This is a genomic window from Streptosporangium carneum, from assembly GCF_027922005.1.
In the GTDB taxonomy this organism is placed as follows: domain Bacteria; phylum Actinomycetota; class Actinomycetes; order Streptosporangiales; family Streptosporangiaceae; genus Streptosporangium; species Streptosporangium carneum.
Window position 1 is genome coordinate 1098701 of the sequence record NZ_BSEV01000001.1, and the last position, 56017, is coordinate 1154717.

Here is a 56017-nt window from a genome sequence, read left to right on the forward strand (position 1 = left end):
ACGGGGTGGTCGCGAGGGCGGCGGAGCGGCTGACACTGGTGGAGTTCGGGCTGGACCCGAAATCCCTGGCGGCCGTCGAGCTGGGCCACCTCGAACTCGGGCCCGACTACGCCGAAAGCCTGAGGGCCTATCTGACCGGGACGCCTGACGGGGTGGCGACGTGGGTACGGCACTGCGCCTCCGCGGTCGTCCTCGGCGTGCGCGAGGCCACGGCGATCTGCGAGGCCATGCAGCGCGGCTGATCGCGAAGAGCGGGCGGAGGCCGTCGGACACGAGCCCCGCCGGGCTGTCGACATGAGCCCCGCGGGTCTCCGGGGGTGACCGGGCCGGGGCGGCTCGCGGTCGGCCAGGTGGGCGGCGGACCGGCGCCGACGTGGTGGACCGGCGCCGACGTGCGACGTGGCCGGCCGTGGAACGCGTCCCCGCGCGGAGGCCGTACGGCCCGCGAGGACCAGGCGGGGCTTCCTCGGCACGAGGGGGCGCCGAGGCCGTGGGCGGTTCCCGGGACACATGGGCGTCGCGGAGGCCGCGCAGCTCCCGGGGGCGGTTCGTTCGAGATGGTTACGGACATGCCCATACACAGCGGACGGCGCCCCTGGGATGGGGCGCCGTCGCCAGCACGGCGCCACCGGGTTACCAAGCGTGCACCTGATAATCGTCGGGACGGGTCGAAACCCGTCCTCAACGTGCCTCCCGCGGCTCGGCGGCACGTGGGTACCCGGCGGTCGTGCCCGGACAAGTGGTCCGTCCACCCTTTGTACGACGGATCCGGCCTGATGGGAACCCCTGGAACCAAGTCCTTTACAGATCGGGGGACATTCGTGGACAAAGGGTCTCATATGCCGCATTGCATCCGAAAGGTGATCAACCACCCTGGCTCGGGTCGCCGACCTCGATCACGCTGTGTGATCGAAAACGGCCCCATTAGGGGCATGCCCGATTGGGTGACATGCGTATGCGCGATCGTTACATTGAAAAAAACTAGCGGAAATTACAGATTGCTCCTCGACGAAACTCAAGTGGATCGGGCAGCATGAGGTGGTATCTCCTCTAACCGGGGTGACTGCGCACGGGGTGTTCATGCAATGTCCTTGCCGTGCTCCGGTTAACTCTTGAAGGCTTTTTTCTGAAACGGGACCGGCTCTACCCCCCCAGAGCCGGACCGGTTGGCGACCCCCGCTCTCCCCCCCGGCGGGGGTCGCCACTTTTCCGGCCCACGCCTTCGCGCCGCCGCCCGCCCACCCCTGCGGCCCGCCCCGCCCCCAGCGGTCCCCCTCCCTCGCTCCTCGGCCTCTCAGCCCCGGGCTCCGAACCGGCCCGTCCAATTTCTGAGACGGGTCCGGCTCTACCTCCCCAGAGCCGGACCGGTTGGCGACCCCCGCTCTCCCCCCCGGCGGGGGTCGCCACTTTTCCGGCCCACGCCTTCCTCCCCTTCGCATCGCCGCCCGTCCCCCCGGCGGCCCCGCCCCCAGTGGCACCCCCCTACCGCTTCCTCGCTCCCTCGGCTTCTCAGCCCCGGGCTCCGAACCCGGCCCCCTTCAAGTCCCGGGCCCTGAGCCTCAAGCCCTTCCGCACTCTGAGCCTTGGATCTCGACCCTCTTCGCGCCGCGAGCCCTGAGCCCTTCCGAGGAACCTTGAACCCCTCCGCCTTGAACCCCTCCGCCTTGAACCCCTCCGCCTTGGGGCGACTCCGCCGCTGAGGAAGACGGGCTGCCCCGCGTCTCTGCGTCCTCGGGAGCTGTCGTCCCTTCCCGTCTGGATGTCCACAGGCGGCTCCACTTGGATGGATGTCCACAGGCGGCACCGAGCATGCTTCGGTTGTCCACAGAGCGGCGTTCGGCAACCCGGTGAGGGCGGCTCCTCACTGAAAGTGGGTCTCCCGCACCTCAGGGAGGCACTCTTGGACCGCCCACTGGTCATCACCGAAGATCATGATCTGCTCGACGACCTTCTCCGCGTCGCCGCCGCCGCGGGAGCCGAGCTGGACGTCGCCCACGTTCCGGCGCACGCCCGGCCTTACTGGAGCCGAGCTCCCCTGGTCGTGGTCGGCGGCGACATGGCCGACGCCCTGGCCGCCACGGGGCCGCCGCCCAGACACCGGGTCATCTTGGTCACCCGCACACCCGACGACCCCGACACGTGGCGCAAGTGCGTCGCGGTCGGCGCCCAGGCCGTGCTGGAGCTCCCCTCGGGAGAGCGGCGGCTTGTCGACGAGTTCGCCGACGTCGTGGAGCCCGCGTCGCGGGCGGGGCGTGTGGTGTGCGTCGCAGGCGGGCGCGGCGGAGCCGGAGCCAGCGTGCTGGCCGTCTCACTGGCGCTGAGCGCCTCCAGACAGGGCCTGCGCACCCTTCTCGTCGACGCGGACCCTCTCGGCGGGGGCCTCGATCTGCTTCTCGGGCAGGAGGAGGCTGACGGCGCACGCTGGTCCGACCTTGTCGCCCGCGAGGGCAGGATCAGCTTCACCGCGCTTCAGGCGGCCTTGCCGACCTTCGCGGAGCTCACCATGCTCTCCTTCCACCGTGGCGAGGTCGAGGCCATCCCCGCCGAGGCGATGCGCTCGGTTCTCGAGGCGGGCGGGCGTGGCTTCGATCTGGTGGTGGTCGACCTGCCCCGTCACTGCGACAGCGCCGCCGCCGAGGCGCTCGCCAGGGCCACGACCACCCTGCTGGTCGTCACCGCCGACGTGCGCGGCGTGCTCGCGGCGGCTCAGGTGCTCGCCCGGTTGCGCGAACACACCGGTGAGGTGCGGGCCGTCGTGCGGGCCGGCGTCCTGGACGACGACGTCGTCACGGCCTCGCTCCGCGTGCCGTACGCGGGCAGCCTTCCTGACCAGCCCAGGCTCGCCGCGGCCCTCAACCGCGGTGACCTTCCTCCGCTCGGCGGACGGACCTCTCTCGGCCGTTTCTGCGCGTCGTTCCTGCAATCGTTCCTCGGGGCGGAGACATGAAGCAGACCTCCGCCACCACAGCGGTCTCATCCGAGCTGGTCGAGGCCGTCCGGGTACGGCTGGCCCGTGCCGGCGTCGAGCCCAGCGCCGCGCACGTCGCGGTCGCGCTCAGGGCGGAGCGCGCCGTGCTCGGCGACGCGGAGATCCTGTCGGTGGCCCGCGTGCTGTGCGCCGATCTGATCGGCGCCGGGCCTCTGGAGCCGCTCCTGGCCGAAGCCGAGGTCACCGACGTCCTTGTGAACGGTCCTGGCGAGGTGTGGGTTGACGACGGCCGTGGGCTGCGCCGCACGCCGGTCGTCTTTCCCGGAGAGGAGGCGGTTCGGCGGCTCGCCCAGCGTCTGGCGGCTGCGGCGGGCAGGCGCCTCGACGACGCGTGCCCCTATGTTGACGCCAGGCTCGCCGGGGGCGTGCGGCTTCACGCTGTCCTTCCACCCGTCGCGCCAGGCGGCACCTGCCTGTCCCTGAGACTTCCGCCGCGTCGCACCTTCACCCTTCCCGACCTGGTCCAGGCCGGCACGCTCAGGGCCGACACAGTCCCCGTGCTCACCGCCGTGATCGAGTCGCGACTCGCCTTCCTCGTCACAGGCGGCACGGGAACGGGAAAGACCACCCTGCTCTCCGCCCTGCTGTCCCTGGCCGATCCCGGTGACCGGTTGCTGCTGGTCGAGGACTCGGCCGAGCTGAGACCGCTGCACCCACACGTCGTGCGCCTGGAGGCTCGTCCCGCCAACCTCGAAGGAGCCGGTGGCGTGTGCCTGCGCGACCTCGTGCGCCAGGCCCTGCGCATGCGCCCCGACCGTCTGGCCGTCGGCGAGGTCCGGGGCGCCGAGGTCGTCGACCTCCTCGCCGCTCTGAACACCGGTCACGAGGGGGGCTGCGGCACCCTCCACGCCAACACCGCGACCGACGTGCCCTCCCGCCTGGAGGCCCTGGCCTGCGCCGCGGGTCTCAGCCGTGAGGCGGTCCACAGCCAGATCGCAGCCGCCCTGGACGTCGTCGTCCACCTTGTCCGCGATCATGTCGACGGACGTCGCCGAGTGGCCGAGATCTGCATGATGACCCGCCGTCCCTCGGGTCTGGTCGAGGCCGAACCCGCCCTCGCCTTCTCCTCGGACGGTCAGGTGACCACCGGCCCAGGCTTTCCCGCCCTGGCCGCCCGAGCCCCGGGCATCTCCCCTTCGTCAGGGCGCCAAGCTCCAGGCGCCTCCCCGCCGCGGAGTCTGACACGCGGGCCGCACGATGCGGCCAGGTCCCGACGTCATCCTGAGCAGTCGGATGACGCGGCTAGGTCTCGGTGTCATCCTGAGCAGTCGGACGATGTGGCCAGGTCCCGACGTCATCTCGAGCAGTCGGACGGTGTGGCCAGGTCTCGGCGTCATCTTGAGCAGCCGGACGACGACCGGCCGTTCCGCCGATCGTCTCGACTGCTGGACGGCGTTGCCGTCGGCGTCCATGAGTCGCCGTCATGACAGTGGCAGCCGTGGTTCTGACCGCTGTGGCGGTCTGGTTGTGGACCGGGCCCGATCCGGCGACCGCTCGTCTGCGCTGGGCGGAACGCCGTCATCCACATTCACACCGATCGCGCTCGCTGCGCACGAGGTTCACCGCCGGTTCCCGGCCTTCGAAACGTGTGGCCGCCTGGCAAGCGGCCTCGATCGAGCTGTGCCAGGGGCTCGCGGCCGAGTTGGCCGCCGGGCGGACGGCGGGGGAGGCGCTGGCCCGAGCCGTGTCCGTCGCGGACTTCCCCGATTCGGTGGCGCTCCGTCCCCTGGTCGCGGCGGCGAGAGACGGCGGTGACATCCCCGCCGCCCTGCTGGCTGCGGCTCCGGAGAAAGGAGGCGAGGCCTTTCGGGAACTGGCCGCCTGCTGGCGGGTGAGCCTGACCACAGGCGCGGCTCTGTCTGTTCTGGTGGACCGCGTCGCGGCCTCACTCAGGGAGGCGCAGGCCCACCGTCAGGATCTCGCCGCCCAGCTCGCGGGCCCTCGTGCGACAGCCCGTCTACTGGCGTTCCTGCCCGCACTCGCTCTGCTGATGGCGGCGGGGCTGGGCATGAGTCCGCTGGGCTTCCTGCTCGGCGGTCCGGCGGGCCTGGGGTGCCTCGCCGCCGGTCTCGCCCTCGACGGGTGCGGCTTGTGGTGGACGCATCGCCTTGTCACCCGCGTGCGGCACGCCTGACCTGTGTCTCGTTCACTGCCCTGTGCCTCGTCCACGTCGACCGTCAGTGGACGACGGGTAGTGGACGACTGGCAGTGAGTGATCGGCAGTGGACGACCGGCACTGGGTGATCGGCAGCGCCCGGAACCGGCCCCTGTGACCTGCGGCCTCGGAGGCCCCTACGGCCTGGGAGGCCGTTCGATTGCACCGAGCCGGCTCAGGACAGCCGTCGCCCGATGGCGTCCCGATCCAAGGGCGTCAGCCGTACAGAAACCGGGTTCTTCTCTGCTGGGGTGAGGTCCTTGCCGGTGTGGTTTGTGACGTGGGGGTGAGGTTCAGGGGCCGGGGTGGGGCCTGTGATGCGGGGGTGAGCTTCGTGACGCCGGGGCGTGGTCTGTGATGTGAAGTGAGGTCTGTGAGGTCGGTGAGAGCCGGGTTCTTCTCTGCTGGGGATTGCGAGATCCCTGCTGGCGCGGTTCGTGACGTCGGGGTGCGGCCTGTGTGCGGGGGTGCGGTCCGTGAGGCCGTGGGGTGGTTTGTGAGGCGCGGGCGATGTCTGTGACGCAGCTGGAGCTCGTGCTGTCGGTGTGAAGCCCATGACGCGAGATCGTGAGGAGATCCGCAGGTGATCGTTTTGTTGGCCGTGGTGTTCGCCGGACTCGCCGGGTGGCTGTGGACGCCATCGCGTGATCCCGCCGACCGAATCGGCAGAGCCGTGCGGTCACCGCCTTCCCTTCGGCAGCCTTCGCCTCGGCCCTCCACGCCCAGGTCCTTTCCTACGGGGACAGCAGGAGTGGGGGCAGGGGTGGCGCGGTCCGCGACGCGAGCTCGCTTCTTCTCGCCGTCGCCGCGGGCGGCCGGTGAGCTCGGAGGGGTGGGGGCGGCCCACGAGCCCATAGGGAAACGACGGCTGAGCCGGGAGGAGGTGATGTTCTGCGGGCTCATCGGACTGACCGCTTTCCTCGTTGTCGGCGCCGTTCCCGGGGCCGTCGCGGGTGCGGTCGGCTTCGTGGGCGCGCTGAGGGTCGTCCGGATGCGTGAGCCGCCCCACCTTCGTCGGGAACGTGATCGTGTGGCGGCCGATCTGCCGCTGGCGGCCGACCTCATGGTGGCCTGTCTGCGTGCGGGGCAGCCGATCACCGGTGCCGTCGACGTCACGGTCGGGGCGATCGGGGGGCCACTCGGTGACCGGCTGGCCTGGGTGAGCGGACAGCTGAGGCTGGGGGCCGCGCCAGAAGACGCCTGGCAGGCGCTGGCGGTCGAGCGTCCTTTGGCTCCGCTGGCCCGCACCATGAGCCGCGCCGCGCTCAGCGGCGCTCCCGTGGCCGACGTTCTCACCAGACTGTCCGACGACTCCCGCCAGGCCGCCCGTGCCGCGTCCTCCGCGGCTGCCCGACGGGTCGGCGTGCAGGTTGTCGCTCCGCTGGGGCTGTGCTTCCTGCCTGCTTTCGTCTGCCTCGGCATCATCCCCGTTGTGGCGAGTCTCGCCGGTGACGTGCTGCTTCCCTGAGGTGCTCACAGCTCTCCGGGTTATCCACAGGCTCTCGCCGACTGCTCTCTGTTATCCACAGAGCGCTGTTCGTGTCCCCGCGCTCCCGTCCCCATCGAGAAAGCTGGCCTGACCGGTGCCGGGTGTCGGACCCGCCCATCACTTCAGGAGGAAAAAGATGGCTTCATCGATCGCTGGCTGCGACCGGCCTGCTCGATCGCGCTGGTTGCGCGTCCGTTGGGCGTTGCTGACCACGGCTCAGGGGCGCGACCGGGGCATGTCAACCGCCGAATACGCCGTTGGCACGATCGCCGCCTGTGCTTTCGCGGCGCTTCTTTTCAAGGTGGTGACGAGTCCCGAGGTCCAGCAGTTGATCACAGGTCTGATCAACCGGGCGCTCAGCGTCGCCGGATGACCGTCATGGGGCCCGGCTGCACCCCTTGCCGATCAAGAGGATCGGTGACAGCGGAGACCGCTGTCGCACTGCCTGCCCTCATCGTGGTCCTGGCCGCGGCACTGTGGGCGGTGGCGGTGGTCGGGGCCCAGCTCGAGTGTGTGGACGCGGCTCGCGCGGGTGCCCGAGCCGCGTCGAGGGGGGAGCCGTTGGAGCGCGTGCGGGGTGGCGTCCTGGCCGCCGCCCCGCCGGGGGCGCGGGTGACCGTGACCCGGGGCGCGGAGGTCACCCGGGTGGAGGTGTTCGCCAGCGTCGCGCCTGGCTGGGGTTCCTCCCTGCCAGGCGTCACCGTCCACGCGACCGCCGTCTCCGCCACCGAGCCCGGTGGGGAGCGGTGAAGCGGTGACCGCGGTCGGGAGAGATCAGCGACGAAGAGGAGTGGCCAGGGGAGAAGTCGGGTGGGGAGCGGTGAAGTGGGACGCCGTCAGGAGAGATCAGCGACGGACAGGAGCGGGCAGAGGAGAAGCCTGGAGTGGACTGGAGGGCAGAAGCTGGGGGTGGGCAGGCAGCAGGAGAGAAGCAGCAGGGGCAGGCAGGGGAGAAGCGGCAGGTGGGAGGAGACAAGTGGGGGAGGCGGGGGAGACAAACGGGGAAGAGGGGCGAGAGGAGACAAGCGGAGAGACGGGCGGGGAGCGGAGAGATGGGCGGGGAGCGGAGAGACGGGCGGAGAGCGGAGAGACGGGCGGGGAAGGGAGGAGAGGGAGACAGGCGGGGAGTGGGGGACAGGCGGGGAAGGGAGACCGAGGGGCGGCGACGATCTGGGTGGTCGGGCTCATGACGCTGATCTTCATTGTGGCAACCGCGATCGTGTTCGCCGGGACAGCCAGGGTCGCCCGCCACCGAGCCCGGAGCGCAGCCGACCTGAGCGCGCTCACCGCCGCTCGTCTGGCCTTCGCCGACCCGGAGCGTGGGTGCGGGAAGGCGTCCTTACTGGCTACGAGCAACGGTGCGAGGCTTGTGCGGTGCTCCGTCGATGGTTACGGCATCGCCGACGTTCAGGTCACGGTACGGTTCTCGCTGCCCGTCCTGGGCGGTCGGGTGATCACGACCGCCGCTCGTGCGGGTCCGGTCCACATCGCCGACGCCGTCGATGAGACCGCCTCGTTCACATGGTCGGAGACTCGTTCACATGGTCGGAGAAGGTGAGAACCGCCCATGGTGCTGGTGACGTCAGTCGGTGTCGTCGGGATGAGGCGGGCCCTGACCGGGCTACGGCGTGGTGCGCTGAGGGACGGCGAGGCGCTTCGCGGCGGCCGTGACGAACGCCGACACCGCTGCTTCGAACTCCGCTTCGCGGGTCCTGAGCTCGGTTTGGTCGACCGCATCGCGTAGGGCGTCCATGTGCGCGAATGCGGCGTCGGCGAGCGGCTCGGGCCGACCTGACACCAGATGCAGCCGGAAACGCGCGGTTTCGGCCAGGGCGCCCAGGCGATCGGCCTCGACGCGCGCCTGGGTGAGTTCGGCGGGATCCGAGCGCCGGAGCCACACGGTGACGACAGCGCGCTTGAGGTCGGTCACCGCGGCGGCGAACTCGCTGTAGGCGGCCAGACGTTCCTGGCGCAGCCGCTCCTCGCGTGCGATCGCCTCAGCCCGCACGGCGGTCTGTCGCTGGAACAGGTAGGTGCTGAAGGACCCCAGAAGGGTCCCGAGAACGGCGATCAGGCTTCCAAGGACAGCGCTCACCCGCAAAGGGGATCACATTCGACGTCTGGGCCCAAGGGTGCCCATTCCTGCTCCGTGCTGGTTCTGATGCTCTGCTGGGCTCTCAAGGAGTTGAGGGAGCAAGGCCGCCTGTGACCGCGGCGACGGTGTCGGTGTCGCCGCCCAGGTCGATCGCGGCGCGTATCGCGTCCTCGTAGCCGGAGGTGGTGCACGGAGCCCAGACGGCTGAGCCGAGGCAGGGCCAGACGGCGCTGTTGAACTGGGTGGCGTGGTCGGGATGCTGTCGCGGTGCGAGGACAGTGGCGTACCTCTCACGGTGATTGGGCCGACGCGGGTGAGAGTGTCCGGAAGAGCAGCGAGGGGATCGCCGCCCTCCAGCGCCACACGCAGCAGGTCGTGGAAGATCGCGGTTCCCTCCCAGGCGGCGGGATCGCCGTGGGTGAGCGCGGCGATGCGGCGAGCGGCGTTCATGGTGGCGTCCTGCCCCTGATGCGCGAAATACACCGCCGAAGTGGTGGTCCTCATCAGCGAGCCGTTTCCGGCGGCGCGACGGGTGCTCTGGAAGTGGACGGCAACGGCGCGGTCCCAGGGCATGCCGTTGGTCAGGACATCCTCGGTCTGCAGCCCGATGTCCTGGGCTCACAGGCCGCCCATCGCTGGAAACGGGAGAAGACGTCCGGCAGGTCCAGTCCTTCCTGCTCCAGCAGCGACTCGGCCAGGTGCGCGGCCATCTGTGTGTCGTCGGTGGCCTCTTGTCAGGGGCGGGGGTCTCATGTCAGGGGGAATCGGAGAGCAGGACGGCCAGGAGGCGCAGGGCCCCGGTCTTGTCGAGGGGTTCGTTGCCGTTGCCGCACTTGGGGGACTGGATGCAGGACGGGCAGCCGCGCTCGCACTCGCAGGAGGCGATGGCCTCCCTGGTGGCCGTGAGCCAGTCGAGGGCGCGGGCGTAGCCGCGTTCGGCGAAGCCCGCGCCGCCCTCGTGGCCGTCGTAGACGAAGACGGTGAGCAGCCCGGTGTCGGGGTGGAGCTCGGTGGAGACGCCGCCGATGTCCCAGCGGTCGCAGGTCGCGAAGAGCGGCAGCAGGCCGATGGAGGCGTGTTCGGCCGCGTGCGCGGCTCCTCCGAGGTCCAGGCCGTCCTGGGCCAGGGGGGCGGTCGCCGAGGCGGGCAGGGTCCACCAGACCGCGCGGGTGCGCAGGGTGCGCGGAGGAAGGTCGAGCGGCTCGTCGCCCATGAGTTCGCTGCTCTGGGCGCGGCGTCTGATGTAGGAGACGACCTGGCGGGTCACCTCGACGGAGCCGAAGTGGAGCTCTCCCCGGCCGAGTGGGTGCGAGTGGAGGGACTCCAGGACCGAGATGTCGGTGACGTCCCTGGCGAAGGTCGTGTAGTCGGGGGCGCCGGCCTCGACGAGGGCGACGCCCGCCTCCAGGTCCAGCTCGGCGACCAGGAACGTCTCCCCCTGGTGCACGTAGACGGCGCCGGTGTGCACGCTGGTGTGCGCGGAGGGCTCGTCCACGGTGCCCAGCAGCCGTCCCGTGGACATCTCGACGACCTGGACCGGGGGGCCGCCCGCTCCCCGGATGTCGGCGAGGTCGGTGGCCCTTTCCCTGCTGGTCCAGAACCAGCCCGTCGCGCGCTCCCTGAGCAGGCCGTCCGCGACGAGGCCCGCGAGCACCTCCTTCGCGCTCTGCCCGAAGATCTCCAGATCGTCGTGGGTCAGCGGGATCTCGGCGGCGGCGGCGCACAGGTGGGGGCCCAGCACGTAGGGGTTGGCCGGGTCGAGCACGATCGCCTCGACCGGGCGGCCGAAGAGCGCCTCGGGGTGGTGGACGAGGTAGGTGTCCAGCGGGTCGTCCCTGGCGATCAGCACGGCCAGGGCGTCCTGCCCCGCGCGTCCCGCCCTGCCCGCCTGCTGCCACAGCGACGCCCTCGTCCCCGGCCATCCGGCGATGAGCACGGCGTCCAGCCCGGACACGTCGACGCCGAGCTCCAGCGCGTTCGTGGTCGCCAGCCCGAGGAGGCCTCCGGAGCGGAAGGCCCTCTCCAGCCCCCGGCGGTCCTCGGCGAGGTATCCGGCCCGGTAGGCCGCGACCCTGTCCGGCAGGTCCACGGGCGCGTCGGAGCCGATGACGAGGTCCTGAAGCCTGGCCCTGGCGGTCAGGGCGACCGACTCGGCGGCCCTGCGGGAGCGGACGAAGGCGAGGGTGCGGACGTCGGCGGCGACCAGGTCCGCGAGGAGGTCGGCGCTCTCGGCGGCGGCGGGACGGCGCAGGGGCGCGCCGCCCTCGCCGCGCAGATCGGTCAGGGGCGGCTCCCACAGGGCGAAGGTGGTCGCGCCCCGGGGAGAGGCGTCCGTGGTCACCTCGGCCATCTGGAGGCCCGTCAGGCGCGTCGCGAAGGTCCCGGGCTCGCTGGCCGTCGCAGAGGAGAGCAGGAACACCGGGTTTGAGCCGTACCGCGCGCAGATCCGGCGCAGGCGGCGCAGGATCTGGGCGACGTGGGAGCCGAACACGCCCCGGTAGCCGTGGCACTCGTCCACCACGACCATCGCCAGCCGCCGCCAGAAGGCCGACCACTGGGCGTGACGGGGGAGCATCGTGCGGTGGAGCATGTCCGGGTTCGTCAGGACGTAGTTGGCGTGCTTGCGGACCCAGGCCCGCTCCTCGAAGGAGGTGTCGCCGTCGAAGGTGGCCGCGCGCAGTTCGGGGACGTCCAGCTCCTCCAGCGCGCGGAGCTGGTCGGCGGCCAGCGCCTTCGTCGGCGTCAGGTAGAGGATCGTGCGGCCGTCCAGCACGGAGGAGACGGCCGGGACGAGGTAGGAGAGCGACTTCCCCGAGGCGGTTCCTGTGGCGATGATCACGTTTTGACCACGATGTACCAGTTCAGCGGCCTCGGCCTGGTGCGGCCACAGTCCTGGAATCCCTCGGTTCGCCCAGCGCGTAACCAGGCGCTCCTCGACCCAGTCCGGCCATCGGGTCTCACCCGCCTGACGTGCGGGAACGTGCTCAACGTGGGTCACGCGCTCACGGCGCGCGGAAACGCCGAGCAGGTTGCCGAGTGCGGAACCCGCTCGGAGGGAGGAGGATGTGGGCGGAGTCACTGGTTTCCAGTCTGGCATCTGTGGGCAGAGTCGCCGGGAATCGTGATTTCGTATAGACACTGAGCGTACGCATGGTTGAATGCCGCGCGTCGGGGCTTGTCGTCTGGGGGCCACCCGGTCCCAGGAGTCACGCCTGAATCGGTACTTTCGCAGGCAAGGCGCTGGAGGATCTGTGGATCTGAAGTTGGACCACCATTCCGAGGACCGTCTCACCATCGTTGAGGTCGAGGGTGAGATCGATGTCTACACCGCGCCCAGATTGCGTGAGCTCCTGATCGACCTGGTCAACAAGGGGAACTTCCACCTCCTCGTCAACATGGAGAAGGTCGACTTCCTTGACTCAACGGGCCTTGGTGTCCTGGTCGGCGGGCTCAAGCGAGTTCGGGCGCACGACGGCTCACTGGAGTTGGTCTGCACCCAGGAGCGCATTCTGAAGATCTTCCGGATCACCGGGTTGACCAAGGTCTTCGGAATCTACGCCTCGGTCGAGGAGGCCAAGGAAGCTCACGGCTCAGACAAGTAATCATGGCTACCGTCGAGCTGACGTTCAGCGCCCTTCCCGCCCACGTGCGCACGGCACGCCTGGTCGCCACGGCGATCGCCAGGCGCACCGGGGTGGAGGAGTCACTGCTGGACGAGGTACGGCTCGCAGTCGGTGAGGCGTGCTCCCGGGCCGTCGAGGCGCACCGCCTCCACTGTCCGGGGGAGCCGATCCGCATCGAGCTCCGTGATGACCTGGGGCGGTTCGAGGTGACCGTCACCGACTCGGCCCCGAGCGACGAGCTGGAGCAGGATCGCGCGCTGCTGCGATTCGACGACCCGCTCGTGCAGCTTCCCGACGCCCTGATGTCCGGCTTCGGCATCGCGGTCATCGTGGGACTGGCCGACGACGTCCAGGTCTATCCGAGCCAGAAGGGCATGCGCATCCGCATGAGCTGGCCTGCGGCGACCAACGGCCTGTCTCCGGCCTGACAGCAGTACATCTTGATCTGACAGCGGTAAGACCCGGCAGCCGGGCGCGTCCGACGGGACGCGCCCGGCTGTCCGTTTGTGGGGGCCTGGTTTCGGTCAAACATAATTTTGATATGTGAGGACTGAAATGAGAGGAAGGCCTGGTGAAGGCACCTCGTCCGCCGGTTCGGGCAACCTTTAACCGGAAGAGTCGAGAAGGATTACTGCCCGCGTCATTAATTGGCCACGCGCAGAGGCTTCATATCGGCGAGTTGGCTGCGTAGACTCCCCGGCACCGGCCAAGGTTTGTCCTTCGGAAGCGGCTCGCAGGCGGGCCGGGTTCCGTCGGAGGTCTGCGGACGCAACCGGAAGCGGCACTGCCAACCACCCCGGACGTGCGCCGCTCCACCTTCCTATCGTCTACCGCAGCGCAGTCCGGGCAGGACGTGATCCCGTCTTGCCGAGGAGAGTCGGATGTCTGTGCTCGATCTCGCCGCTGCCGAAGAGCCAGCGGTATCCCTGAGCGGTTCCCACTTCAACATCGTGATCGCGGTGGCCGTCGTGGCCCTGATCGCACTCGCCGTCGCAGCAGTGCTGGTGCGAGAGGTTCTCGCCGCCAGCCAAGGCACCGAGCGTATGCAGAGCATCGCGCGAGCCGTACAGCAAGGGGCTTCCGCGTATTTGACGCGGCAGTTCAGGACACTCGCGGTGTTCGTGATCCTTATTCCTTTCCTGCTCTACCTGCTCCCCGCGGAGTCGACCGGTGTGGCCGTCGGCCGCTCCGCCTTCTTCGTGGTCGGCGCGGTGTTCTCCGCGCTCACCGGCTTCGTCGGCATGTGGCTCGCGGTCCGGGGGAACGTCCGCGTCGCCGCCGCCGCCCGTGAGTCGGGCGAGAAGGTCGCGATGCGGATCGCCTTCCGCACCGGTGGCGTGGCCGGCATGATCACCGTCGGTCTCGGCCTGCTCGGCGCCGCCATCGTGGTGATCAGCTACGGCGGCGAGGCTCCGGCGGTGCTGGAGGGCTTCGGCTTCGGCGCCGCGCTGCTCGCGATGTTCATGCGGGTCGGCGGCGGCATCTTCACCAAGGCCGCGGACGTCGGGGCCGACCTGGTCGGCAAGGTCGAGCAGGGCATCCCGGAGGACGACCCGCGCAACGCCGCGACCATCGCCGACAACGTGGGCGACAACGTGGGCGACTGCGCCGGCATGGCGGCCGACCTGTTCGAGTCCTACGCGGTGATGCTGGTGGCCAGCCTGATCCTGGGCAAGGTCGCCTTCGGCACGGAGGGCCTGGTCTTCCCGCTGGTCGTTCCCATGATCGGTGTGCTCACCGCCATCATCGGCATCTTCACCACCGCCCCCCGCAAGGGCGACCGCAACGGGATGGCGGCGATCAACCGGGGCTTCTTCATCTCGGCGGCGATCTCGGCCGTCCTCGTCGCCGTCGCGGCCTACGTCTACCTGCCCGACAGCTTCTCCAAGCTGACCGGCGTGAGCGCGGAGATCGCCGCGGTCACCACCGACCCCCGGCTCATCGCGATCGGCGCGGTGCTCATCGGCCTGGTGCTGGCCAGCGCCATCCAGATTCTCACCGGCTACTTCACCGAGACCAACCGTCGTCCGGTGAAGGACATCGGCGAGAGCGCCCGCACCGGCCCCGCGACCGTCATCCTGTCCGGCATCAGCGTCGGTCTGGAGTCGGCGGTCTACTCGGCGCTGGTCATCGGCGCGGCCGTCTACGGGGCGTTCCTGCTCGGCTTCGGCAACGTCACCATCGCCCTGTTCGCGGTGGCCCTGGCGGGCACCGGTCTGCTGACCACGGTCGGCGTGATCGTGTCGATGGACACCTTCGGCCCTGTCTCGGACAACGCCCAGGGCATCGCCGAGATGTCCGGTGACGTCGAGGGCGAGGGCGCCAGGGCGCTCACGTCGCTGGACGCCGTCGGCAACACCACGAAGGCCATCACCAAGGGCATCGCGATCGCCACGGCGGTGCTCGCCGCGACGGCCCTGTTCGGCGCGTTCAGGACGGCGATCGAGACCCAGCTGGGCAACGCGAGCCAGGGTGTGAAGGACGTGCTGGGCTCCTTCAGCTCCTTCAGCCTGAGCGTCGACTCCCCGAACGTGCTCGTCGGACTGGTCATCGGCGCGGCGGTCGTGTTCATGTTCTCCGGGCTGGCCATCCTGGCGGTCGGCCGCGCGGCGGGACGGGTGGTCTTCGAGGTCCGGGAGCAGTTCCGCACCAAGCCGGGGATCATGGCGGGCACCGAGCTGCCCGACTACGGCAGGGTCGTGGACATCTGCACCCGTGACTCGCTGCGGGAACTGGCGACGCCGGGCCTGCTGGCCGTGCTCACCCCGATCGCCGTCGGCTTCGCCCTGGGCTACGCCCCGCTCGGCGCGTTCCTGGCGGGCGCCATCGCCTGCGGCACGCTCATGGCGGTGTTCCTCGCCAACTCCGGCGGCGCGTGGGACAACGCGAAGAAGCTGGTCGAGGACGGCCACCACGGAGGCAAGGGCTCGCAGGCCCACGAGGCCACGATCATCGGCGACACGGTGGGCGACCCGTTCAAGGACACCGCGGGACCGGCGATCAACCCGCTTCTCAAGGTGATGAACCTGGTGGCGCTGCTGATCGCGCCCGCCGTCGTGGCCTACGCCGACAACGTGGCGCTGCGGATCGGTGTCACCGCGATCGCGGTGGTCATCGTCGTCGGCGCCGTCGTGGTCTCCAAGCGCCGTTCGGCGAGCATCTCCCCGACCGAGGAGAACCACGTCGACCGTCAGCGGGAGCCGGTCTCCAGCTGAGAGGAGAGCCGGTCTCCCGCCGCCGTCAGGGGAGGCGGGAGACCGGCGCCCGGCCGTCCGGGAAGCCGGGGCCGGTCGAGGAAGGCACGACGCGAGGGGTGCACGTGGCCGCGCACCCCTTTCGCGTGTCCGGGGCCTCCCGGTGGGAAACTGATCCGTATGGAACAGCAGCCCTCCGGAGGCAGAACGCTCATACTCATCCTGCTGGCGATGGCCGTGGTGTTCGCGGTGATCGTGGGGGTCTCGATGTGGGCGGCGAGGTGAACGCCGAGGTGAACGATCAGGTGGACGGCGAGGCGGGCGGCGAAGTGAGCGACAGGGCGGGTGACAGGGCGGGTGACGGAGGCAGGGTGACGACGCGCACGCTGATCGTCCTCAGGCACGCGAAGGCGGCACACACTCCGGGGCTCGCCGACCGGGAACGCCCCCTCACCGAGCGCGGCCGCCGCGACGCCCGCCGGATCGGCGAGACGCTCACCGGCCTGGACCTCCGGCCCGACCTGGTGCTCTGTTCCCCGTCGATCCGCACGCGGCAGACAGCCGAGCTGGCCCTGCCCGGCGCGGACATCACCTTCGAGCCCGCCATCTACGAGGCCTACCCCGACGAGCTGCTCACGCTCGTCAGGCGCAGCGATCCCGAGGTGCGCACGCTGATCCTGGTGGGCCACAACCCCGGCGTCCACGAACTGGTCCAGGACCTCACCACGAGGGAGGGCGACCCCGGCTTCCCTCCCGGCGCCTTCGCGGTCATCGAGACCGACGCCGAATGGGCCGAGCTGGACGCCGGACGAGGCGTCGTGCGCTGGAGCCCGAAGGAGCACTGAACGCCCGCGGGCGGTGACGCCCCGCACCCCCCGCGGTCCGACAAGTGGGGGTGGCATGCGAAGAGTCGCCGGGACGCTGCGCGGCGACTTCGCGGTCGCGGGCCGTCCCGCCTGGGGGTACGGCCTGCTGTGCGCGCTGGGCGTCTGCCTGCCGCTGCTGGCCGGGGTCGTCGGCGGTCATGTCCGCGAGGGCGTCGCGGCGGCGCTGGGAGGCTATCTCACCGTCTTCGGCGACGCGCCGGGCCTGCCGTACGGCGAGCGGGCACGCAAGCTACTCGTCACCACGCTCATGGCCACGCTCGGGACAGGTCTGGGCCAGCTGCTCCAGCCCTGGCCCTGGCTCGCGGTCTTCGCGATCGGCCTGGTCGCGGCCGCGGGGGCCTACTGGCCGGTGATCAGCGTTCCCGCCGTGCTCGCCGTGACCCTGACCTACTTCGCCCCCTCCGGGGCCGCCCTGATCACCCACATGGCGATCACCGCGGCGGGCGGCCTGCTGATCACGGCGCTGCTCGTGGTGCTCTGGCCGGTGCGCCGTCTTCGGCCGCTGCGCACCGCCTTCGAGGAGGCGGGCACGGCGCTGGCCGACCTGCTGCCCGCCGCGGGCCGTGCCCCGCTCTCGGACGAGAGCTGGGAGTCGCTGCGGCGGTGTGCCGTCACCGCCGTGGACGACGCGGCCAGGTCGTTCTCCCTCTACCGGGTCTCGCAGGAGGACGACCGGGCCCTGGAGCGGTTGCTGGCCACACTGGACCGGATCTTCAGGGAGACCATCGCACTGCGGGTGTTGCGGGCGGCGGCCGTACAGGGGGATCTTGGCGAGGAGTGGACCGGGGAGCTGGACGAGGCGGTCGAGGCGCTGGCCGCCGCGCTGCGGGAGGCGGTCGCGCTCGGCGGCTCGGCCGCGGTGCCCGAGGCCGTCGACGCCATCGGACGATTCGCCGACCGGGTGGAGCGGGTTCGCAGGGCGGCGCACGCGGGTGAGGCGCCGCTGCCCGCGGCCGTGCTGCTCGGACAGATCCGCCGCTGCCTCGACCGGATCGGGATGGCGGTGCGGTCGGTGTCGCAGCAGGCGGCGGAGGCGGTCGAGGTCGGGCCGCGGCTGCCGAGGTTCGGCAGGCTGCGCAAGCCGGTGTTCTCGACCGGCTACCACCCCGTACGGCTCGGCCTGGCGGTGACCCTGGCCATGGCGCTGATGCTGCTGGCCCACGAGCACTACGCCAAGTGGTTCGTGGTGACCGTGCTGGTCAGCCTCCGTCCCGCCTACCGCGACACGGTGGACCGGGTGACGCTGCGGGTGCTCGGCACGGCGGTCGGCGCGGCGGGGGCGGCGGTCGTGCTCGCGATCGCCCCCGGTCACCTGTACCTGATCGTGTTCATCGGGATCTGCGCGGTGCTGGGGTTCGCGCTCAGGGGCGCGAGCTACGGCTACTGGACGATCTTCTCCACGCCGCTGTCACTGATGCTCTCCGACTTCACCCTGCCGCTCGACTGGGGCGCGGCGGCGGCCAGGGTGGCCCTCACGATCGCGGGCGGGACGCTGGCGCTGCTCTTCACCAGGACGCTGTGGCCCAGGGGGCACAGGGCGCGGCTGACCGGCAGGATCGTGGACACGCTCGAACGGCACGCGGCGCTGGCGCGGTCGCTGGTCGAGCGGGACCCCGAGGAGGTGAGCGCCGTGCTCTCCGCCGCGGCCGACGCGGCGGACAGGCTCACCGACTCCCTGAACCGGCTGGACAAGGAACCGGGCGGCAGCGCGCCGCGACGGCTCAGGGAGGCGGTGACGGCGGCCAGGCGGTTGCGGGACAACGCGCTGGCGCTGCTGGCCGTACCGGCTCCCGTCGAGGAGTCCGGGCCGACGGCGACGGTCCTCGACATGGTCGCCGACCGCCTTGAGAACGTCGCGGAGGCGATCAGGACGGGACGGCCCGAGGCGCGGGCCGACGATCTGGACCGCGTGCTCGACCGGCTCGGCGCGCACGTGGACCTGCTGACGGCGCGGAGGCTGGACGAGGTGGCCGAGGGGGCCGCGGACCGGATGACCGGCGTGCGGCGGGGGATCATGCACGCCGCCGCCGCGCAACCGGCCCTGAAGGGGCTGAGCGCCGAGGCGCTCGAGCTGGCCTCCCTCACCGCTCCACGACGGTGACGCCGTCTTCGGCGTCGGCGGCCTCGACCTCGGCACGCGGGATGCCGAGCAGGTAGAGGATCGAGTCGAGGTAGGGCACGTTGACCGCGGTGTCGGCGGCCTTGCGGACCACGGGCTTGGCGTTGAACGCGATGCCCAGGCCCGCCGCGGCGATCATGTCCAGGTCGTTGGCGCCGTCGCCGATGGCCACGGTCTGGCTGATCGGGATGCCGGCCTCCCGCGCGAAGCGCTCGAGCGCCCGCGCCTTGCCGGGACGGTCGACGATCTCGCCGACGACTCGTCCCGTCAGCACGCCGTCGACCACCTCCAGGGTGTTGGCCGCGGAGTAGTCGATCCCGAGCTCCTCGACGAGGGCGTCGGTGAGCTGCGTGAACCCGCCGCTGACGATCGCGAAGCGGTAGTCGAGCCGCTTGAGCGTGCGCACCAGCGTGCGGGCTCCCGGAGTGAGCACCAGCTCCTTGCGGACCTTCTCGAACGTCTCCTCAGGCAGGCCCTCGAGCAGGGCCACGCGGCGGCGCAGCGACTCGGCGAAGTCGAGCTCGCCGCGCATCGCCTCCTCGGTGACCCGGGCGACCTCCTCCAGGCAGCCCGCGTGCGCGGCCAGGAGCTCAATCACCTCGGCCTGGATGAGGGTGGAGTCGACGTCCATCACGATCAGCCGCTTGGCCCTGCGGTGCAGGCCGCTGCGCTGCACGGCCACGTCGACCTGCTGGGTGTACGCCTCGGTGGCCAGCTCGGCACGGAGCGTGTCCGGGTCCGCGCCGGAGACGGCGAGCTCGATGCAGGTCACCGGATAGTTGGACAGTCGCTCGATCCGGTCGATGTTGGCGCCCGCCGCCGCGATCCGCCCCGCGATGCCCGCCATCGCGGCGGGCTGCAGGGGCGCTCCGAGGACGGTGACGTGCAGCCGTCCGCGCCGCCGCTTCTCGTGGAGGTCGGAGCCGGTGGACAGTTCCACCTCGAGGCCCAGATCTCCCGCGGTCCGCTCGACGGCGGTCCAGAGGGCGCCGAGGGTGCCGCCGGTCCCGGTCGGGGTGTCGCCGGAGTAGGCGACGAGGACGCCCAGGGTGAGCCTGCCGCGGATGACGACCTGCTCGACGTCGGCGACGACTATGGGGAAGCCGGCCAGGACGGCGAAGAGCCGGGAGGTGACCCCCGGGCGGTCCGGGCCGGACAACGTGATCAGAAGCGTGCGCTGGTTCATCGGTATCTAAGCTACTTGGCCCCAGAAACGATCGTGAATGCGGTTCATCATCCGGACGCCTGAAGTTCGCGGCGCCCTCCCGCTCGGTGTCACCTGAGCCTGCCTTCATATGTGCATGACGACCACTCCCGCGGAGCAGCGGGTCGCTCGCTACATCGTCGGGCTGGCCAGTACCGCCGCCGACATGCGGGAGGCCCAGCGCCTGCGTCACAGGGTGTTCGCCGAGGAGATGGGCGCTCGGCTGGACACCCCCATAACCGGTCTCGACGTCGACCCGCTCGACGCCTACTGCGACCACCTCCTGGTACGGCACGGCGAAACGGGCGAGGTCGTCGGCACCTACCGGCTGCTCTCCCCGCGCAGGGCCGACCGCCTCCACGCGGACTCCGCGTTCGACCTCACCGCGCTGGCCGGGATCAGGACGGACCTGGTCGAGGCCGCCAGGGCGTGCGTGCACGCCGAGCACCGGCGCGGCGCGGTGATCGGGCTGATGTGGGCGGCCATCGCGCGCTACATGGTCGCCGGAGGTCACCGGTGGCTCGCGGGATGCTGCACGGTTCCGGCCGCGGAGGCCGTCGGGATCATGGAGCGGCTGCCGCTCTCCCCGCCGGAGTACCGGGTCACCCCGCGCCGTCCGTGGCGTGGCGGCCGGGGCGCCGGACGGGGTGCGATCCCCGCCACGCTGCGGGGCTACACCCGGCTGGGCGCGTGGGTCTGCGGGCCGCCCGCCCACGACCCCGACCTCGGCACGGCCGACTTCTTCGTGCTGCTCTCGATGGCCAACGTCACTCCTCGTCACCTGCGGCACTTCCTGGGAGCCCCGGCATGACTCCGTGGCTTCCCGCGGGGCCGTGCGAGCCCGCCACCTGCCTCACGCCCGCGGGTCCCACGGTCGCCCCGCCGCTCAAGGCCCTGCGGCTCGTGGCGATCACGCTGCTCCTCCTCGTCGGGGCGCTGCTCGCCCTCGGCGCCCGCGGACTCCGTACGGCCACGCGGATCCGGCTGACCAGCGGATGGTCCCGGACGGCGCTGTGGGCCCTCGGCGTCCGGATCGAGGTGCGGCCCGGCTTCGCGTTCCTGGCCGGTTCGGCCGCGGGGCTCCGGGTCCTCCCCGTCTCCAGGACGGCCCCGTTGATCGTGTCCAACCACGTGTCGTGGCTTGATCCGCTCGTCATGGCGGCCGTCATGCCCTGCCGCCTGCTGGCCGGGCGCGGGAGCGGGGACCGGCCGCTGGTCGGCGAACTGGCGGAGGGGGCGGGGGCGCTGCTCATCGACAGGGACCGGTTGTCCACGCTGCCCGAGGTGGTCGCCGGGGTGGCCAGGGCGCTCGGCGACGGAGAGCCGGTCGCGGCCTTCCCCGAGGGCGTCACGTGGTGCGGCCGGGAGATGGGCGCCTTCCGGCGCGCGGTGTTCCAGGCGGCGCTGGACGCGGGAGCCCCGGTCAGGCCGGTGGCGGTGAGGTATCTGGGACCCGGCGGCGCTCCGGCCACCGGCGCGGCCTACGTCGGCGGCGACACGCTGGCCGCCTCGGTCCGCAGGGTCGCCGGGCTCCGGCGGCTGACCGTCGAGGTGACGCTGCTGCCGCCGGTGCAGGCCCGTGACCGCAGGTCCCTGGCGTGGGCGGCGGAGTCCTCCATCGCCTCGGTGGTGATCGCCCCGACCTCGCACGGGGCCAGGGTGGCCGCCTGAACGTGGCCCGGGACGGCGGAGGCCGGACGTTCTCTGGCCTGCGGCTTCCGGTTCGCCGTACTCCGTCCGTCATGTCCCGAGGGCCAGGCGGCAGGCGAACCCGGGGGTAACGGCACCCTGACCGGTTGGGGACTGTGAGACGGCAGGGAAAGAAGTGACACTCGTGCTGTTACGTAAAGCAACGAGTCGATCACTCCAGGTGTCTGTCGGTGGGCGGGGCGATCGGGCGACGCGCTCCGGTGGTCGGGGTCGCCCGGGGGAGGCTCCGTCTGCCGGGAAAGCGAAGGACTCATGTTCGCATCCGCACGTTCCCTGCGCCGGGCCGGCGTGATGGCCGCCGCGCTGTCCACGACGGTCGCGCTGGCCCTTCCCGCCTACGCGGCCGGGCCGCCGATCTCCACCTCGGGAATTCCTCGCACCAGCGCGACCTGGGGCGCCGACCGGTGGGGCACCAACTCCAACCAGTGGGTCGAGCTGCCCGGCGCCTCCATTCCCGACAACGGCGTGCGCGGCAGCGCGGTGGTCGTGGTCACCTTCAACGCCGAGACCCACTGCTCGGACCCGTCCGACAACGGTGTGTGCAGCGTGGACATCCAGGTCGGGGGGCAGCAGGCCCATCCGCGCAGCGACAACTACCGGTTCGACACCGCCAAGGAGGGCGGCGAGTGGGAGACCCACTCCACCACCCGCACCGCCTGCTTCGCCTACCAGGGCGGCCGGCGTGACCTCACCGCCAAGGTCCTGGTCAGAACCTCCCAGGGCACCAGGTTCGAGCTCCAGAACTGGCATCTGAAGGTCGACCGTTACTCCCTGCGGGCGGGCAGCACCTGTCCATGACGTTCGCGGAGGGTCCTCGTCCGTCGCGCGCGTCCGTCGCGGGCTGATCGCGGCCGAGGTCTCCGCGGGACGTGCGAACGGCGCCGCGAGTGGGGGTGATCGCCGGATCTCGGCGCCGTCTACGTGCTCCGGCGTCGTTCGCGCGCCTGACCTGTCGCGTGAGGCGTGAGTGCGCGGGGTGGGCCGTGCGGGGCGGTGAGAGTGCGCGGGGTGGGCCATGCGCGGTGGTGAGGGTGCGCGGGGTGGGCCGTGCGCGGGTGGCGAGGGTGTACGGGCGGAGGCGGAGGCGGGTGCTCACGGAGGTTCTTCCGAGGTCGGCGGACGGATGCGGAGAGATGTGCTCACAGGGGTTCCGCTCCGCCATTTAGTGGAACAAAGCATTCCGTTCTGCTATTCTGGACACAGAACGAACCGCCCGCCGCCGAGGTGAGCGGCCCCCCGTGTCGGAAGGAACCACGCCCGATGAGCATCGACACCGTTTCCGGCTGGGATGTGCTGGACAACGCCCACAGCGCGCTGCGCACCGTGATCGCGGGTGTCGCGGCCGGAGACTGGGGCCGTCCCACTCCCTGCTCGAAGTGGGACGTCACCCAGGTCCTGCAGCACGCCGCGGGCGACCAGCGCGCCTATGCCGCCGCGATCACCGGCGAGGGCGGGCCGACGGAGGACCCCTTCTCGCCCTCGGGTCACCTGGAGGAGGTTCCCTCCGTCTTCGTCGAGGAGGCCATACGGGCGGCCGCCGCGGCCTGGAAGACCGTCGGCGAGGACGTCCAGGACGCGCCGACCCCCCTTCCTCAGGGGCGCATGCCGGGATGGCTCGGCGCAGGCGCCGCCGCGCTCGACGCGGCGGTGCACGCCTGGGACATCGCGGTGGCCACGGGGCAGCCCTCGCCGCTCACCGTGGAGCTCGCCCGGGCGCTGACGCCGGTCGCGACCGGCATCGTCGAGCCGCTGCGGGCGTACGGCGCCTACGCGGCCGCGCTGGAGTCCGAGTCGGGCGACGAGGTCGCCGCGCTGCTGCGCTACCTCGGCCGCGACCCCGGCTGGACGGCCTGAGCGCGAGTTCCGTCCCGCCGGAGGGCGAGCCGGGCGGCCGGCGTCGCGGGACGGGCATGACCTCTGGGCGCGCGTTCCCGAGAGGGCGGGGACGTCCTCGGGGACCCGCCCCGGACAGAGACGCCCCCAGGTCTCAACAGCCCTCAACGGGCCTCGACGAGAGAGGAGCGGGTGATCCCGCCCCTTTCAAGTGATCTCCAAGTGATCACGTGCACAGTACGGGGGCATGAACACAAAGACGATCACACGGTCGGTGGCATGGCTCGCCCTGGCGGCGGCCCTGGCCGTTCCGGTCATCACGGGGACGGCCAGGTCGACTCCGGCGGGTTCCGACGTCAACGGCCGCGGCGCTCTGTCCGCGGCCGACGGCGACTTCGACGGCCTCCTGGCCACGGGCGGTGAGTACGACGTCAAGGACGTGACTCACGACTGAGGCGGGATGAGCGTGTCCTTCGACCCACAGCCCGTGACCGGCCCGCCCTCAGGGCCTACTCGCGGTCCGTGACCGACGCCTCCGGCCGCGCCGACGCGCTTTCTGCGCGCCCGCTCCGCCCTTAGGACCCCGCCTCGGTTCTCCGTCCGGCCGGGGGCGTGTTCCGCTTCGCCCCGTGGCCGTGATCACCGCCCGGGGTCCGGAGCGCAGGTCGTGCACCGGGGCGAGGCGCAGTTCCGGCACGGCGGCGGGGGCTCGACGCAGACCTCGACGGCGTCGGAGTCGTTGGCCGGGTCGAGGTCCAGCTCGTTGCCGCCGACGGTCGCGGTGTTGGTCTCCTTGCCCGGGGCCGTGGCCTTGGCGTGGATCGTGAGCGTGGCCGCGCCGCCCCTGGGCAGCCCGCCGACCGTCCATTTCCCGGTGGCCGGGTCGTAGGCGCCGGACGAGGGCGTCGCCGAGACGAAGGTCAGCCCCTGCGGCAGCGCGTCCGCGACGGCGACGCCGGTCGCGTCGTTGGGGCCCGCGTTGCGGACCGAGAGGCGGTAGGTGACGGTCTGGCCGACGGTCACCCTGGTCAGGTCGGCGGACTTGACCACGCTGAGGTCGACGGCGGGGTTGACCCTGGTGACGATCTCGCCCGAGGTCGACCTCAGGGGTTCGGGGGTCGCGCCGAGACGGTTGTCGTAGCTCACGCCGCCCTGGTTGACGATCCGCCCGCCCGCCGCGGCCCGGCCGACCCTCACCCGGAACTCGACCGTGGTGCCGTCGGGCAGGTCGGCGGTGCTGGGCAGCCTGCCGTTCGCCGAACCGGTCGCGCCGGCGCCGAGGGAGAAGGAGACCTGGTTCGCCACGGGATCGAAGGTCCCCTGGTCGTCACCGGGCTGGTCGGTCTTGACGCCGGTGTTCGGGCCGTCCACGACGCGCAGCGAGCCGGGCAGGTAGGACGTCCCGGCGGGGACGGCGTCGGTGAGCCGTACGTTCTCCGCGGGCGCGCCGCCGTCGTTCCTGGCGGTCAGCCGGTAGGTGATCACGTCCCCGACGTCGGCGGGTCCGTCGGGGATCGCGGTCTTGGTGACGACGACGCAGGGCGCGGTGCCGAAGAAGACGTCGTCGAGGAAGTTGCCGATGCCGCGGTTGCCCCCGGCGGCGGACAGGGAGGTGAAGGCGAACCTGGTGGTCGTCTGGCCCGCGGGCACGGTGTAGGTGCCGGTGTAGGCGCCCCAGCCCGTGGCGTCGTCGGACACCGTTCGCTGCCTGACCGGCGAGCCCGGCGCGCCGATGTCCAGGGCCATCGTGTCGACGCCCAGACGGCCGCGGTGCGACAGACGCCAGTACAGCGTCGCCCCCGGGGTGGTCGGGTGGTCCTGGTAGAGGGTCGAGACCTGGTTGGCGTTCAGCTCGGCGAACTGCCTGCCCTCCGCGGGCGCGGCGTTGGTCGGGTTCGGCGGGCCGGTCCAGAGCTCGATCTGGTGGTCGGTCGCGGTCGTCACCCAGCCCGGCACACCGTTCTGCGAGGCGTCGGGAAAGAAGCCGACCGCGCCGCCGGTGACGGCCGGCTGTTCGAAACCGCCGTTGACCAGCGCGACCCGCTGCGGGCACGAGGCCGGGTCCGGCGCGGCGCGCCGGACCGTCCTGACCGGGTCGGTCCCGGCGGCGTCGGCGTGGGAGGTGCTGAACGAGGTCAGCGGTCCGGTCAGCACCGCCAGCGCGGCGACCGGATAACACATCCGTCGGATGTGCCTCATCATCGACTTCCTCTCCTGTGACGGCGTGATGCCTTCGTCCACCGGGCCGGGGAGACCGGCGCCGGTGCTGGAGGGAAGGGTGGCCTGACGGCCCGGCGGGGAGCGCGCGACACGAGCGCTCGTTCCAACGCTTGGCGGGACATTGACCGGCGCCGGCCCGCGCGGACGTGCCGAAGGGAAGATCAGGACCGGAAACAGGCCAGGGCGGCGTCGCAGTACGTCATCCGCGGTGACGGCGTCCGTCGCGGCGGACGCCGCGGGCGGGCGTCACCGCGGCCCGAGGTAGGCGATGACGGCTGCGACCCTGCGGTGGGTGTCCGGGCTGTTCTCCAGCGCCAGCTTCATGAAGATCGAGTTCACGTGCTTCTCGATCGCGGAGATCGACAGGTGCAGGGTACGGGCGATGCCCCCGTTCGAAAGGCCGTGCGCCATCTCCCTGAGCACGTCCAGCTCGCGAGGGGTCAGCTCGGCGGGGGGCGGGCTGTCCCTGACTCCGCGCCTGGCCAGCAGGCCCTCGACCACCTTGGGGTCGATCACCGATCCGCCGACCGCCACGGAGCGGATCGCGCCGAGCAGCTCGTCGATGTCGCCGACCCTGTCCTTGAGCAGGTACGCCCGGCCCTCCGTGCCGTCTCTGAACAGGTCCAGCGCGAACAGCGCGTCGGCGAACTGGGAGAGCACGACCACGCCGATGTCCCGCGAGGCCGACCTGATCCGGTGCGCGGCGTCGATGCCCTCCATGCCCGCGCGCACCAGGTCGGCCGAGCCGGGCATCCGGATGTCGGTCACCACCACGTCGGGACGCAGTCGCCTGGCGGCGTCCAGCAGTTCGTCCGCGGTGCCCACGGCGGCGACCACGCCGATCTCGCCCGAGGCCTCCAGGAGCCTGCGGGTGCCCTCGCGCACCAGGTAGTGGTCCTCGGCCAGGACGACCCTGAGCTCAGCCATGGGCCGTGCGGTGTCGGAAAACGGTCATGGGGAAATCCTGCCCGGCGGACGGACCCGCCGTACATGGGGCTGTCCGCACATCCGCTCGCGCCGCTTCGGGCCCGCGGCCCCGCCTCTCTCACGGGAGGCGTCCCGCCGGAGGAGGCCGGAACACGAGAAGCTCCCGTCCTGTGGGCAGGACGGGAGCTTCCGAGCGCCGGCGGGTCCCCGCCGTGGCGAGGACCCGTGGAAGGAACCTAGCGAACGATCTTGGTCTTGACCTTCTTCACGAAGTACCAGTGCTTGATGCCCATGCGCTCGAACTCGTCGCGGTTGAGGGTCTCGGCGCCCTGCGGGAGGTCGACCGTGTCGACGCCGAGGAGGGCGGTGGCGGTGCCACGGGCCTTCCTGCTGAGCTTCACGACGATGTCGATGCTGTCGGAGTCACCGATTTCGAGGGCGTTCGGCGTGATGCACCAGAAGCCGTCCTCGTAGTTGCCGCACTCGGTGCCCTTGGGGGCGTAGACCCTCGACAGGGTCGCCCCCTTGGGCAGCACGCCGCCGGTCCAGAAGGAGTCGGCGAGGTACGGGCCCTTGTTCGTGGCCTTGATGCGGTAAGTAATCTTTCCTCCGGCCCTGACCTTCTTCGGGGCCAGGATCTTGATGTCGAAGGAGGAGTAGGGGTCGTCGGCCTTCTTGACGACACCCGCCGGCGCCTTCGTGGGAGCCGCCGAGGCCGGTGTGGCGAGCAGCATGGTGCCCGCGAGCGGTGCGACCAGGGCAAGGGCGGCGATCTTGGAGATCGGGTGGCGCATTAAACGTCTCCCAGTTGAGGGGAACGAGGACGCTGCGGCAGTCCCCGTAAAAGTCCGCAGCGTTTTATCACAGAGCACTGGGAAAGTAAATTTTTTTCCTATTTAGGGCTATTTAACGGAGCGCCCGGCGCGGTCGCCGCACGGGATGAGCCAAGGTCCCGCACCTGCAGGCACATCTCGTACGGGCCGTCTCCGGGCGCTCCGGGTCTGGGGAGGGCGACGCCCGCTAGCGCAGGATCCGGGTCCTGACCTTGACGTACTTCAGGTCGACGCCCGTGTCGATGCCGTGGATGTCCAGGGTGTCGATCCCGCCGGCGGGGACGTCGATCGACGCCGTGGCGAACTCGGCGGTCGCGGTGCCCCTCGCGCTGCCCCTGAGCCACACCTTCACCTTGACGGTGGCGGTCCTGCCGGGCTTCAGGGTGTCGAGCAGGCAGCCGACCTCACGCCCGTCCACCTCGCAGTAGGCGCCGGAAGGACCGATGATCTGGACCTTGCGGGCCTGCTTGGGAACGTAGCCCCCCACGTAGGCGATGTCGGTCGGCCAGTCGCCGACGTTCCTGCTCTTGAGCGTGTAGACGATCGTGTCACCCGCCCACGCCTTGCGCGGATAGTAGGCGGTCAGCTTCAGCGGCGAGAGCGGGGGAGTGGCGAGGGCCGCGGTCTGCGGCGCCGCCGCGGCGCTCGCGCTCTGCGGGACGAACAGCAGGCCTCCCGCCATGGCGATGGCGGCGAAGGCGGTCAGGTGCCGGCGCATTTCTTACTCCAGTCGAAATTCCGTGTTCCCCCGTTATTTGCTGACATCAGCATGCGGTGGTCCACTTGGAAACTCCTTGTGACTGACTGGGTCATCCGACGATCAGGTGGAGGTCGCCGAACTCGTGCCAGAGATAGCCCCCCTTGAGGGCCTCGGCGTACGACCGTGACAGCAGGTCGGTCCCGGCGATCGCGGAAAGCATCAGCAGGTGGCTGGAGCGGGGCTCGTGCAGCCCGGTGATCAGGCCGTTCACCGCTTTCACCCCGGTCGAGGGGGTGACGATGTGCGAGGTCCAGCCCCGGGCGGCCCCGACCCCTCCGCCGGTGAGGGCGGCCGTCTCCAGCGCCCGCACCACGGTCGTGCCGACCGCGATCACCCGTCCCCCCGACTCGCGCGTGAACCCGACCTGGCGCGCCGTCGCCTCCGGCACCTCGAACCGCTCAGGGTAGGGCGGCTCGTCCCGCTCCGGGGAGGCCACCCCGGTGTGCAGGGTGATCGGCACGACGCCGATTCCGCGTGTCACGAGCCGGGTCACCAGTTCGGGGGTGAACGGCCGTCCGGCGCTGGGCATCTCCGCGCTGCCCGGCCGTACCCCGAACACGGTCTGGTAGTGCGAGAGCGGCCAGTCCCTGTCCACGTAGGAGTAACGGATCGGCACGCCGTACCGGTGCAGGTAGTCGGGGACGTCGCGGTCCAGCCTGGCCCGCCACAGCCGCGGCGTCTCCCGTTCCAGCAGCCGCAGCGTGGCCCCGCCCGGCAGCGGCAGCCACTCCCCGGGCGCGCCTCCCCTGTACGGCTCGCCCGCCGCCTCGCCTCCCGCGCCCGCTTCGCTCCCCGCCTTGTCTCCGTCTCCGCCTCCCGCGCCGGCCTCCGCGCGGGCGTCGGGGACCCGCGTCTCCCGTCCGCGGGGCGCGCCGCGGCGGCGCAGCTCGACCAGCCAGGCGCCGTCCTCGCGTTCGGTCGAGAAGTGCACCGCGAGCCGGTCGAGCCGGACCGCGGCGGGCAGGGTCGCGGAGTCGTTGACCACCAGCAGGTCACCGGGACGGAGCAGGTCCGGCAGGTCGGCGAAGCTGTGGTGGCCTGTCTTCCCGGTGTCGCCGCGCGAGACCAGGAGCCTCACCCCGTCACGAGCCAGCCCCCGTGCCTCCGGTGGCTCGTGCGCCTCCAGTTCGTGCGGGAGCACGAAGTTCGCGGTCATGGCGTCCGTCACCGGTGCGCTCACGGCTCCTCCTCCTTCTGGTCCTCGGGGCCGCGGGCGGCCGGATCGGTTCGCCCGCGGTCGCGCCCGCCGGTCCGCCCGTTCACGGGCGCGTGATCCGCCCGCTCGCCGGTCGCCGGTCGATCAGCCGTCGCAGCGTGGGGACGACCGTCTCCGGCGCCGGGGCCGCCGCCGCCTCCTGCGCGCCGATCGCCGCGGCGAGCATGGCCGTGTTCATCTCTCCCGGATCGACCCACCAGACCGCGACCGACGGCTCCTCGACGGCCAGCACGTTGGACAGCTGCTCCAGCGCGGCCTTCGTCGCCCCGTAGCCGCCCCAGCCCTCGTAGGCCTCGACCGCCGCGTCCGAGGAGACGTTGACGATCGCGCCCCGCCGTTCCCTGAGCCAGGGCAGCGCCGCCTGGACCAGCGCGAGGGGAGCCAGCACGTTGGCCCTGAACAGCTCCTCCAACGCGTCGAGCGGGTAGTCGGCGAGCTTAGGAAGCGGAACGGCGCCCAGCCCCGAGGCGTTGTTGACGAGCAGGTCCAGCCCACCCCGATCCTGTACGGCCCGCGCCAGCCGTTCCCTGTGGGCCGGGTCGGCGACGTCCCCCGGGAGCGCGAGGGCGCCGAGCTCGTCCGCGACGGGCCCGAGCGTGTCCGCGCCCCGCGCGGTCAGGATCAGCCGCCAGCCGTCGGCCGCCAGGGAACGGGCCAGCGCCAGGCCGAGTCCGCGGGAGGCGCCGGTGATGAGTGCGGTCTTCGTCATGCCTCGACGCTAGGCAGGGGGCGTCCGGCGCGCATCGGCCGCGGGGCCGTCCCCAGCGGGGCTGATGGACCTAGGACCGATGGCGTAACGCGGCCGTCCGCGGCGGACGCCTAGAGTCGTCTCGTGAGAGATGACAGGGACGACGCGACGCGCGCCGTCCCACACGGTGGCGACCGGGACGCCGCCGTACGGGCCGACGACCGGGACGCCGCCTCGCCGGAGGACGACCGGGACGCCGTCCTGCACGCGGTCAGCTCCGCCGTCCTCGCGGTGACCAGGCACCTGTCGGTCCGTGAGGTGCTCCAGGTCATCGTGCGCTCGGCACGGCGGCTGCTGGACGCCCGCTACGCGGCGCTCGGCGTGCCCGACGACGAGGGGGCGTTCGCCGAGTTCGTCGCGGAGGGCATCTCGGAGGAGGAGTGGGACGCGATCGGGCCGATGCCCCGCCAGCACGGCATGCTCGGCGCGATGCTGCGTGAGGGCGCGCCCGTCCGGCTGCCCGACATCCGCAAGGACCACCGGTTCGAGTACTGGCCGAGGGCCCACCCGGTGCTCAAGGACTTCCTCGGGGTGCCGATCCGTGACGGCGACCAGGTGCTCGGCATCATCTTCCTGTCCAACAAGCGCTCGCCCGGTGGTTTCACCGAAGCCGACCAGAGCCTGCTCACGATGTTCGCCGCCCACGCCGCGATCGCCCTCACCAACGCCCGTCTCTACGAGCGCGGCCGGGAGCTGGCGCTGGTCGAGGAACGCACCCGGATGGCCAGGGAACTGCACGACGCGGTGACCCAGAAGCTGTTCTCGCTCCGGCTCACCGCACAGGCCGCCTCCTCGCTGGTGCCCCGCGACCCGGACAGGGCGCTGCTGGAGCTCCAGCGGGTCGAGAGGCTGGCCGGAGAGGCGCTGGCCGAGCTGCGCGCGGTGATCGTGGAGCTCCGCCCCGCCGAGCTCGACCGGCACGGCCTGGCCGAGACCCTCCGCAAGCACGTCCGCCTGCTGGACCGGCTGCACCCGGCGTCGTTCACGTTCGAGGAGACCCCGGTGTGCGAGCTCGAACCGGCGACCGAGGTCGCCGTCCTGCGGGTGGCCCAGGAGGCGCTGCACAACGCCTCCCGGCACTCGGGGGCGCGCGCCGTCGGCGTACGGCTCGGCTGCGAGGGCGGCAGGGTGGTCCTGGAGGTGCGTGACGACGGGGCGGGGTTCGACGTGGTCGCCGCGACCGGCAGGGGCCTCGGCATCGCGTCGATGGAGGACAGGGCACACGCCCTGGGAGGAAGCGTGCACGTCAGGTCGGACCCGGGCCGCGGGACGCTGGTGCGGATGGAGGTGCCCACGTGATCCGGGTGCTCATCGTCGACGACCACCCGGTGGTCAGGCAGGGGCTGCGGACCTTCCTGGACCTGCAGGACGACCTCGACGTCGTGGGGGAGGCGGCGGACGGCGCCGAGGCCGTCGCGCTGACGGAGTCCCTCGGCCCCGACGTCCTGCTGCTGGACCTGAAGATGCCCGTCCTCGACGGGCACGGCACGCTGCTCAGGCTCAGGGAGCGGGGGCTCTCGCCCCGCGTGCTGGTGCTGACCTCGATCGGCGACCGGCAGGACGTCGCCCCCGCCATGCGGGCGGGCGCGGCCGGGTTCCTCTACAAGGACGTCGAGCCCGCCGCGCTCGTCCAGGCCATCCGCGCGGTCCACGGCGGCCAGGTGCTGCTGGCCGCCGAGGCCGCCGAGGCCATGCTGTCGGGGCCCGCCCCCGCACCGGAGGCGACCGGGCACGTGACGCCGCTCACCGAGCGGGAACGCGAGGTGCTCACGCTGATCGCCTCGGGCCGGTCCAACCGCGAGATCGCCCGTGAGCTCTCCGTGGCGGAGAAGACCGTGAAGACCCACGTCTCCAACGTGCTGATGAAACTGGGGGTGCAGGACAGGACCCAGGCCGCCCTCTACGCGGTGCGGCACGGCCTGGCGTGATCGTTCGCGACGCCTGGCGGCGTCGCGGGCTCGGGCATGAAGGTCGGTTGGCGGCGCGCCCGCGTCAGACCAGTTCGGTGATGGCGTGGTGGGCGGCGACGCGTGCTCGCCGTACCGCGCGGTCGAGGGCGCGCAGGGCCTGGCTTCTGACGGCGACCTGGCCCGAGGTGAGCCCCCGCTCGTCGGCGATCTGGAGCGCGGCGGAGAGCCTGGCGGCCAGGGCGGCGACCCGGTGGGCGCGGGCGGGGTATCCCGGTGCCAGGCCGTCGTCGAGGGGCTGCGTCCGCCGGTGCCCCTGGGCGGGGCCCTCGACGCCGAGCAGGGCGTCGGTGGCCTCGCGCATCGCCAGGGTCAGGGCGTGCTCGGCCTCGGCCAGTGATGGAATGTCTGGAATGTTTACGCTGGCCTCAAGCACGCTCCAGCGCACCCCGGCGTACGATGAGCCGCGGCGGTCCCGTACCGGGACCATGCCCAGGCACCTGCCGGGGAACACGACCGTCACAGCCTGTCCGGCCTCGATCGCAGCGGAGTTGAAGGAGGGCGGCCCTGTGAGTCCGAGCGGGTCGCCCGCGACGGGAAGCGCCAGGCGCAGCGACCGCATGCCCTCGACCCGCAGGTCGGCGAGGAAGCCGCGCAGGGGAACGTCGCCCGCCTCACCGGCGACGAGTTGGGGGCCTGCCTGTCGTTCCACGCGGTCGGCGGCCTCGTCGAGGCCGACCTGTCCGGCGAGCCAGGCGTTGCCCCAGCAGACCAAGGTGGCCGAGATCTGTGAATCAGGGTGCACCGATCCACGATATGCGCTTGTCCTGCAATAGGTTTTGTTCCAGCGATTCTCAAGGAGGCGTAAGGGATGGGCGGTCAGGTGCTTCGGCTACAGGACGTCACCGTCCGCAGGGACGGGGCGGCCCTGCTGCGGGACATCGACTGGACCGTTCACGAGGACGAGCGATGGGTCGTCATCGGTCCCAACGGCGCGGGCAAGACGACGCTGCTGCAGGTCGTCGGGGCGATGCTGTTCCCCACCGAGGGCGTCGTCGAGATCCTGGGCGAGCGGCTCGGCCAAAGTGACGTGTTCGACCTGCGACCCCGCATCGGCCTCGCGAGCGCCGCGCTCGCCGAGAAGGTGCCGCCGGAGGAGAAGGTCATCGACCTGGTGCTCACCGCCTCGTACGCGATCCTCGGCCGCTGGACGGAGGAGTACGACTCCAACGACGTCACCCGGGCCGTCGAGCTGATCGACCAGCTCGGCTGCGCCCACCTCATCCGCCGCCGGTTCAACACCCTGTCGGAGGGTGAGCGCAAGAGGGTGCAGATCGCCAGGGCGCTGATGCCCGACCCCGAGCTGCTGCTGCTCGACGAGCCTGCGGCGGGGCTTGACCTGGGAGGCAGGGAGGACCTGGTCCGCCGTCTCTCGACGCTCGCCCACGACCCGAAGGCGCCGACGATGGTGCTGGTCACCCATCACGTGGAGGAGGTGCCCAGCGGGTTCACCCACGCGCTGCTGCTGCGGCACGGCTCCGTGGTCGCCCAGGGGCCGATCGACCAGGTGATGACCGCGGAGAACCTTTCGCTCACATTTGCCGTTCCGCTCACCCTGGAACGCGGGCGCGACGCCCGCTGGTACGCCCGCGCGCACCAGTTCTGAAGGCGGTTCCGAAGCCTGTTTACGCTGTTCAGGGGTCGGTAACGAGAAAACCAAATACCATTCCGAACGACAGAGATCCACTTGACTCGACCGTCCGGAGTGGCTCATGGAATCGTTTCTCGCCGCGCTCGCCGTGGTGGCTGTCGTCGGGTTCGCCTTGTTCCGGGCGATCCATATCATTCCGCAGGCCACCGCGGGGGTCGTGGAGCGACTGGGGCGCTACCACCGGACGCTCGCCCCCGGCCCCCACCTCGTGGTGCCCTTCGTCGACCGGCTCAAGCGGACCGTCGACCTGCGCGAGCAGGTCGTCTCCTTCCCCCCGCAGGCCGTGGTCACCTCGGACAACCTCGTCGTCTCCGTCGACACGGTCGTCTACTTCCAGGTCGCCGACCCCCGGGCCGCCACCTACGAGATCTCCGACTTCCTGGCGGGGGTCGAGCAGCTCACCGTGACCACGCTGCGTAACGTGATCGGCGGCATGGACCTGGACCGGGCGCTTCTCTCGCGTGAGGAGATCAACGCCGAGCTGCGTGAGGCACTCGGCGGCGCGGAGAACTGGGGCGTCCAGATCAACCGGGTCAGGCTCAAGGCGGTCGAGCCGTCGGCCGCGGTCCAGGAGTCGATGGAGCGCCGGATGCGCGCCGACCGTGACAAGCAGGCCGCCGTGCTGGTGGCCGAGGGCCACAAGCAGGCGGCCATCCTCACCGCGGAGGGGCACAAGCAGGCCGCGGTGCTCAAGGCGCGCGGCGACGCGGAGGCCGTGGTGCTCAAGGCCCAGGCCGACGCCGAGGCCAAGGCGATGCGGGCGAAGGGCGAGGCGGACGCGATCGGCATGGTCTTCCGTGCGATCCACGAGGGCAAGCCGGATCAGCGGCTCCTGGCCTACCAGTACCTCAGGACGCTCCCCGAGATCGCCAAGGGCGACGCGAACAAGGTGTGGATCGTTCCATCGGAGATGGCCAAGGCGGTCGAGAGCCTCGGCGGCCTGTTCAACGGCAAGGAGACCCCCGCCGCCGACTAGGTCGTGCCCGCCTCCTAGCATCCGGTGAGTGCCGTGCACCGTTCACGGGCGCGAGCCGTACGAGCTAGGGAGGGGCATGACGCCGTGGGAGGCGGTCGCGGTCTTCGCGGCCGGAGTCGGGGCCGGGGGCATCAACGCCGTCGTCGGGTCGGGGTCGTTGCTGACGTTCCCGACGATGGTCGCGGTGGGGATGCCGCCGATCGTCGCCAACGTCTCCAACAACATCGGCCTGGTTCCCGGGTCGCTGACCAGCGCGATCGGCTATCGCGCCGAGCTCAAGGGACAGCGCGCCCGGCTGATCCGGCTGGGGGTCGGGTCCGTCCTGGGCTCGCTGATCGGCGGCCTGCTGCTGCTGTACCTCCCCGCCAGGACGTTCAACGTGGTGGTTCCCGTCCTGATCGGCCTGTCGTGCGTGCTGGTGGTGATCCAGCCCAGGCTCAACAGATGGCTCAGTGCCCGGCGAGAGAGCGCTCACCCGCACGGCGGCCCGTGGCTCTGGCTCGGGGTGCTCAGTGCGGGAGTCTACGGCGGTTACTTCGGCGCGGCCCAGGGAGTGCTGCTCATCGGGCTGCTCGGCAGCGTCCTGGACGAGGACCTGCAGCGGGTCAACGCCGCGAAGAACGTGCTCGCGCTGCTGGTCAACGGCACCGCGGCGGTGCTGTTCGTCATCGTCGCCGAGGTCGACTGGCGAGGGGTCGCGCTGGTCGCGCTCGGCGCCACGATCGGCGGTTTCTTCGGGGCGAGGTTCGGCAGGAAGCTGCCCGCCCCGGTGCTGCGGGGGATCATCGTCTGCGTCGGCGTTGTGGCGATGGTCAAGCTGATATACGCCTAAATTCTCCCGGTTTTGGGCATAAAGCAGACATGAAGGGCGACAGGGTAGAGATCGTCATCGATGCAGGCGACAGCTCGCGTACCTACGAAGTCGTCGCCACCAGGGCGGGCCGCCGGGTGGAGGTGGCGAACCGCCGAGGTGGCGTGGTCGAGGTGAGCGAGGTCACCCGGAGCGGTACGGCGGTGCGCACCGCCCGCTTCATGTCCAGCCGGATCCTCGCCCTGGTCGAGCACCCCGCGGACGGCAAGCCCGACTGAGCGGGCTCGGCCGGGCGGACAGGCCGGTCCGGTGGATCCGGCGAGGGCCGGACGCGGACCGGTCAGATGGGGGCGGGACGGACCTGGAGCACGCCGTCGCGGCGGATCCGGGTCTCGAAGTACGGCTGCGGCGCCGTGGCCGGGCCGTGCGCGACCGTGCCGTCCGTCAGGCGGAAGGCGCTGCCGTGCCACGGGCACACCACGCAGGCGGTGCCGCGGTCGGAGACCAGTTGCCCCTGGTGCAGCGGTCCCGCCAGGTGGGAGCAGTGGTCGGCGAGCACGGTGACGCCCTCGCCCATCCTCAGCACGAACAGGTCGATGTAGCCGAGCCGTCTGGCCACGGGGCGCCCGTCCGGCAGGTCCTTGAGTTCGCACAGGTCGTGCCAGCCCAGCGGGACCAGGTGGGCGACCGACTCCGCGTGGTTGGCCCCCGCGGCCTGCCGGTAGGCCAGGTGGCCTCCGAGGTAGCCGCCGGCGCCCGCCGCCCCCAGCCCGGCGAAGGCCAGCATCCTGCCGCGTCTTTCGTCCCCGGAGAGCCTGAGGGCCAGGGAGCCGGCGTACAGCCCGAGAGCGGCGAGGTTGGCGATCGCGTGCACGAAGCCCACCCGCTGCTGCTCCCGGTGCAGCGCCGACCAGTCGGTGATCCCGGCCGCGGCCGTGGGAATCGCTCCCGCGATGCCCGTCGCGAGCACCGCCCGCGCCGCGCGGGGGTCGGCCCCGGCCAGGTCGAGCACCGCGGTCGCCAGCCAGCAGCCCAGGCTGAGGTCGGTGAGCGGGGGGTGGAGCGGCTTGCCGGTCGGCACCCCGTGCAACAGGTCGCGAAGCCATCCCGGACCGATGCGTCGGCGTACGGCCTTGGCCAGCACCCGGATCGGTCTGTCCATCCTCTCCGATCGCTCGATCCGCCCTGCGACGTCGACCGGGGGTACGAGATGCCTGAAGCTTCGGCGCTTCGTTTTGACTGTTTCCTTCACGATCGCCCCCTTCTCAACCCAGTAGGGACCTACCCGGGAACCGCGTCATGCACGCGCCAGGTGCCCCCGGCTGACGGAGAGCTCGATGATCTCGGTGGCGTAGGAGCCGAGCGTCGGCGACCCCTCCTCGATGATCTTCACCTTCTCCAGGACCTGTTCGGCCGTCACCTTGTACAGCGACCAGGTGCCGCCCTCGTTGTGGTGGTTGGCCATGATCGGCGCGATCCTGTCGAGGGCCTTGGCGAAGCGGGCCTCCGGGGTCTTGCGCTCCTCGAACTCGTCCCACAGCGCGCGAAGCCGCGTCGCCTGGTCCTCGGGAAGCAGCCCGAAGATCCGGTCGGCGGCCTTGCGCTCGATGCCGAGCTGCGCCTCGACGGCTCCGGCGTCGTAGATGAACGTGTCTCCGGCGTCGATCTCGACGATGTCGTGGACGAGCAGCATCGCGACGACCCTGTCCAGGTCGGTTCCGGGCGGGGCGTGCTCGGCCAGGATCATCGCCAGCATGCCCACATACCACGAGTGCTCGGCGTCGTTCTCCCGCCGGGATCCGTCCATGAGGGTGTTGCGGCGGACGACGCGTCTGAGCTTGTCGATCTCCATGGCGAAGGCGAGCTGGGCGTGGAGGCGGTCCTGTTCTGGAGGGGTGGTCACCTGGGCAAGCCTAATGCGCGCCGATCCCCGTTTTTCGAACGGTCAGGCAATAACGGGAGACTGAGCGTGACGACAACCCCGTTGAACACGGGATTTTCCGGAGAGAGGCCGGTCGCTGAACGTCGTCAGCGTGTTGGCGTCCCGCTCCCGCCGCCCGGACCCGTGGCGGTGGTCCGGGCGCGGGCCGACGGGGGCGGCGGACCGTGCCCGGAGCCGCGGAGGCCGCGGCTCCGGGCACGGTCAGGATGGCTGCCGGGCGGTTACTGGGCGATTCCGAGGCCCTGGGCGACGCCCTGGCCGAGATCCTTGTGGATGTTGGTCCAGTACTCCACGACGCGCTGCTTCGTCTCCGCCGTCACCTCGGGGGCCGAGGCGTGGCCGACGACGTTGCTCACCAGGTGCGAGCGGTCGGTGTCGGACAGGACGTTCTCCCACAGGGCGCGCGGCTGGACGTAGTCGTCGTCCTCGCGGTGCAGGGTGTAGGCGGAACGGATGATCTCTCCGGTCACCTGGTACTCCTCACCCCTGAACAGCGCCGGGTCGGCGGCGGGGCCGCCGACGGTGTTCGGGGCGTAGACCGGGTCGGAGGGGTTGACGAAGGTCATCTGGCCGTCCTTGTTGTAGCTGTGGACGGGCGACAGCGGCCGGTTGATCGGCAGCTGCAGGTAGTTGGCGCCGATGCGGTAGCGGTGGGCGTCGGGGTAGGAGAACAGGCGGCCCTGGAGCATCTTGTCCGGGGACGGGCCGATGCCGGGCACCAGGTTGGCGGGCTCGAAGCTCGCCTGCTCGACCTCGGCGAAGTAGTTCTCCGGGTTCCGGTTCAGGACGAACTTGCCGATCGTGATCTCGGGGTAGTCGGCGTGCGGCCACACCTTGGTCAGGTCGAACGGGTTGAACCGGTAGTCGGCGGCGTCCTCGAACGGCATGATCTGCACGTTCACGGTCCAGGACGGGTGGTCGCCGTTCTTGATCGCGGTGTGCAGGTCGCGGATGTGGTAGTCCGCGTCCTGGGCGATGACCGCCCCCGCCTCGGCGTCGGTGAAGTTCTTGATGCCCTGGTCGGTCTTGAAGTGGTACTTGATCCAGAACTTCTCGCCCGCGGCGTTGTACCACAGGAAGGTGTGCGAGCCGAAGCCGTGCACGTGACGCCAGGACGCCGGGGTGCCGCGGTCGGTCATCAGGAAGGTGACCTGGTGGGCGGTCTCGGGCGAGAGCGTCCAGAAGTCCCATTGCATGTTGTGGTCGCGCAGGTTGGTGTCCGCGCGGCGCTTCTGGCTGTGGATGAAGTCGGAGAACTTCTGCGGGTCCCGGATGAAGAAGATCGGCGTGTTGTTGCCGACGATGTCGTAGTTGCCCTCTTCGGTGTAGAACTTGATCGCGAAGCCGCGCGGGTCACGTTGCGTGTCCGGGCTGCCGAGCTCGCCGGCGACGGAGGAGAAGCGCAGGAAGAGCGGAGTCTCCTTGCCCTTCTGGAACAGCCCCGCCTTGGTGAACTGGCTGACGTCCTCGGTGATCTGGAGAATGCCGTGCGCGCCGCCGCCCTTGGCGTGGACCACGCGCTCGGGCACACGCTCCCGGTTGAAGTGGGCCATCTTCTGGATCAGATAGTGGTCCTGCAGCAGCAGGGGCCCGTTCGGTCCGACCGACTGGGAGTGCTCGTCACTGGGGGCGGGAATTCCGGCGTCGGTCGTGGTGGTGGGCCTGGTGCTCATGAATCGGTCCTCCGGGGTCTCTTCATCGAGTTTCATCGGAACGACAGTCAGGACACATGCCCCAGTAGATGACGTCCGCCTCGTCGACCAGATATCCGGCGTCGGAGACGGGGTCGAGGCAGGGGGCGTGTCCAACGGCGCAATCGACGTCCGTGACCCGTCCGCACTGTCTGCAGACGAGGTGGTGATGGTTGTCACCGACCCGCGTCTCGTATCGGGCGGGACTGCCCGCGGGTTCGATCCGCCGCAGCAGCCCGCCTCTGTGCAGCGCGTGCAGAGAGTCGTAGACGGCTTGCAAGGAGACATGGCCGACCCGTTCCCGCACGCCACGGTGGACGGCGTCCACGTCCAGGTGGTCGCCTTCCCGCACGGTCTGCATGATCGCCAGTCGTGCCGCGGTCACCCGCAGTCCTGCCTGGCGGAGCCGGTCATCGTCCTCCATGAGCACACGTTATGCACCAAACCGGAATCATTCAAGTATTTGAGTCATCCAACTCTGTTCGGCCAACTCTCCACGGCGGGGCTGTTCCGCGCATCGCGGGTGGGATGGCATCCTCGGATAGCGATGGACACGTATATCCCCCGCCGCCTCGCCGCGGCCGCGCTCCTCACCGCCTCCGCCCTCCTCGGCGCCGCCTGCTCGGCGGCGGAGTCCGCGACTCCCGCGGCCTCAGGGACCACGCCCGACGTCGTCGAGAAGCCGACCGCCTCGAGTTCGGCGAAGCCCACCAGGGAACGCAAGCCGTACACCATCTCCTTCGGCGGCGACGTGCACTTCGAAGGGGTGCTGCGCACCAGGCTCAACGCCGACCCGAAGACCGCGCTCGGCCCGATCGCCAAGGTGCTCAGCCGTTCCGACATCGCGATGGTGAACCTCGAGACCGCGATCACCACCGGCGGCACCCCGGCTCCCGGCAAGCAGTACACCTTCAGGGCGCCCGCCTCGGCGCTGACCGCGCTGAAGGCGGCGGGGGTCGACGTCGCGTCCATGGCGAACAACCACGGCATGGACTACATGCAGGGAGGGCTGACCGACTCCCTGGCCGCGATCAAGCGCTCGAGGTTCCCGGTCGTGGGCATCGGCGCGAACGAGGACGAGGCGTACCGGCCGTGGCGGACGACGGTGAACGGCAACCGCGTCGCCGTCATCGGCGCCACCCAGGTGCTCGACGCCGAGTTCATCCAGGCCTGGACCGCCACGGACGGCAAGGGCGGTCTCGCCTCCGCGAAGAACGAGGCGAGGCTCCTGCAGGAGGTGCGCAGGGCGCGTAAGAACTCCGACACGGTGATCGTCCACCTGCACTGGGGCACCGAGCTGCAGAAGTGCCCCAACGAGGCGCAGCGTTCCCTGGCGCCCAAGCTGGTCGCCGCGGGCGCCGACGTCGTCGTGGGCGGCCACGCGCACATCCTGCTCGGCAGCGGCTACCTCAAGAACGGTTACGTCAGCTACGGCATGGGCAACTTCGTCTTCTACAACTGGGGCCCGGAGACCGGCAGGACGGGTGTCCTCACCCTGACGATCAACGGACGCCAGGTGCTCAAGGACCGCTGGACCCCCGCCACCATCCAGGGCGGAGTGCCGGTTCCGCTGACCGGGGCGGCGGGCCAGCAGGCCGTGGCGAGCTGGAAGGCGCTGCGCGGTTGCGCGGGCCTGACGGCGACCTCGAACAGCTGACGACCGGTCTGGCAGGGAAAATCAGGCGATTGACACAGAGGGCCTGACCGGGAGGGGGTCGGGCGGGCAATATGGGTGCGTGACCATGCCTGCTGAGGAGCCGGGTGAAGCTCCGCTGCGGCGTCAGCCGACCCAGCGACGCAGCGCGCGCCGTGTGGAGAGGATGCTCGACGCCTGTGCCGACCTGCTGGACGAGATCGGTTATGAGGCGCTGTCCACCACCAGGATCGCCGAACGCGCGGGTGTCGCGATCGGCTCGATCTACCAGTTCTTCCCCGACAAACGGGCCATCACCCAGGCGGTGACCAGGCGTCATGTCGAGCAGTTCGTCTCCCGGGTCGGAAGGCGTTTCCTGTCCGAGGACTACGGGGGCTGGTGGGACGCGGTCGACGCGATCATCGACGAGTACGTCGACATGCACAGGACCGTTCCAGGTTTCCGCGTCCTGCACTTCGGCGACGTGGTCGGCCTCGACCTGCTCGACGGGGCGTCCGACAACAACACGGTGATCGCGGGCAGGCTGCGCGGGCTCCTGCTCCAGGAGTACGGCCTGACGGACAGCGAGGAGCTCGACCTGGCCATCCTCGTCGCTGTCGAGGCGGGCGACGCGGTCCTCAAACTGGCCTTCCGGCGCGATCCCGAGGGCGCCCCCGAGATCGTGGCCGAGGCGAAGCGCCTGGTCAGGGGTTACCTGAACCGTCAGTTCTCCGGAGCCTCCGCCTGAGAGGGGGCGGAGGGCTCCTCGTTCTCCACGGTGTCGTCCGCGGTGTCCTCCGCGGACCGCCGGGAGGAGGGGGACGACTCCCCCGACGCCGCGCACCCGGAGGCGGTCCGCTCCCGGTGCTCCCTGTGCCTGCGCCTGTGCTCGCGGTCGGCGGCCTGGGAACGTTCCCCGCTCGCCGCCCGACCGGCTCCCTCCGCCACGGGGGCCGGTTCGGAGGCGGGCTCGCCCGGGGCGGCTCCGGCCCGCGGGAGGCCGGCGGGATCACGGTGCATGGCCTCGCTCCGCGGGGGATCGGAGAGCGTGGGGGCCAGGGCCGCCGCCCTGGGCTCCCTCCTGGACCCCGGCCGGGACTGCGGCGTGATGTCACAGGGGACCACGCCCGGCACGGCGACCGTCTCGCCCTGCGCCTGCTCCGCTTCCACGGTCGGCGCTTCCACGGTCGGCGCGGTGAGCCGTTCCTGACGTATCCGGCTCTCCAGCGAGACGAGTTCGCGGTGTGCGCGCTCGACGGCGTCCATCCTCGCGGAGAGGTAGCCGGCGCATCCCGGGACGACCACGGAGAGGCCCGTCAGGAGGGTCAGCGTGAAGGTCGTCTGCTTGGACATGCCCATCGCAGCCCCTCCAAACATAACGCTCCACGAGCAGGAGACGCCTGCCATATGCCCGCTTTCCTGGCGAAACACGCTCTTCGCAATCAATCGTTTACATGGGGTTGCGCAAGGAATACCTGTCGTTGTGGGGACGAAACCGAGCGGCGCTCGCTACTCTCGCGATGTGGCGCATGTGACACGTGAGCAACTTGATCGGTTGCTTGAGCAGGCACTTCTGGCCGACGATCACGAAGACCTCGCCCGGCGGCTGGAAGCGCTGGTCGAGGAGTACGTGTCCGGAGACATCTCGCGGGCCGCGATCCTCGTGCTCGCGGCGGAGGAGTGGCGGCAGGCGGGACAGCCCGCCCACGCCCTCGACTGCTTCCAACGGGCGGTCGACGACGGCGGGGAGGTGAGCGTCGACCCCAGGGCGGGGATCGCCGACACCCTCTTCGAGCTCGAACGGCCGGACGAGGCGCGGCAGGTCATCGAAGTGATCAAGGCCGACGGCGACGTCACCCCGGCGACCGCGCTCACGGTCGCCGAGACCCTCGTCGCCTACGGGGACCTCCGGCAGGCCCACCTGTGGGCCACGGAGGGGGCCCACAGGGCGGTGAAGGACAGCGGCGAGCACACCGCCCTCCTCCGCGCCCGCTATCGCATCCGGGTGGATCTGGGGCTTCCCGAGGACGAACTCGACGCCCTCCTCGACGCCTCGTGCTGACGGCGCCCGCCGGTCGCCTGCCCTGAGCGCGCCGGCGGCCGTTCCGGGTGCCGGCACGGCGGACGGTGTTCACGGGGCGTCTGCCCTGAGCGTGCCGACGGCCGTTCCGGGCGCCGGCACGCGGACGGCCGTGTGGGCGGGGCGGCGTCGACGAACGCCGCCCGCGACGGTCAGGGGCGGCTGAGGGGGCCTGAGGGCGCCTGGGGCCCGCGGGTCACCGCCGGTCGAGTCCGAGTCCCGGGAGCAGCGTCGTCACCGGGGGCAGCGTGGAGGGCACCCGCCGGCCCCTCGGCGGCCTGGTCCCGGCGGGCGGAGGCTTCCGCGCGCCCCGCGCGACCGGAACACCCGGCCTCGTCGTGCGGGCGAGTCCCTCCACCGTCATGTGGGGGAGCCCGTCCGCCGAGGTTCTCGCCGAGCCTGGGCGCGGCAGCGGCGGCGACAACGCCGTGCCGCCGGGCAGCGCTCCCGCGGGGTCGGTGAGAACCGGCGGTGAGGAGACAGCGGAGACGGGGATCCGGGTGAACCCGCCCTGGGGGCCGTGAACGCCCGGAGCGCCGGGCAGGCCGGGCAGGTCCGGCATGTCGGCCAGCGCGCCCACCCAGGCGAGACCGGGGAAGCCCGGCGTTCCGGACGGCATGGAGGCCAGGCCTGCGCCCGCCGCGACACCGGCGGCGTCAGCGAGACTGATCACCGCGGAGGCCCGGGAGAGACCGGGCAGGCCCGCGGCCCGCGCGACCCTGTCCACGGCGCTGTCCACGGCGCTGTCCACAGCGGTGTCCACGGTGGGAGCCGTCCCGTCCGTGGGCCGGACGGGCACGCCCACGGCCGAGACCGGGCGGTCCGCGAACCGCGCGAGCCCGTCCGCGACCCGGGGCGTGCCGCCCGTGAGGGCTCGAGGCCCGTCCGAGAGCCCGCTCGCGCCCGCCGACGCCTCGTCCGTGACGGACCCGGCGACGAGGGCGGCGACGAGAGCGGTGGCGAGGGCCGCCGCCGTGAGGGTCCCGCGGGCGCTCCGTGGCGTGTTCGACATGCACGTCCCCCTGTCGCGTTCGGCAGTCATAGGACTGCCGAACGTAACAGGGGGAGCCGGCTCGGGGGCGGGCTTGACCCTATGCTGGTCAATCCCTGACCGCGGGGCCGATCGTCAGGGTGTCGCTCGTCTCGTCGACGTCGACCAGGACCTCGTCGCCGTCCTGGACCTCGCCGGAGAGCACCTCCTTGGCCAGCTTGTCGCCGATCGCCGACTGGACCAGGCGGCGCAGCGGGCGCGCGCCGTACAGGGGGTCGTAGCCGGTCAGCGCCAGCCAGTCACGCGCCGCCGGGGTCACCGTCAGCGTCAGCCTCCTGTCGGCCAGTCGCCTGGCCAGGTGGGCCACCTGCAGGTCCACGATCCTGGACAGCTCCTCGGTGCCGAGCGCGTCGAACAGGATCACGTCGTCGAGACGGTTGAGGAACTCCGGCTTGAAGGAGCTCCTGACCGCGTCCATCACCGCCTTGCGCTGGGTCTCCCTGTCCAGGGTCGGGTCCACGAGGAACTGCGAGCCGATGTTGGAGGTGAGGATCAGGATCACGTTGCGGAAGTCGACGGTCCTGCCCTGCCCGTCGGTGAGCCGCCCGTCGTCGAGCACCTGGAGCAGGACGTCGAAGACCTCGGGGTGGGCCTTCTCGACCTCGTCGAGCAGCACCACGGTGTACGGCCTGCGCCGCACGGCCTCGGTGAGCTGGCCGCCCTCCTCGTAGCCGACGTAGCCGGGGGGAGCGCCCACGAGGCGCGCGACGCTGTGCTTCTCGCCGTACTCGCTCATGTCGATGCGGACCATGGCCCGCTCGTCGTCGAACAGGAAGTCGGCCAGCGACTTGGCCAGCTCGGTCTTGCCGACGCCGGTCGGGCCGAGGAACAGGAAGCTGCCGGTCGGCCGGTCGGGGTCGGAGATGCCCGCGCGTGCCCGCCGTACGGCGTCGGAGACGGCCTGGACGGCCGGCCTCTGGCCGATCAGACGCCGGCCGAGCTCGTCCTCCATGCGCAGCAGCTTGGCGGTCTCGCCCTCCAGCAGACGGCCCGCGGGAATGCCCGTCCACGAGGAGATGACCTGGGCGATGTCGTCGGGGCCGACCTCCTCCTTGACCATCGGGTCCTCGGGCTGGGAGGCAGCGGTCGCCTCGGCGAGCTCGGCCTCCAGCCTGGGCACGTCGGCGTACATCAGCCGGGAGGCGGCCTCGAAGTCGCCGTCGCGCTGCGCCCGCTCGGCGGCGCCGCGCGTCTCGTCGAGCTTCTTCTTCAGGTCGCCGACCCGGTTGAGCCCGGCCTTCTCCCGCTCCCAGCGCCCGACCAGGCCGTTGAGCTCCTCCTGCCGGTCGGCGAGCTCCTTGCGGAGCCGCTCGAGGCGCTGGAGGCTGCTGTCGTCGGTCTCCTTGGAGAGGGCGAGCTCCTCCATCTTCATCCGGTCGACGTTGCGCTGGAGCTGGTCGATCTCGACGGGACGCGAGTCGATCTCCATGCGCAACCGGGACGCGGCCTCATCGACGAGGTCGATCGCCTTGTCCGGCAGGAACCTGGAGGTGATGTAGCGGTCGGAGAGGGCGGCGGCGGCCACGAGCGCGCCGTCGGAGATCTGAACCTGGTGGTGCGCCTCGTAGCGGCCCTTGAGACCGCGCAGGATCGCGATGGTGTCCTCGACCGTGGGCTCGCCCACGTAGACCTGCTGGAAGCGCCGCTCCAGCGCGGGGTCCTTCTCGATGCGCTCGCGGTACTCGTCGAGCGTCGTCGCGCCGATCATCCGCAGCTCGCCCCTGGCGAGCATGGGCTTGAGCATGTTGCCCGCGTCCATCGCGCCTTCTCCGGCGCCCGCGCCGACCATGGTGTGCAGCTCGTCGATGAAGGTGACGACCTGCCCGTCGCTCTCCTTGATCTCACTGAGCACGGCCTTGAGCCGCTCCTCGAACTCGCCGCGGTACTTGGCGCCCGCGACCATCGCCCCCAGGTCCAGTGAGACCAGACGCTTGTCACGCAGGCTCGAGGGGACGTCGCCCGCGACGATCCGCTGGGCCAGCCCCTCGACAACGGCGGTCTTGCCGACGCCGGGCTCGCCGATGAGCACCGGGTTGTTCTTGGTCCTGCGGCTGAGCACCTGGATCACTCTGCGGATCTCCGAGTCACGGCCGATCACCGGGTCGAGCTTGCCCGCCCTGGCCTGCTCGGTCAGGTCGACGCCGTACTTCTCCAGCGCCTGGTAGGTGTCCTCCGGGGTCTCGCTGGTCACCCTGGCGTGCCCGCGCACCTTCTCGAAGGCCTCCAGCAGGGCGTTCGGGGTGGCGCCGCTCGCCCTGAGCAGCGCGGCGACCGGGCCGCCGTCCGCGGCGAGGCCGACCAGCAGGTGCTCGGTCGAGACGTAGAGGTCCTCAAGCTGGGTGGCGCGCTGGGCCGCGGTGTTCAGCACCGTGAGGAGCTGCCGGGAGCTCGAAGGGGCGCTGACCGTGGACCCCTGCGCCTTCGGCAGGGCCGCGAGCTGCGTCTCCGCCTCCGCCCGCAGCTGCCTCCAGTCGGCGCCGACGGCCTCGAGCAGAGGCACGGCGGTGCCCCCGGTCTGGGCGAGCATCGAGGTGAGCAGGTGAGCCGGGGCGACCTCGGGGTTGCCCTCCGCGGCGGCGCGCCTGATCGCGGAGGAGAGCGCCTCCTGGCTCTTCTTGGTGAGCTTGTAGTCCATGCTTGTCTGCCTTGCTCCGTTCGGCGGCTGTGGCGCCGGTGACCGGCGCTGTGTGGTCCCCCCGGCCTTCGAGATGGAGTGGTCAGGCGGGTGGCAGTTGGTACTGGATCAGCGCGCGGATCATGGCCATCTCGGCGCGCAGACGGTGGTTCTCGTCACGCAGGCGCAGCGCCTCGGTCTCCAGCGCCAGGATGCGTTTGATGCCCGCGAGGTTGATGCCCTCCTCCTGGGAGAGCCGCTGCACCTCGCGGAGCATCACGATGTCGCGCGTGGAGTACAGGCGACCGCGCCCCGCCGTACGGCCCGGGCTGACCAGGCCGAGACGGTCGTACTGTCGCAGGGTCTGGGGGTGGAGGCCGGACAGCTGGGCCGCCACCGAGATCACATATACCGGGGTGTCGTCCGACAGATCGAAGTAGTTGGCGTCCATGGCTACTCGCTTCTGGCCTGTTGGATGAGCTCGGCCCGCGGGTCACCGCCCGCGGTGGCGTCGCGGAATTCCTCCAGGGCGCCCCTCGCCTTGTCCTCCAGTTGCTGGGGGACGAGGACCTCGACCGTGGCGAGCAGGTCGCCCTTCGTGCCGTCCTTGCGGGCCACGCCCCTGCCCCGCACCCGGAAGGTGCGGCCGTTCGGGGTGCCCTCGGGGATGCGCAGGGTGACCGGCATCCCCTTCAGGATCGGCACCTTGATCTCCGCGCCGAGCGCGGCCTCGGTGAAGGTGACCGGCACGGTGATCGTCAGGTTCTCGCCGGTCCTGCCGAAGACAGGATGCGGCTTGACGTGGATCTGGACGTACAGGTCACCGGCAGGACCGCCGTTCTCACCGGGCGCGCCCTTGGCCTTGATCTTGATGCGCTGGCCGTCGCCCACTCCGGCGGGAATGCGCGCCTGGATCGTGCGGGTGCTCTTGCCCCGCCCGCTTCCCTCGCACACCGGGCACGGGTCGTCGACCAGCAGACCCCGCCCCTTGCAGTCGCGGCACGGCTCGGAGAAGGCGAAGTTGCCCAGGTTCCGGCTGGCCGCGCCGGTGCCCTCGCAGGTCGGACAGACCCTCGGGGTCGTCCCGGCCTTGGCTCCGGTGCCCGTGCACGCCGCACAGGCGGAGGAACTGGTCAGGCGGAGCGAGACCGTGGTGCCCTCGACGGCCTCCCCGAAGGAGAGGGTGACCTCCGTCTCCACGTCCTGGCCGCGCCGCGCCCTGGTGGTCGCCCCGCCCGTGCGGGGCGCCCCGCCTCCCCGGTTGAAGATGCCGCCGAAGATGTCGCCGATGCCCCCGCTGCCCGCGCCGGCCTGCTGGTTGGCGCCCCCGAACAGGTCCCCCAGGTCGAAGGGGAACCCGCCCCCGCGGGAAGCCCCCCCGGCTCCCGCGTAACCGCCGAGCCCCGATCCGAACAGCGTCCGCGCCTCGTCGTACTCCTTGCGGCGCTTGGTGTCGGACAGGACGTCGTAGGCCTCGGAGACCTCTTTGAACTTGGCTTCGGTCTCCGTGCTGCCCTGGTTGGCGTCCGGATGGTACTGCCTGGCCAGCTTCCGGTACGCCTTCTTGATTTCCTCGGCGGTGGCGGTCTTGGGCACACCAAGGACGGCGTAGTAGTCCTTCTCCAGGTAGTCCTTGGTGCTCATCTCAGTTCCTTTGCAGATCTCAGATACGGGGGGTTCAGTTGTCGCTCGCGACAGGCTCTTCTTCGGGCTCGGCGACCGCGACCCGCGCGGGGCGGAGCACACGCTCGCCGATGCGGTAACCGGGCTGCAGGATCTCCACGCAGGTCGGCTCCGTGACGTCGGGGGAGTAGCTGTGCAGCAGGGCCTCGTGCACCGTCGGGTCGAAGGGCTCGCCCTTGGTCCCGAAGGTGCTCAGTCCCAGCTTTCCCGTCGCCGCCTCCAGCGACTCGCTCACCTTGGCGAAGCCGCCGGTGAGCTCGCCGTGGTCGCGGGCCCTGCCGATGTCGTCGAGGACCGGCAGCAGTTCGCCCAGCACACCCGCGACCGCCTGCTCCTTGACCGCGGTCCGGTCGCGTTCGACCCGCTTGCGGTAGTTGGAGTATTCCGCCTGGAGACGCTGCAGGTCGGCGGTGCGCTCGGCGAGCTGGGTGGCCAGCTCGACCGAGGCCAGGTCGGGGGTGGGAGCGGCCTGGTCGGCCTGCTCCTTGCCCGTCTCACGTGCCTGCCCCGTCTCCGGGTCGATCTTGCGGTTGTCGCGGATCACCGGCTCCTGCTCGGAACCGTTCTCACGCGTGTTCACGCTCGCGCTCCCCTCGGCTTTCCCGCCGTCACTTCGCGCCGTTCTCGCGCTTCGGCTCGTCGTCCACGATCTCGGCCTCGACCACGTCGTCGTCGGCCTTCTGGCCGTCGGCGCCGTCGGCGCCCGGGGCACCGCCCTGGGCCTCGCCGCCCTGCGACTGGGCGTAGATGGCCGAGCCCATCTTCTGGCTGACCGTGGCGAGCTTCTCCGCGGAGGTGCGGATCGCGGCCGAGTCGGTGCCCTCGAGCGTCTTCTTCAGCTCGGCGAGCGCCTCGTTGACCTCGTTCTTGATGTCGTCCGGAACCTTCTCGGCGTTCTCGCCGAGGAACTTCTCGGTCTGGTAGACGAGCGAGTCGGCGTTGTTGCGCGTCTCGGCGTCCTCGCGGCGCTTCTTGTCCTCTTCGGCGTAGGACTCGGCCTCGCGCATCATGCGCTCGATGTCGTCCTTCGGCAGCGCGGAGCCACCGGTGATCGTCATCGTCTGCTCCTTGCCGGTGCCGAGGTCCTTGGCGGAGACGTTGACGATGCCGTTGGCGTCGATGTCGAAGGTGACCTCGATCTGCGGGATGCCGCGCGGCGCGGGGGCGATGCCGGTCAGCTCGAAGGTGGCCAGCTTCTTGTTGTAGGCCGCGATCTCACGCTCGCCCTGGTAGACCTGGATCTGCACCGACGGCTGGTTGTCCTCGGCCGTGGTGAAGACCTCCGAGCGCTTGGTCGGGATCGTGGTGTTGCGCTCGATGATCTTGGTGAAGATGCCGCCCTTGGTCTCGATGCCCAGCGACAGCGGGGTCACGTCGAGCAGCAGGACGTCCTTGACCTCGCCCTTGAGCACACCGGCCTGGAGGGCGGCGCCGATGGCCACGACCTCGTCCGGGTTGACGCCCTTGTTGGGCTCCTTGCCGCCGGTCAGCTCCTTGACGAGCTCGGCGACCGCGGGCATGCGGGTCGAGCCGCCGACGAGCACCACGTGGGCGATGTCGGAGACCTTGATCCCGGCGTCCTTGACGACCTGGTTGAACGGGCCCTTGCACCGCTCGAGCAGGTCGGCGGTGATCCGCTGGAACTCGGCGCGGGTGAGCTTCTCCTCCAGGTGGAGGGGGCCCTCGGCCGAGGCGGTGATGTAGGGGAGGTTGATCGAGGTCTCCGACTGGCTGGAGAGCTCGATCTTGGCCTTCTCCGCGGCCTCACGCAGGCGCTGGAGGGCCATCTTGTCCTTGGTCAGGTCGACGCCGTGGGCGTTCTTGAACCTGTTGGCCAGCTCGTCGACGACGCGCTGGTCCCAGTCGTCGCCACCGAGGTGGTTGTCGCCGCTGGTGGCCTTGACCTCGACGAAGCCGTGGCCGTCCTCCTGGCCGACGTCGAGCAGGGACACGTCGAAGGTGCCGCCGCCGAGGTCGAAGACGAGGATGGTCTCGTCCTTATCCTTGTCGAGGCCGTAGGCGAGCGCGGCCGCGGTCGGCTCGTTGATGATGCGCAGCACGTTGAGGCCGGCGATGGTGCCCGCCTCCTGGGTCGCCTGGCGCTGGGCGTCGTTGAAGTAGGCCGGAACGGTGATCACCGCGTCGGTGATCTTCTCGCCCAGGTAGGCCTCGGCGTCCTGCTTGAGCTTCTGCAGGACGAAGGCGCTGATCTGCTGCGGGGAGAACTTCTTGCCGTCGATCTCGACGGCCCAGTTGGTGCCCATCTCCCGCTTGACCGAGCGGATCGTCCGGTCGACGTTGGTGACGGCCTGCCGCTTGGCGACCTCGCCGACGAGGACCTCGCCGTTCTTCGCGAAGGCGACCACGGACGGCGTGGTCCGCGAGCCCTGAGCGTTGGCGATGACCGTGGGCTCACCGCCCTCGAGGATCGAGACGACGGAGTTGGTCGTCCCCAGGTCGATACCTACCGCACGTGCCATGAGTACGTCCTTGTAGTCAAAGTTGAGTGGGTCAGACTCATACTGGAACCTCGTGTGACGTTTGTCAAACGACTTGAGTCTATGTCGCTCAACCCTGAAGGGCGCGAAAGCATTCCCCGATCTGAGGGGACAACGGGTGATCCATGTCTCCCAACGAAGGAACGCGCGTGATCGCTCCTCGAAGGACCGCAGGAGTGGGTCGCCTCCCTCCCGGTGAGGTCCGCCCCCGGCGTGGCCGACTCCCGGGAGGCGGACCCGTCTCCGGGGCCGGCGGGTTCAGCGGAGAGCGGGAGCCGTCTCTCCGGGGGCGGTGGGTTCAGCGGAGAGCGGGAGCCGTCTCTCCGGGGGCGGCGGGGCCTCGCAGGTCAGCGGGGCCCCGCGGGGTCAGCGGGCGCCGTCGACGACCTTGCGCTTGCCGAGAGGGGCCTTGAGCTTGACCGTCGTCACCTTCTGGACGGCGATGTCGATGCAGGCCACGTTCTGGACCTTGCTGCTCTCGCCCTCCCAGAGGGTGACGGTCACCCGCTTGGCCGTCTGCTTCACGCTCACCCGGTCGAGCACGTGGCAGGGCTCGACCCCGGACCACCAGACGACCCGCAGACTCCGGCCGTCCTTCGACGGCTTGGCGGACAGCCACGTCACCTTGCGGGGGTTGTTCGTGTGGCCCTCCGGCTTGACCGGCCTGGGCGCGCCCTTGCCCGTCGGCTCGACCTTGGGCGCGACGGTGTGGCTCACGGACAGGGAGGGGACGGTGACGCCTGCTCCCGCGGCGCCGGGGGCCGTGGCGCTGTGTTCGGTGCCACAGCCGACGGCCAGCAACAGGCTTCCCGCCAGGACGGGGATCACGATCATACGCATACCCCTGACAACGAACGGCGGCCCCGTCCGGTTCAGCGCGCCCTGACGTCGTGCCGTTCCACGATCGCCTCGTCGAACTCGCCTCGTTCCGCGCGTGCGGAGAGCTTCTCCAGTGCCTCGATCCGCCTGACCCGCGACACGTACTCCCGCAGTGCCGTGTTCACGGTGTCCTTCTTCGTCGTGGTGCCCAGCATCCGCATGGCCTCGGCGAGAGCGTCGTCGTCGATGTCGATCTGTGTGACGGACATGATGCCCCTCCAATGTTGGTCGCCACTAAACGCATTGTGCATCGCCACCATCGGCGGGTCGGCCTGCTGTGACGGCTCGCGGTGGTGGCCCCTTAGGCTGGTCATCCGCTTTTCCTCATGCAAGGTGCGTTGACGTGATCGCGATTCTGGGAACCGGGAAGATGGGCGAAGCCCTGCTGTCGGGGCTGCTGCGGGCCGGGTTCAAGCCGGGCGACGTGCTGGCGACGGCGCGGCGTCCCGAGCGGGCCGTCGACCTTCGGGAGCGGTACGGCGTGCACGTCGTCTCGAACGCCGAGGCCGCGAAGAGCGCGGAGACGATCATCCTCGCGGTCAAGCCGCAGGACATGGCCTCCCTGCTGACCGAGATCGCCGCGCACGTCCCCGCCGACCGTCTGGTGATCTCGGCGGCGGCCGGCATCACGACCTCGTTCGTCGAGTCGAGGCTGGAGGCCGACATCCCGGTGGTGCGGGTCATGTCCAACACCCCGGTGCTGGTCGACGAGGCGATGAGCGTCATCTCGGCGGGCGCCCACGCCTCGGAGGAGCACCTGCGGCGGGCGGAGGACCTGCTGCGGCCGGTGGGCAAGGTGCTGCGGATCCCCGAGTCGCAGCAGGACGCCGCGACCGCGCTGTCCGGCAGCGGCCCCGCCTACTTCTTCTACCTCGTCGAGGCCATGGTCGACGCGGGCATCCTGCTCGGCATGCCCCGCGCGGCCGCGCTCGACATGGTCACCCAGTCGATCGTCGGCGCGGCCATCATGCTCCGCGACTCCGGGGAGCATCCGGTGATCCTCCGTGAGGCCGTCACCTCTCCCGGCGGCACCACCATCGCCGCCATCGCCGAGCTTGAGCGCCACAGCGTCCGCGCGGCCTTCCTGGCGGCCATCGAGGCGGCGAGGGACCGCAGTCGCCAGCTCGCGGGCGGCTGATCCCGCACCCCCTCTATTAATAAAGTTTCTTCCATAAGGCATCATTTCCCCGGGACTCGGTGGGAATGGGGCAAAGGTGGAGCAGGCCGTACACGCTGGCGACCAGGGAGAACAGAGGGGGCCCGCGGTCTGGTCGCGGAGTTTCGGTCTGTTCTTCACCGCGCGGTCGGTCTCCATGCTCGGCGCCGCGATGATCCCGTTCGCGACGGCGGTCGGCGTCGGCGCGCTGGGGTACGGTCCGACGGGGGTCGGACTGGCGCTGGCCGCCTGGATGGCGCCCTTCGCGGTGCTGATCCTGTTCGGCGGGGTGTTCGCCGACAGGTTCACCCCGCGCCGCATGATGATCGGCGCGGACACGACCAGGGTGGTCACCCAGGGGCTCCTGGCGGCGCTGTTCCTCCTCGACCGGCCGCAGCTGTGGCAGGTGCTGGTCATCTCCGCCGTCAACGGCGTCGCCGCCGCGATGTACCAGCCGGGCGTCTCCAGCACCGTCCCCCGCGTGGCCAGGGACGTGCAGAAGGCCAACGCCACCCTGCGCGTCTCCGAGTCGATCATGCTGCTGGCCGGGCCCGGCGTCGCGGGCGCCATCGTCGGGTTCTCCAACGTCGGAGTCGTCTTCGCGATCGACGCCGTGGGGTTCGCGATCAGCGCGGCCTGCCTGCTCCTGCTGCGCCTGCCTCCGGCCTTCGCGGTCCCCGCGGAGGACTCGATGTGGCGCAACCTGCGCGGCGGCTGGCACGAGTTCAGATCCAGGACCTGGATGTGGTCGGTGATCCTGGTCTGGATCATCTTCGGCGTCACCCTGTTCGGGCCGATGATCCCGCTGGGCTCCGTGCTGATCACCGACAGCCTGGGGGTGAGCGCGTACGGCCTGGTCATGTCCGCCTCGGGCGCGGGCACGATCGTGGGAGGCCTGGTCGCGATGCGGGCGCGTCCCGCGCGGCCGCTGCTGGCCGGGGCGATCGGCCTGTTCGGCTTCGCCCTCGAGCCGCTGACGATCGCGACCGGGATGCCGCTGGGGATCCTGATGGCCGCGCACGTGGTGGGCGGCACCGGCTGGGCGTTCTGGTCGGTCATGTGGGCCACGAGCATCCAGACCCAGGTGCCCGCCGAGGCGCTCAACCGCGTCACCGCCTACGAGGTCGCCGGGTCGACGATCGCCGTCCCGATCGGCCAGGCGCTGGCCGGTCCGGTCGCCGCCGCCGTCGGCGCGAGGGAGATGCTGATCGTCTCCGCCGTCGTCGCGGTGGGCGGCTGCGTCTCGCTGCTCCTGGTGCCCGCGGTCAGGGGACTGCGCAGGATGACGGAACCCGTTCCGCCCGTCCAGCCGCTCTGACCGTCGTGGAGCGTTCCCGGCCCTTTCCGGGACTAAGGGGCCCTTCGAGGTTCGGGGGAGGGCTCAGGTGGCCTCTGGGAGGCCCTGAGGGGCTTTTAGGGGGTATGGCTGGCTTGCTTGGGTCTGGAGGAAAGGGTCTGCCTGATTAATCGAAACAAGTCCCTATATTGCGCTCAGGTCAAAACGGCCGCCTCCTCGGCGACGGCCGCGTAAACCCGTGCCCTCACGCGTGCGGTAACGTCGGCCCGGGTGGGAGACCCGGTCGCGAGGTCGCGCCGGTGCGCCGGGTTCCGGCCGCGGAGAGCGCCGGATCGCCGACGGCCGCGCCGCGCCGCGTGGTGTCGCGACCGATCGGGGAGATCGAACAGGGAGGGCGCATGAGCCGGTCCGTGCGGGTCGTCTGGGACGATGCGCTCACCTCGTACGACTTCGGCCCGGGGCATCCGCTCGCTCCCGTGCGGGTCGAGCTGACCATGGCGCTCGCCAGGCGGCTGGGCGTGCTGGACGCGGTCGACGTGGCCGGCTGCGTGCCCGCGACCGACGACGAGCTGGCGCTGGTCCACAAGCGCGACTACGTCGACGCCGTCAAACGGGCGTCCGTCGCGGGGCGTCCCGATCATGTCTACGGGCTCGGCACCGAGGACACCCCCGCCTTCGCCGGGATGCACGAGGCCTCCGCGCTGATCACGGGCGCCACCCTCGCCGCGGCCCGCGCCGTCCTGAGCGGAGAGGCCGAGCACGCGGTCAACGTCGCGGGGGGCCTGCACCACGCGATGCCCGGTGCGGCGAGCGGGTTCTGCGTCTACAACGACCCCGCCGTGGCGATCGCCTGGCTGCTCGCCCAGGGGGTGAGCAGGGTCGCCTACGTGGACGTGGACGTGCACCACGGCGACGGCGTCCAGGCCGCGTTCTACGACGATCCCAGGGTTCTGACCGTCAGCCTGCACGAGAGCCCCCGCACCCTCTTCCCCGGCACCGGCTTCCCCGAGGAGCGCGGAGCCGAGGGGACGGCGGTCAACGTGGCGCTGCCCGCGGGATGCGGCGACGGCGGCTGGCTGAGAGCCTTCCACGCGGTCGTGCCGCCGCTGCTGCGGGAGTTCGCCCCCGAGATCCTCCTCACCCAGCACGGCTGCGACAGCCACGCCCTGGACCCGCTGGCCCACCTCATGCTCAGCCTGGACGGCCAGCGCGCCGCCTACGCGGCGTTGCACGAGCTGGCCCACGAGACCGCGGGCGGCCGGTGGATCGTGACCGGCGGCGGGGGGTACGAGCTGGTGCAGGTGGTGCCCAGGGCCTGGACCCACCTCATCGCCGAGGTCTCGGGACATCCCCTCGCCCCGTCGACCCCCACCCCGCCCGAGTGGCGGCGGTTCGTCGAGGAACGGACGGGAGAGACGGCGCCCCTGACGCTGACCGATGGAAGAATTCCGGAATTTCGTGATTTTTCTGCTGGTTACGACCCGGCAGACCCGATCGACCGGGCCATCATGGCGACGAGGAAGGCCGTCTTCCCCTTCCACGGGCTGGACCCCCTCCCGTGACGGCGTCCCGGCGCGTTCCGCCCATGACGCGTGGCGAGCTCCGCGAACACCTGGTCCGCACCCGGATCGCCGGTCAGGTGGCGACCAGCAGGGAGAACAACCTCGACCACTACCGGTCGCTGGCCAACCGGGACCCGCACCACATGTTCGGGCTGACGTTCGAGGGGCGCTGGACCTACCGGGACGTCCTGGAGCTGATGGCCAAGTCCGCCGGGGTCGTGGCCGACCCCGAGCACAGGGAGGGCCAGGACGTCATCGACCCCGACCGGACGATCGACGCGGTCGAGGCGATGGGCGACACGGTCGCCGGGGTGCTCCGCGGCGGCTCGCCCAGGATCCTCCTCGCCACCGGGCACCCGACCGGTCTGCTCACCGTCCACATGGCCCTGGCCAGGCTGCTCAGGGAGCACGGCGCGAGGCTGATGGACACGGCGGAGGGCTGGTCCTACTGGGGGGCCAGGTTCGGCCGCAAACGCAAGATCCGCTACATGGACGACGTCGCCATGCTGGCGGACAAGGGCTCC

At 70.9% G+C, this 56017-nt stretch carries 53 protein-coding genes and 4 pseudogenes (2 of these 57 cut by a window edge); 31 read left to right on the plus strand and 26 right to left on the minus strand.

Going from position 1 to position 56017, the window contains the following annotated elements; translation table 11 throughout:
• From PKF00_RS05415 to PKF00_RS05450, 8 genes and pseudogenes are all read left to right on the plus strand, one after another.
• Nucleotides 1-242, plus strand: the final stretch of a protein-coding gene (locus PKF00_RS05415; protein ID WP_271216215.1) for a Fic family protein. It extends 532 nt beyond the left edge of the window; only the last 242 of its 774 coding nucleotides appear in the window; its start codon lies off the left edge, out of view; its stop codon occupies nucleotides 240-242.
• Between the two features lie 1658 nt (nucleotides 243-1900).
• Nucleotides 1901-2947 (plus strand): septum site-determining protein Ssd, encoded by a 1047-nt coding sequence (gene ssd, locus PKF00_RS05420; RefSeq protein WP_271216216.1) that lies wholly within the window; start codon nucleotides 1901-1903, stop codon nucleotides 2945-2947.
• Nucleotides 2944-4107, plus strand: a pseudogene (locus tag PKF00_RS05425) (TadA family conjugal transfer-associated ATPase); the annotation flags it as partial. The gene ssd and the pseudogene PKF00_RS05425, both read left to right, overlap by 4 nt.
• Nucleotides 4108-4427: 320 nt before the next feature.
• Nucleotides 4428-5123, plus strand: a complete 696-nt coding sequence (locus PKF00_RS05430; RefSeq protein WP_271216217.1) for a type II secretion system F family protein — start codon at nucleotides 4428-4430, stop codon at nucleotides 5121-5123.
• 784 nt (nucleotides 5124-5907) lie between these two features.
• Entirely contained in the window at nucleotides 5908-6612 is a 705-nt protein-coding gene (locus tag PKF00_RS05435) for a type II secretion system F family protein (protein WP_271216218.1), read from the plus strand.
• Between the two features lie 157 nt (nucleotides 6613-6769).
• A complete protein-coding gene (locus PKF00_RS05440) occupies nucleotides 6770-7006 on the plus strand; it encodes a DUF4244 domain-containing protein (RefSeq protein WP_271216219.1) in 237 nt (78 codons plus the stop codon).
• Between the two features lie 44 nt (nucleotides 7007-7050).
• On the plus strand, nucleotides 7051-7383 hold the full coding sequence (locus PKF00_RS05445) for a TadE family type IV pilus minor pilin (RefSeq protein WP_271216220.1): 333 nt from the start codon (nucleotides 7051-7053) through the stop codon (nucleotides 7381-7383).
• A 226-nt stretch (nucleotides 7384-7609) separates the two neighbouring features.
• Nucleotides 7610-8191, plus strand: a complete 582-nt coding sequence (locus tag PKF00_RS05450; RefSeq protein WP_271216356.1) for an Rv3654c family TadE-like protein — start codon at nucleotides 7610-7612, stop codon at nucleotides 8189-8191.
• 63 nt (nucleotides 8192-8254) lie between these two features.
• Here the strand turns inward: PKF00_RS05450 and kilB are convergent, their stop codons facing one another.
• The 5 genes and pseudogenes from kilB to PKF00_RS05465 all read right to left on the minus strand — a co-directional run bounded on the left by kilB (nucleotide 8255) and on the right by PKF00_RS05465 (nucleotide 11825).
• A complete protein-coding gene (kilB, locus tag PKF00_RS05455; protein ID WP_498073059.1) occupies nucleotides 8255-8728 on the minus strand; it encodes a plasmid transfer protein KilB in 474 nt (157 codons plus the stop codon).
• An 82-nt stretch (nucleotides 8729-8810) separates the two neighbouring features.
• Nucleotides 8811-9128 (minus strand): ADP-ribosylglycohydrolase family protein, encoded by a 318-nt coding sequence (locus tag PKF00_RS44620; RefSeq protein WP_369011156.1) that lies wholly within the window; start codon nucleotides 9126-9128, stop codon nucleotides 8811-8813.
• Nucleotides 9101-9301: pseudogene (locus PKF00_RS45290) on the minus strand (ADP-ribosylglycohydrolase family protein); the annotation flags it as partial. The pseudogene PKF00_RS45290 and the gene PKF00_RS44620, both read right to left, overlap by 28 nt.
• 8 nt (nucleotides 9302-9309) lie before the next feature.
• Nucleotides 9310-9447: pseudogene (locus PKF00_RS45295) on the minus strand (hypothetical protein); the annotation flags it as partial.
• A 35-nt stretch (nucleotides 9448-9482) separates the two neighbouring features.
• Nucleotides 9483-11825, minus strand: a complete 2343-nt coding sequence (locus tag PKF00_RS05465) for a DEAD/DEAH box helicase (RefSeq protein WP_271216222.1) — start codon at nucleotides 11823-11825, stop codon at nucleotides 9483-9485.
• A 154-nt stretch (nucleotides 11826-11979) separates the two neighbouring features.
• On the opposite strand from PKF00_RS05465, the gene PKF00_RS05470 reads away from it, so the two are divergent.
• The 5 genes from PKF00_RS05470 to PKF00_RS05490 all read left to right on the plus strand — a co-directional run bounded on the left by PKF00_RS05470 (nucleotide 11980) and on the right by PKF00_RS05490 (nucleotide 18533).
• Nucleotides 11980-12330 (plus strand): STAS domain-containing protein, encoded by a 351-nt coding sequence (locus tag PKF00_RS05470; protein WP_184711921.1) that lies wholly within the window; start codon nucleotides 11980-11982, stop codon nucleotides 12328-12330.
• Nucleotides 12331-12332: 2 nt separating this feature from the next.
• Entirely contained in the window at nucleotides 12333-12779 is a 447-nt protein-coding gene (locus tag PKF00_RS05475; protein WP_271216223.1) for an ATP-binding protein, read from the plus strand.
• Between the two features lie 453 nt (nucleotides 12780-13232).
• Entirely contained in the window at nucleotides 13233-15566 is a 2334-nt protein-coding gene (locus PKF00_RS05480; protein ID WP_271216224.1) for a sodium-translocating pyrophosphatase, read from the plus strand.
• A 272-nt stretch (nucleotides 15567-15838) separates the two neighbouring features.
• Entirely contained in the window at nucleotides 15839-16390 is a 552-nt protein-coding gene (locus PKF00_RS05485) for a SixA phosphatase family protein (RefSeq protein ID WP_271216225.1), read from the plus strand.
• 55 nt (nucleotides 16391-16445) lie between these two features.
• Entirely contained in the window at nucleotides 16446-18533 is a 2088-nt protein-coding gene (locus tag PKF00_RS05490; protein WP_271216226.1) for an FUSC family protein, read from the plus strand.
• On the opposite strand, the gene serB is transcribed toward PKF00_RS05490, so the two are convergent.
• Nucleotides 18514-19737 (minus strand): phosphoserine phosphatase SerB, encoded by a 1224-nt coding sequence (gene serB, locus PKF00_RS05495; RefSeq protein WP_271216227.1) that lies wholly within the window; start codon nucleotides 19735-19737, stop codon nucleotides 18514-18516. The two genes, PKF00_RS05490 and serB, sit on opposite strands and share 20 nt — an antisense overlap.
• A gap of 115 nt (nucleotides 19738-19852) precedes the next feature.
• Between serB and PKF00_RS05500 the strand changes: the two genes are divergently transcribed.
• The 5 genes from PKF00_RS05500 to PKF00_RS05520 all read left to right on the plus strand — a co-directional run bounded on the left by PKF00_RS05500 (nucleotide 19853) and on the right by PKF00_RS05520 (nucleotide 23752).
• Nucleotides 19853-20566 (plus strand): GNAT family N-acetyltransferase, encoded by a 714-nt coding sequence (locus PKF00_RS05500; RefSeq protein ID WP_271216228.1) that lies wholly within the window; start codon nucleotides 19853-19855, stop codon nucleotides 20564-20566.
• Nucleotides 20563-21426 carry a lysophospholipid acyltransferase family protein gene (locus PKF00_RS05505; RefSeq protein WP_271216229.1) on the plus strand — a complete coding sequence of 288 codons (864 nt, stop codon included), beginning with the start codon at nucleotides 20563-20565 and terminating at the stop codon, nucleotides 21424-21426. The genes PKF00_RS05500 and PKF00_RS05505 overlap by 4 nt, the downstream gene beginning before the upstream one ends.
• A 291-nt stretch (nucleotides 21427-21717) precedes the next feature.
• Nucleotides 21718-22263 (plus strand): hypothetical protein, encoded by a 546-nt coding sequence (locus PKF00_RS05510; RefSeq protein ID WP_271216230.1) that lies wholly within the window; start codon nucleotides 21718-21720, stop codon nucleotides 22261-22263.
• Nucleotides 22264-22725: 462 nt separating this feature from the next.
• The gene (locus tag PKF00_RS05515; RefSeq protein WP_271216231.1) at nucleotides 22726-23319 is read left to right on the plus strand and encodes a TIGR03086 family metal-binding protein; all 594 of its coding nucleotides are present in this window, start codon (nucleotides 22726-22728) and stop codon (nucleotides 23317-23319) included.
• 226 nt (nucleotides 23320-23545) lie between these two features.
• Nucleotides 23546-23752, plus strand: coding sequence for a hypothetical protein (locus tag PKF00_RS05520; RefSeq protein WP_271216232.1), 207 nt, complete (start codon nucleotides 23546-23548; stop codon nucleotides 23750-23752).
• A 185-nt stretch (nucleotides 23753-23937) separates the two neighbouring features.
• On the opposite strand, the gene PKF00_RS05525 is transcribed toward PKF00_RS05520, so the two are convergent.
• From PKF00_RS05525 to PKF00_RS05550, 6 genes are all read right to left on the minus strand, one after another.
• Nucleotides 23938-25500: a CLIPPER-2 domain-containing protein gene (locus tag PKF00_RS05525; RefSeq protein WP_271216233.1), complete on the minus strand. Its 1563-nt coding sequence runs from the start codon at nucleotides 25498-25500 to the stop codon at nucleotides 23938-23940.
• Nucleotides 25501-25764: 264 nt separating this feature from the next.
• Nucleotides 25765-26445, minus strand: a complete 681-nt coding sequence (locus PKF00_RS05530) for a response regulator transcription factor (RefSeq protein ID WP_271216234.1) — start codon at nucleotides 26443-26445, stop codon at nucleotides 25765-25767.
• 236 nt (nucleotides 26446-26681) lie between these two features.
• Nucleotides 26682-27239 carry a hypothetical protein gene (locus PKF00_RS05535; protein WP_271216235.1) on the minus strand — a complete coding sequence of 186 codons (558 nt, stop codon included), beginning with the start codon at nucleotides 27237-27239 and terminating at the stop codon, nucleotides 26682-26684.
• 226 nt (nucleotides 27240-27465) lie between these two features.
• On the minus strand, nucleotides 27466-27996 hold the full coding sequence (locus tag PKF00_RS05540; protein WP_271216236.1) for a hypothetical protein: 531 nt from the start codon (nucleotides 27994-27996) through the stop codon (nucleotides 27466-27468).
• Between the two features lie 91 nt (nucleotides 27997-28087).
• Nucleotides 28088-29218 carry an S-adenosylmethionine:tRNA ribosyltransferase-isomerase gene (locus PKF00_RS05545; protein WP_271216237.1) on the minus strand — a complete coding sequence of 377 codons (1131 nt, stop codon included), beginning with the start codon at nucleotides 29216-29218 and terminating at the stop codon, nucleotides 28088-28090.
• A 79-nt stretch (nucleotides 29219-29297) separates the two neighbouring features.
• Nucleotides 29298-29963, minus strand: coding sequence for an SDR family NAD(P)-dependent oxidoreductase (locus PKF00_RS05550; RefSeq protein ID WP_271216238.1), 666 nt, complete (start codon nucleotides 29961-29963; stop codon nucleotides 29298-29300).
• A 123-nt stretch (nucleotides 29964-30086) separates the two neighbouring features.
• On the opposite strand from PKF00_RS05550, the gene PKF00_RS05555 reads away from it, so the two are divergent.
• Both PKF00_RS05555 and PKF00_RS05560 read left to right on the plus strand, forming a co-directional pair.
• Entirely contained in the window at nucleotides 30087-31301 is a 1215-nt protein-coding gene (locus PKF00_RS05555) for a GAF domain-containing sensor histidine kinase (protein ID WP_271216239.1), read from the plus strand.
• Entirely contained in the window at nucleotides 31298-31930 is a 633-nt protein-coding gene (locus tag PKF00_RS05560; protein WP_271216240.1) for a response regulator, read from the plus strand. The genes PKF00_RS05555 and PKF00_RS05560 overlap by 4 nt, the downstream gene beginning before the upstream one ends.
• 64 nt (nucleotides 31931-31994) lie before the next feature.
• Here PKF00_RS05560 and PKF00_RS05565 read toward each other — a convergent pair whose 3' ends face one another.
• Nucleotides 31995-32714 carry an Rv1486c family protein gene (locus PKF00_RS05565; RefSeq protein ID WP_271216241.1) on the minus strand — a complete coding sequence of 240 codons (720 nt, stop codon included), beginning with the start codon at nucleotides 32712-32714 and terminating at the stop codon, nucleotides 31995-31997.
• Between the two features lie 66 nt (nucleotides 32715-32780).
• On the opposite strand from PKF00_RS05565, the gene PKF00_RS05570 reads away from it, so the two are divergent.
• The 4 genes from PKF00_RS05570 to PKF00_RS05585 all read left to right on the plus strand — a co-directional run bounded on the left by PKF00_RS05570 (nucleotide 32781) and on the right by PKF00_RS05585 (nucleotide 35685).
• A complete protein-coding gene (locus PKF00_RS05570) occupies nucleotides 32781-33575 on the plus strand; it encodes an ABC transporter ATP-binding protein (protein ID WP_271216242.1) in 795 nt (264 codons plus the stop codon).
• A 106-nt stretch (nucleotides 33576-33681) separates the two neighbouring features.
• Nucleotides 33682-34596 carry an SPFH domain-containing protein gene (locus tag PKF00_RS05575; protein WP_271216243.1) on the plus strand — a complete coding sequence of 305 codons (915 nt, stop codon included), beginning with the start codon at nucleotides 33682-33684 and terminating at the stop codon, nucleotides 34594-34596.
• Nucleotides 34597-34672: 76 nt separating this feature from the next.
• Nucleotides 34673-35428: a sulfite exporter TauE/SafE family protein gene (locus tag PKF00_RS05580; protein ID WP_271216244.1), complete on the plus strand. Its 756-nt coding sequence runs from the start codon at nucleotides 34673-34675 to the stop codon at nucleotides 35426-35428.
• Between the two features lie 29 nt (nucleotides 35429-35457).
• Complete coding sequence (locus PKF00_RS05585) at nucleotides 35458-35685, plus strand: DUF8836 family protein (protein ID WP_271216245.1); 228 nt, start codon at nucleotides 35458-35460, stop codon at nucleotides 35683-35685.
• Between the two features lie 62 nt (nucleotides 35686-35747).
• Here PKF00_RS05585 and PKF00_RS05590 read toward each other — a convergent pair whose 3' ends face one another.
• From PKF00_RS05590 to PKF00_RS05605, 4 genes are all read right to left on the minus strand, one after another.
• Nucleotides 35748-36569, minus strand: coding sequence for a Rieske (2Fe-2S) protein (locus PKF00_RS05590; protein WP_271216246.1), 822 nt, complete (start codon nucleotides 36567-36569; stop codon nucleotides 35748-35750).
• 135 nt (nucleotides 36570-36704) lie between these two features.
• Nucleotides 36705-37259: an HD domain-containing protein gene (locus PKF00_RS05595; RefSeq protein WP_271216357.1), complete on the minus strand. Its 555-nt coding sequence runs from the start codon at nucleotides 37257-37259 to the stop codon at nucleotides 36705-36707.
• 311 nt (nucleotides 37260-37570) lie between these two features.
• Complete coding sequence (locus PKF00_RS05600) at nucleotides 37571-39022, minus strand: catalase (protein ID WP_271216247.1); 1452 nt, start codon at nucleotides 39020-39022, stop codon at nucleotides 37571-37573.
• Between the two features lie 22 nt (nucleotides 39023-39044).
• Entirely contained in the window at nucleotides 39045-39464 is a 420-nt protein-coding gene (locus PKF00_RS05605) for a Fur family transcriptional regulator (protein ID WP_271216248.1), read from the minus strand.
• 123 nt (nucleotides 39465-39587) lie between these two features.
• Between PKF00_RS05605 and PKF00_RS05610 the strand changes: the two genes are divergently transcribed.
• A complete protein-coding gene (locus PKF00_RS05610; protein WP_271216249.1) occupies nucleotides 39588-40697 on the plus strand; it encodes a CapA family protein in 1110 nt (369 codons plus the stop codon).
• 85 nt (nucleotides 40698-40782) lie between these two features.
• Nucleotides 40783-41421, plus strand: coding sequence for a TetR/AcrR family transcriptional regulator (locus PKF00_RS05615; protein WP_271216358.1), 639 nt, complete (start codon nucleotides 40783-40785; stop codon nucleotides 41419-41421).
• On the opposite strand, the gene PKF00_RS05620 is transcribed toward PKF00_RS05615, so the two are convergent.
• Nucleotides 41397-42026, minus strand: a complete 630-nt coding sequence (locus PKF00_RS05620) for a hypothetical protein (protein WP_271216250.1) — start codon at nucleotides 42024-42026, stop codon at nucleotides 41397-41399. The genes PKF00_RS05615 and PKF00_RS05620 overlap by 25 nt on opposite strands.
• Before the next feature lie 202 nt (nucleotides 42027-42228).
• Here PKF00_RS05620 and PKF00_RS05625 point away from each other — a divergent pair, with 202 nt between their 5' ends.
• Complete coding sequence (locus tag PKF00_RS05625) at nucleotides 42229-42735, plus strand: hypothetical protein (protein ID WP_271216251.1); 507 nt, start codon at nucleotides 42229-42231, stop codon at nucleotides 42733-42735.
• Between the two features lie 214 nt (nucleotides 42736-42949).
• Here the strand turns inward: PKF00_RS05625 and PKF00_RS05630 are convergent, their stop codons facing one another.
• From PKF00_RS05630 to PKF00_RS05665, 8 genes and pseudogenes are all read right to left on the minus strand, one after another.
• Nucleotides 42950-43765 (minus strand): hypothetical protein, encoded by an 816-nt coding sequence (locus PKF00_RS05630; RefSeq protein ID WP_271216252.1) that lies wholly within the window; start codon nucleotides 43763-43765, stop codon nucleotides 42950-42952.
• Nucleotides 43766-43853: 88 nt separating this feature from the next.
• Nucleotides 43854-46439, minus strand: coding sequence for an ATP-dependent chaperone ClpB (clpB, locus tag PKF00_RS05635; RefSeq protein ID WP_271216253.1), 2586 nt, complete (start codon nucleotides 46437-46439; stop codon nucleotides 43854-43856).
• 177 nt (nucleotides 46440-46616) lie between these two features.
• A pseudogene (locus PKF00_RS05640) lies at nucleotides 46617-46869 on the minus strand (heat shock protein transcriptional repressor HspR); the annotation flags it as partial.
• 2 nt (nucleotides 46870-46871) lie between these two features.
• A complete protein-coding gene (dnaJ, locus tag PKF00_RS05645) occupies nucleotides 46872-48062 on the minus strand; it encodes a molecular chaperone DnaJ (RefSeq protein ID WP_271216254.1) in 1191 nt (396 codons plus the stop codon).
• 34 nt (nucleotides 48063-48096) lie between these two features.
• A complete protein-coding gene (gene grpE / locus PKF00_RS05650) occupies nucleotides 48097-48681 on the minus strand; it encodes a nucleotide exchange factor GrpE (protein ID WP_271216255.1) in 585 nt (194 codons plus the stop codon).
• Between the two features lie 28 nt (nucleotides 48682-48709).
• The gene (gene dnaK / locus PKF00_RS05655) at nucleotides 48710-50581 is read right to left on the minus strand and encodes a molecular chaperone DnaK (RefSeq protein ID WP_271216256.1); all 1872 of its coding nucleotides are present in this window, start codon (nucleotides 50579-50581) and stop codon (nucleotides 48710-48712) included.
• Between the two features lie 384 nt (nucleotides 50582-50965).
• On the minus strand, nucleotides 50966-51433 hold the full coding sequence (locus tag PKF00_RS05660; protein ID WP_271216257.1) for a hypothetical protein: 468 nt from the start codon (nucleotides 51431-51433) through the stop codon (nucleotides 50966-50968).
• A 38-nt stretch (nucleotides 51434-51471) separates the two neighbouring features.
• The gene (locus PKF00_RS05665; protein ID WP_271216258.1) at nucleotides 51472-51687 is read right to left on the minus strand and encodes a type II toxin-antitoxin system VapB family antitoxin; all 216 of its coding nucleotides are present in this window, start codon (nucleotides 51685-51687) and stop codon (nucleotides 51472-51474) included.
• A gap of 134 nt (nucleotides 51688-51821) precedes the next feature.
• On the opposite strand from PKF00_RS05665, the gene proC reads away from it, so the two are divergent.
• From proC to PKF00_RS05685, 4 genes are all read left to right on the plus strand, one after another.
• On the plus strand, nucleotides 51822-52616 hold the full coding sequence (gene proC / locus PKF00_RS05670; RefSeq protein ID WP_271216259.1) for a pyrroline-5-carboxylate reductase: 795 nt from the start codon (nucleotides 51822-51824) through the stop codon (nucleotides 52614-52616).
• Nucleotides 52617-52692: 76 nt separating this feature from the next.
• Nucleotides 52693-53952 carry an MFS transporter gene (locus PKF00_RS05675; RefSeq protein ID WP_271216260.1) on the plus strand — a complete coding sequence of 420 codons (1260 nt, stop codon included), beginning with the start codon at nucleotides 52693-52695 and terminating at the stop codon, nucleotides 53950-53952.
• 377 nt (nucleotides 53953-54329) lie between these two features.
• A complete protein-coding gene (locus tag PKF00_RS05680; RefSeq protein ID WP_271216261.1) occupies nucleotides 54330-55493 on the plus strand; it encodes an acetoin utilization protein AcuC in 1164 nt (387 codons plus the stop codon).
• A gap of 23 nt (nucleotides 55494-55516) precedes the next feature.
• Nucleotides 55517-56017, plus strand: the 5' portion of a protein-coding gene (locus PKF00_RS05685) for a phosphatase (RefSeq protein ID WP_271216262.1). 279 nt of this gene lie beyond the right edge of the window; 501 of the gene's 780 nt are visible here — the first part of the coding sequence; the start codon lies at nucleotides 55517-55519; its stop codon lies off the right edge, out of view.

Bases quoted from the DNA above. Each gene is read 5' to 3' on its own strand.
- PKF00_RS05575 (WP_271216243.1), top strand. From the start codon at position 33,682: ATGGAATCGTTTCTCGCCGCGCTCGCCGTGGTGGCTGTCGTCGGGTTC.
- serB (WP_271216227.1), bottom strand. From the start codon at position 19,737: ATGAACCAGCGCACGCTTCTGATCACGTTGTCCGGCCCGGACCGCCCG.
- PKF00_RS05465 (WP_271216222.1), bottom strand. From the start codon at position 11,825: ATGCCAGACTGGAAACCAGTGACTCCGCCCACATCCTCCTCCCTCCGA.
- PKF00_RS05510 (WP_271216230.1), top strand. From the start codon at position 21,718: ATGTTCGCATCCGCACGTTCCCTGCGCCGGGCCGGCGTGATGGCCGCC.
- PKF00_RS05515 (WP_271216231.1), top strand. From the start codon at position 22,726: ATGAGCATCGACACCGTTTCCGGCTGGGATGTGCTGGACAACGCCCAC.
- PKF00_RS05475 (WP_271216223.1), top strand. From the start codon at position 12,333: ATGGCTACCGTCGAGCTGACGTTCAGCGCCCTTCCCGCCCACGTGCGC.
- PKF00_RS05530 (WP_271216234.1), bottom strand. From the start codon at position 26,445: ATGGCTGAGCTCAGGGTCGTCCTGGCCGAGGACCACTACCTGGTGCGC.
- PKF00_RS05605 (WP_271216248.1), bottom strand. From the start codon at position 39,464: ATGGAGGACGATGACCGGCTCCGCCAGGCAGGACTGCGGGTGACCGCG.
- PKF00_RS05520 (WP_271216232.1), top strand. From the start codon at position 23,546: ATGAACACAAAGACGATCACACGGTCGGTGGCATGGCTCGCCCTGGCG.
- PKF00_RS05630 (WP_271216252.1), bottom strand. From the start codon at position 43,765: ATGTCGAACACGCCACGGAGCGCCCGCGGGACCCTCACGGCGGCGGCC.
- PKF00_RS05595 (WP_271216357.1), bottom strand. From the start codon at position 37,259: ATGGAGATCGACAAGCTCAGACGCGTCGTCCGCCGCAACACCCTCATG.
- PKF00_RS05680 (WP_271216261.1), top strand. From the start codon at position 54,330: ATGAGCCGGTCCGTGCGGGTCGTCTGGGACGATGCGCTCACCTCGTAC.
- PKF00_RS05665 (WP_271216258.1), bottom strand. From the start codon at position 51,687: ATGTCCGTCACACAGATCGACATCGACGACGACGCTCTCGCCGAGGCC.
- PKF00_RS05505 (WP_271216229.1), top strand. From the start codon at position 20,563: ATGACTCCGTGGCTTCCCGCGGGGCCGTGCGAGCCCGCCACCTGCCTC.
- PKF00_RS05585 (WP_271216245.1), top strand. From the start codon at position 35,458: ATGAAGGGCGACAGGGTAGAGATCGTCATCGATGCAGGCGACAGCTCG.
- PKF00_RS05540 (WP_271216236.1), bottom strand. From the start codon at position 27,996: ATGCGCCGGCACCTGACCGCCTTCGCCGCCATCGCCATGGCGGGAGGC.
- PKF00_RS05500 (WP_271216228.1), top strand. From the start codon at position 19,853: ATGACGACCACTCCCGCGGAGCAGCGGGTCGCTCGCTACATCGTCGGG.
- PKF00_RS05610 (WP_271216249.1), top strand. From the start codon at position 39,588: ATGGACACGTATATCCCCCGCCGCCTCGCCGCGGCCGCGCTCCTCACC.
- PKF00_RS05620 (WP_271216250.1), bottom strand. From the start codon at position 42,026: ATGTCCAAGCAGACGACCTTCACGCTGACCCTCCTGACGGGCCTCTCC.
- clpB (WP_271216253.1), bottom strand. From the start codon at position 46,439: ATGGACTACAAGCTCACCAAGAAGAGCCAGGAGGCGCTCTCCTCCGCG.
- dnaJ (WP_271216254.1), bottom strand. From the start codon at position 48,062: ATGAGCACCAAGGACTACCTGGAGAAGGACTACTACGCCGTCCTTGGT.
- PKF00_RS05580 (WP_271216244.1), top strand. From the start codon at position 34,673: ATGACGCCGTGGGAGGCGGTCGCGGTCTTCGCGGCCGGAGTCGGGGCC.
- PKF00_RS05660 (WP_271216257.1), bottom strand. From the start codon at position 51,433: ATGATCGTGATCCCCGTCCTGGCGGGAAGCCTGTTGCTGGCCGTCGGC.
- dnaK (WP_271216256.1), bottom strand. From the start codon at position 50,581: ATGGCACGTGCGGTAGGTATCGACCTGGGGACGACCAACTCCGTCGTC.
- PKF00_RS05590 (WP_271216246.1), bottom strand. From the start codon at position 36,569: ATGGACAGACCGATCCGGGTGCTGGCCAAGGCCGTACGCCGACGCATC.
- PKF00_RS05440 (WP_271216219.1), top strand. From the start codon at position 6,770: ATGGCTTCATCGATCGCTGGCTGCGACCGGCCTGCTCGATCGCGCTGG.
- PKF00_RS05535 (WP_271216235.1), bottom strand. From the start codon at position 27,239: ATGCGCCACCCGATCTCCAAGATCGCCGCCCTTGCCCTGGTCGCACCG.
- PKF00_RS05525 (WP_271216233.1), bottom strand. From the start codon at position 25,500: ATGATGAGGCACATCCGACGGATGTGTTATCCGGTCGCCGCGCTGGCG.
- PKF00_RS05490 (WP_271216226.1), top strand. From the start codon at position 16,446: ATGCGAAGAGTCGCCGGGACGCTGCGCGGCGACTTCGCGGTCGCGGGC.
- PKF00_RS05615 (WP_271216358.1), top strand. From the start codon at position 40,783: ATGCCTGCTGAGGAGCCGGGTGAAGCTCCGCTGCGGCGTCAGCCGACC.
- PKF00_RS05550 (WP_271216238.1), bottom strand. From the start codon at position 29,963: ATGACGAAGACCGCACTCATCACCGGCGCCTCCCGCGGACTCGGCCTG.
- PKF00_RS05570 (WP_271216242.1), top strand. From the start codon at position 32,781: ATGGGCGGTCAGGTGCTTCGGCTACAGGACGTCACCGTCCGCAGGGAC.
- PKF00_RS05480 (WP_271216224.1), top strand. From the start codon at position 13,233: ATGTCTGTGCTCGATCTCGCCGCTGCCGAAGAGCCAGCGGTATCCCTG.
- PKF00_RS05600 (WP_271216247.1), bottom strand. From the start codon at position 39,022: ATGAGCACCAGGCCCACCACCACGACCGACGCCGGAATTCCCGCCCCC.